The sequence below is a fragment of the Methyloceanibacter sp. wino2 genome, from assembly GCF_003071365.1.
GTDB lineage: Bacteria > Pseudomonadota > Alphaproteobacteria > Rhizobiales > Methyloligellaceae > Methyloceanibacter.
The window spans coordinates 1,427,317-1,482,205 of record NZ_CP028960.1 but is presented as its reverse complement, the minus strand read 5'-3'; the positions used below and the strand labels follow the sequence as shown (position 1 = coordinate 1,482,205).

Below are 54,889 nucleotides of genomic sequence, written 5' to 3'. Positions count from 1 at the left end.
CGACGCGAAGACCGTGTTCCTCGGGGCAGGGACGCTGGGCTCCACCGAGATCTTGCTGCGCTCGCGTGAGAGGGGCCTCGGCACCTCCGATCGGCTCGGCATGGGTTTCTCGGCCAATGGCGACATCATCGCCTTTGCCTTGGGTGGGAAGAACCGCGCAAACGCGGTCGGCGTCGGCGAGCCGCCCAAATTCACCGAGGATCCCGTGGGGACGTCCGTGGCGGGACAGATCGAACTGCCGGACGACGATGATCTCAACGCCAGCATGATCATTCAGGAAGGTACGATGCCGTCCTCGGTCGCGCCGCTGCTGCCGGTGTTCTTCATCGCGGGCGGACGGCTGCTGGGTGCGGCACAGAGCCTGATCAAGGGCGTCTACAAAGGCCCGCTCTCGCATTTGCAAAGCTTCTTCTGCGTGTCCCACGACGACGCGCTCGGCCGCCTCGTATTGAAGGACGATGCGATCGCCGTCGATTGGCCGGACGTCGCCAAGCAAGACGTTTACGCCCGCGTTGACGACGCGCTGACCAAGGCAGCGGAGTTCGTCGGCGGGCGCTATATCAAGAACCCGCTGTCCGCCACCAATATGGGCTCAAAGCCCGCGACAGCCCACCCGCTCGGCGGTTGCGGCATGGGCGAGACGGCCGAGACCGGCACCGTCAATCACAAGTGCCAGGTCTTCGCGAGCGCGACAGGCGAGGAGACCCATGCGGGGCTCTATGTCTGCGACGGGTCGGTGATGCCGCGGTCGCTCGGCTGCAACCCGCTCCTGACGATCAGCGCGCTGGCGGAGCGCGCCATGGTTCACTTTGCCCGCGACCATAATCTAGGATTCGACACCGAACCGATTCGGCCTCAAGCCGAACTCGAAGCCACCGCCTAAGGGACAAAGACGGATGCGCCTCGTTGCTTGCACCACAGCCTTTCTCCTGGCGGGGATTGGCGCTGGCGGGCAAGCACGGGCCGAGATGCGCATCGGCCCCTGTGCGAGCACGGAGTATACAGCCGCCATCGGCGCCACACCGAAGCTGGCAAGCGCTCCCAAGCTTGCAGGGCCAACGCAGCTCACGCTCGTGCTGGCAGGCGATACGGGCTTCAATCCGAAAGCGGCCCCGGTCGACCCGAAGGGCTTCACGAAGGACCGGCGCAGCCTCACCTTCGACCAGAGCCTCGGCGGCATCGCGGACGAGATGAACGGCGACGTCGCCTTTCTCAATCTCGAGACCGTGCTGACCGACCGCAACGATTTGCCGCCCGACATGAAAGGGCAGACATCGCCCTATAATTTCCGCAGCCATCCGGCCGGGCTCGACGCGCTTCTCGGTGCGGGCTTCAACCTGTTCTCCCTCGCCAACAACCACTCCATGGACTACGGCCCGAAGGGCGCGGAGGAGACGCTCTATCATTTTGCCCTCGCCAATGCGGCGCGAGGGGAAGGCAAGACGATCGCCTATGCCGGTCTCGGCGCCGATTTCGAGGAAGCCACACGGCCGGGCTGTCTCGATATCGAGGGAATGAAGCTCGGCTTCGCCGCTACGGGGATCGTCACAGGTCAGCGGACGGAGCATCGCGCCGGCGACAACAAACCCGGTCAGGCGGCCTACCGCCGGCGGGGAGATTTTGAGATCGTCGTCAATCGGCTGCGCGAGGTTCCGGCGGATTATCGCATTTTGTCGGTTCACTATGGGCTCGAGGGCCGCGTCGTGCCCGACAAGCGGCAACTCGACGATTGGCGAGACTTCGCCGCGCGCGAGAAAGGCATCGACCTGATCGTCGGCCATCACCCGCATGTGGCCCAAGGCGTCGAACGCGTGGGCGACTCGCTCATCTTCTATGGGCTCGGCAATTTCCTGCATCCGGGCACGGCGGAGATGAAACGCTTCGGCGTGTGCCGCGACTACGGCCTCATGGCGAAGGTGCATCTGGCGCAGGCGGACGGTTCGTGGACCGTCGGCGCGATCGAGGTGATCCCCGTCACGGATACCCATATCCGCCCCGCACGGTTTGCGCCCCAAGAGGGGACACGGCGCATCTATGCGCTTAACTATCTCGGTCAGCGTTTAGGGGATAACGCCGCCGCCGAAGGCATCACCTTCACGCCGCGCGCAGACGGGACGGGACTCTACTGCGCAGCCGGCGCCGGAGAGCTCGGCGGGAAGATCGGCGCGCTATGCGCATCGTGGACACCGGCGCCGCCGATCCCCGCGCAACTCGCCGCGACACTCGCCAGCGCGTGCGCGGACAAGCCCTTCTATGGCGCGGGCCGCAAGAAGAAGCGCAGGACGAATTCGATTTTCGGGTTCGGGCAGTTCTAGCGCCGATGCGCTTGCGACGCTGATGGGGCTTGGCGGGAAAACGAGGGCCACGAGCGTGGCCCTCGAGAGAGATCAAATGAGAGTTGGGACTATTTTTTTCGCGCCCGACCGGCCTTGGCGGCGCCCTGTCCGGCTTTGGACATGCTTCCCGCTGCGGAGGTGCTGGAACGACCTTTGGTCTGTTTCACCGGAGTGACACGGCCTGTTTTGGCAGCGCTGCCGGATGCACTTGTTTTGCCCTTTGGCATTTGAGTTTCTCCATGAGAGATGCACCACGATCGGTGCATCGACTCGAAAAATTGATCCCAATTTGCGTGGAACGCAAGGGGAACGTGAAGAGCGGAAACCGCCACAACTTCAATGAGTTGGCAGTTTGAACCTGGAAAAGAGCCTAGCGGAGCGTGCCGCCGGTGGCTTTGGCGACGCCCACGACGACCTTTTCGGCCACTGCGTCGATCTCTTCGTCCGTCAGCGTCTTGTCGCGCGGCTGCAGCGTCACCTCTATAGCGAGCGACTTCTTGCCCTCAGGCACGCCTTGGCCGGTGAACTCGTCGAACACGCTGACATTGGTGATCAGAGAGCGGTCGGCACCGGACGCGGAGCGAACGAGCAGGCCAGCGTCCGTGTCCGCATCGACGAGGAAGGCGAAGTCGCGCGTGACGGCCTGAAGGTCCGACGCATCCAGCGCCGGCTTGGCGGTGCCTTTGCGTTTCGACGGCGGCAGATTGTCGAGATAGAGCTCGAACGCCGCCATGGGGCCGTCCGCATCGAGGCTTGCAAGCGTGTCGGGATGAAGCTCGCCGAACACGCCGAGTGTCATTTTCGGTCCAAGCTTGATGGCACCCGAGCGGCCCGGATGGAACCAGTCCGGCGCTTCGCGCACGATCTGCACATTGCTCTGACTGAGGCCCAGCGCTTCCAGCACAGCGATGGCGTCGGCCTTCACAGCGGCCCAGCCGGCCTCGGGCGCGGCGCCCGACCAATGGCGGCCCGCGCCGTCGAGCGAGGACTGCCCGAAGCGCACGCCGCTGGCTGCCGTATACTGATCTTCCGGTTCGAGGCCGCGATAGGCCTGACCGAGCTCGAACAGGGCGCCGTCGGCAAAACCACGGTCCCGGTTGCGCTTGGCCGCACTGATGAGACCGGGCAGGAGGCTCGGACGCATCTGCGACATCTCCGTGGAGATCGGGTTGTCCAGCGCAAGGGCTTCGCCGCCGCCGCCGAAGAGGGCGGCTTCGTTCTTCGGAATGAACGACCAAGTGACGGCCTCGACGAAACCGCGCGCGGCGAGGAGGCGGCGTGCGGTGCGCGCCCTTTTTTGCGCTGGCGTCAGAACCGGCCTCGCGACGCCCGATAGGCGCGGCAGCGGCTCGGCCGGAATGCGGTCGACCCCGGTCAGCCGTACGATTTCCTCGACGAGGTCGGCCGGCATGGAAAGATCGGGGCGCCAGGACGGCGGCACGGCTTTCAACACGTGGCCCTCACCTTCGAGCGTGACGCCGAGCAGCTTGAGTTTGCGTTCGATGCCGCGGTGAAGCAGCGAGAGCCCACTCAAACGGCCAACCAGCCGCAGGTCGAAGCGGAACGGCTTGTTGGCTTTCGGCGCGCGGCCGGCCACCGTGACCGTACTGGCCTCGCCGCCGCAAAGGTCGAGCACCATGGCCGTAGCCTGCTCGATGCCGTGCTCCGCGGACTGGGGGTCGATCCCGCGCTCGAACCGGAAGCGGGCGTCGGAAATGATGTTCAGGGTGCGGCCCGTGCGCGCCGTGCGCTTCGGATCGAAATAGGCCGACTCGATGAAGACATTGGTGGTCTCCTCGGTGCAGCCCGTTTCTTCGCCGCCCATTACGCCGCCGAGGCCGAGTACGGCCCGTTCGTCGGCGATCACGCACATCTCCTCGTCGACTTTATAGATTTTTTTGTCGAGGGCTTCGAAGCTCTCGCCGATCCTGCCGAGCCGGGCGCGGACCGCGCCGGCAAGCTTGTCGGCGTCATAGACGTGCAAAGGCCGCGCGCGATCGAACGAGATGTAGTTCGTGATATCGACCAGCGCATTGATGGGCCGGAGCCCGATCGACTTGAGTCGCGCCTGCAGCCAAGCCGGGCTCGGCCCGTTCTTGACACCGCGCACGAGGCGGCCTGCGAAGACGGGACAAGCGTCCTTCGTTTCCTTGTCGAACGTAAGCTTGACCGGAACCGGATTGTCGAAGCTGCCCTTGACCGGCTTGACCGTGTCCTTCTTCAGCTTGCCGAGGCCGGCCGCCGCGAGATCGCGAGCCACGCCACGCACACCGAGACAGTCGGGCCGGTTCGGCGTAATGGCGATATCAAAGACGACGTCGTCGAGGCCGAGCGCTTTCGCTGCCGAACTGCCGACGCGCGCCTTCGCCGGGAGTTCGATGATGCCCGTATGCTCGTCGGAGAGTTCCAGCTCCCGTTCGGAGGCCATCATGCCGTTCGATTCGACGCCGCGGATGTTGGCCTTGGTCAGGGTGAGATCGATTCCGGGCACGTAAGCGCCCACGGGAGCAAACACGCCCTTCATGCCTGCGCGCGCGTTCGGCGCACCGCAAACGACCTGAAGAGTCTCTTTGCCCGTGTTGACCTGGAGCACCTGCAGCTTGTCGGCGTCCGGGTGCTTCTCAGCCGTGACGACTTCGGCCACGCGGAAATCCGCGAGTGCCTTGGCCGGGTCGACGACCTCTTCGATCTCGAGCCCGATCAGGGTGAGCGTGTCGGCGATCTCCTCGACGGACGCGTCCGTATCGAGATGCTCTTTCAGCCAGGACAGGGTGAACTTCATGGTCTAGCTCAGCCCCCCTGCAAGGGTCGGCACGGAGAGCGGAGCGAAGCCGTAATGCTTCAGCCAGCGCAAATCGCCTGAGAAGAACGCGCGCAAGTCCGGCGCGCCGTATTTCAGCATGGTCAGGCGGTCGATGCCGACACCGAAGGCAAAGCCTTGATACTTCTTGGGGTCGAGATGGACGGCGGTCAGCACGTTGGGATGGACCATGCCGCAGCCGAGGATCTCCAGCCACTGATCGCCCTCGCCGATGCGGATCTCGTCGCCCACCTTGGCGTAGCCGATATCGACTTCCATCGAAGGCTCAGTGAAGGGAAAGTGGCTCGCGCGGAACCGCATCTTGACCTCGGGCACCTCGAAGAAGGCCTTGCAGAACTCCTCGAGCACCCATTTCAGGTGGCCGAGATGGGCCTCCTCGTCGATCACCAGCCCTTCCACTTGGTGGAACATGGGCGTGTGGGTCTGGTCCGAGTCGCAACGGTAGACGCGCCCCGGTGCGATGATGCGCAAGGGCGGCTTGTTGTTGAGCATCGTGCGGATCTGCACCGGGCTCGTATGGGTGCGCAGGACAGGCCGCGTGCCGTCCGGCCCTTCGGCGAAATAGAACGTGTCGTGATCCTGCCGGGCCGGATGCTCGGGCGGGATGTTCAGCGCCGTGAAATTGTTGAAGTCGGTCTCGATGTCCGGGCCTTCGGCGATCGAGAAGCCCATGTCGGCGAAGATCTCCGTGATCTCGTCGGTGACCTGGCTGACCGGATGAACGCGGCCCTCGGCCAGCGGTCCTTCGCGGACCGGCAGGGTCACGTCGGCACGCTCGGCCGCGAGCTTCGCCGTCGTGGCCGCGCGGGCGAGCGTTTCGCGCTTGGCTTCGAGCGCATCCGAGACTGCCACCTTGACGGCATTGACCGCCTGGCCGAAGTCGCGCCGCTCTTCCGGTGGCATGGAGCCGAGACGCTGCATCAGGGCCGACACGCGGCCCTTCTTGCCGAGTGCGCCCACGCGTACCTCTTCGAGGCTCGCCAAATCGGACGCAGCCGCGACCGCCTCAAGCAGCTCTGCTTTGAGGGTGTCGAGCTCTGACGCGCTCATCGGTCTTGCTCCTTTGCCGTTCGAGGCCGGGCCTTACGCCCGGGCGGCAGAGGCTGCTTCGACCAATCCCTGGAACGTTTGCGGCTCGCGTACTGCGATATCCGCCAGGACCTTGCGGTCGAGCTCGATGCCGGCCTTCTTGAGACCGTCGATGAGCTGGCCGTAGGTCACGCCATGCAAGCGCGCGGCGGCGTTGATGCGCTGGATCCACAATGAGCGGAAGGTGCGCTTCTTCACCTTGCGGTCGCGATAGGCGTACTGACCGGCCTTCTCCACGGCCTGCTTGGCGACGCGGATGGTGTTCTTACGGCGTCCGTAATAGCCCTTGGCCTGCTTGATCACCTTGCGGTGACGGGCATGGGCGGTAACGCCACGTTTAACGCGGGACATTTCGGTGCTCCTTTAAGCGTTGTTCTCGATACTCGGCCCTGTCGGGCGCAAGCCTTCGCCCTATCGGGCGCAAGTCGTCGCCCTACCGGGCATACGGGAGAAAATTCTTCTTCACGACTTTTGCGTCTTCGTCGGCAAGGACCATGGTCCCCCGGGCATTCCGGATGAACTTGTTGGTCCGCTTGATCATGCCGTGACGCTTACCGGCGGCGAGGCATTTCACCTTGCCTTTGGCCGTGACCTTGAATCGCTTCTTGGCACCGCTCTTCGTCTTGAGCTTGGGCATTTGGCTTCCTTCTTCGGCAGGCGCTGGAGGGTTCCAGGCCCACGTTCTTGAACAGTTTTCGAACAAATATGCTGGAAAGCATGCGAGCCGCCACGGCATGCCCTGCCGGGCGGCTCCTTGAACGGCGGGTTATAAAGGGAATTGCGCCCATAGCGCAAGCGCTGTCGGCGCGATCCGGGGCCGCCGCCTAGCGGGGTGCGAGCACCATGACCATCTGGCGCCCTTCCAGCCGAGGCTCCGACTCCACCTTGGCGATTTCGGTGGTGTCGACCTTGACCTTGTTGAGCAACTGCATGCCTAGGTCCTGATGGGCCATTTCGCGGCCGCGGAAACGCAAGGTCACCTTGACCTTGTCGCCCTCCTCGAAGAACCGGTTCATGGACCGCATCTTCACGTCATAGTCGTGCGTGTCGATGTTGGGCCGCATCTTGATCTCTTTGATCTCGACGGTGCGCTGCTTCTTGCGCGCCTCGGCCGCTTTCTTCTGAGCCTGATATTTGTATTTCCCGTAGTCCAGGATCTTGCAAACGGGCGGGTCCGTGTTCGGCGAAATCTCGACGAGGTCGAGCCCGGCCTCGCTGGCGCGCGCGAGCGCGTCTTCAATATCAACGACGCCGACATTTTCGCCGGTTGCGTCAATGAGCTGGATTTGCGGAGTGTCTATACCCTCGTTGGTGCGTGGGCCGCCCCGGTTGGGGGCCATCTTCATGGGCCGTCTTGCGATGTCTCAGTCTCCTTAGGTTTTGAAGCGCCCTCGCCGCGGCGAGGCACGGGGCGCGACAGTAAAACAAAGTTATAAGCGAAAAGTTCTACAAGAAGGCGGCAATGCCTGACAAGTCACGCCGGAATCGGCTTTCGGATCAAGGCGAAGCGGCAACGGTCTCGGGGCGGCTTGCGCGATAGGCGTTTACGGCGAGCACGACATAGAGCCCCGCCAGGCCCGTCAGCGCCATGAGCCATCCCTGCCACATGCCCCATGCAAACGCGATAATTGCGAAGAAGGCGGCCACTTGGGCCAGCGCGAAACGTTGCGTATCGCGCGGCAGACGGCCGAGAGACAGGATCACGGCGGATCCCGTCACCACGAACAGGATGACGCCGACGGCGCCCAGTTCGTACCAGGTTTGCAGGAAGACGTTGTGCGCATGGGCCCCTGCGCGCCAGCCGAAGCCCTCGGTCTTGAGCTTCTTCCTCCATTCCATCCGCCGATTGTCCGGCGACTGATCGATCTTGCGCGTGGACGAACCGCCGATGCCGAGGAACGGGGTCGCACGGACATGTTCAGCGGTATAGGCCCAGAGTGTCACCCGGGCTTGCGCCGAGAGCGGGAGGTATTCGGACTTGTGGAGCTCAGCCTTGTAGGCGGCCGTCGCCACCGGCACCACCAGCGCGAACATCAGGCACCAGACGAGCCACAATCCCTTTCGCGTCCCGGCCGGCCACGGGATCGCAAGCGCGAACACGACGAGGCTGGCGACGAGACCGACCTTCGACGAATCGTGATTCGACAGAAAGATTGCCGCGGTTGCGGCGATGAACAGCGCGCCCGCGACGAGATAGCGCCGCTGACCGCCGAGCCGCGTCAACACGCACAGCAGCATTGGCCACAGGGCCAACAGCATGACGGCGATCATGGCATTCAGTTCGCCCGGAGCGATCCGCACGATCTTGCCGTCGCGCACGACAAATCCCTTGAGGCTGTCCGGCTGCGTGACGGGAAGGGTGTGATAGAGGGTCAGGGTCGCAAGCCGCCCCGTGGCCGCTTCGAACAGAATAATGGCAATGCCGATCCCGATCCCGATGGCGAAGGCCGTCGACGCCGCGCGCAACGCGGGCGCCGGCCAGCGTGCAAGCGCGCGGGCCGAACTAAAAGACATGACGGCGACCAGGACGAACCAGATGGCCGCCGTGATGGCGCGTTGCGGGTCGAGCGACCACGTCGCGTTGATGAAGAGATACGCGGCCGTCAGGCCGAACAAGGCGAGTGTCGCATCGATGCGAAACAAATCCTTGAGCTTGCCGCCTCGTGCCAAGTCCAGACCCACGCAGCAGAGGAACAGCGCGACCAGGATCGCGACCGTCGTCTTCGGGATCAGCAGCGTGATGAGGGGGCCAAGGAAAAACAGCGAACGGATGATCGCGAGCTCTCGCCGGAGCGCGAGTTTGGCAAGCTGCCGCATAGAGATTCCGGTGTCTGGGCTTGGGCGCGGGTCCCGAGAGGCCGTTGGTGGACGAGGTCAGTGCCTAGTCCATAGCACCTCGCAGGCGCACCCGGAAGCGCCCGCCAGGACATGTTGAGGGGCAAACTGGGACGTCCCCGGCGGCCGGATAGACGTGAGGCGAGGGACGGTCAGCTAAAGGGACGGCCGATTAGACGATTGTCGCAGGGTCGCGCTGTGGGACGGCCACGCCGGTGTCGAAGTGTCCCCAGCGCCGCTGCAAGCGCCGGACGATCTGGTGCACGAAGCGAATGGCTTCACCGCCGACGAAGCTCGCTGCCCCGTTCTCCAGGGCAGCGGGTCGTACCGCGCCGGTCTCGTGCCGAGCCTCGCGCCAAGTCTCCCACAGTCTCTGATCGATCCTGTTGTCGTCCTGGATGCGCGCCACCGTCGACTGGGGAAGCAAATCCAGCGTCAGCGGAGTCCAACCCGCGCCCCGCGACAAGTCCGCGAGCCCATTGTGGAGCCGTGCATTGGCCGAGATGTCGAGCCGGTCGCCGAGAGCACCCAGCAGGTCGTCGCATAGCGTGTAGTCGCCGACGAACCAGAACATGGACAGGAACGCGTTCGCCAGGTCGTACTTGTCCTCGTCGGACAGGCTGGCGATCTGCACCCAATTCAACTCGAGGAAGTTGTTGAGGATGTAATGCGTGATGAAGTTGCGCCGCATGGCCCCGTAAGCGATGTCGATGCCGTAGGGCTGCAGACCCTCGTTGATGTAACGGGTCATGCGGTAGTTGTAGTACGACACGAAATGGCTCGCCGGATCGCGCAGCAGCATGCTGCGCTTGATGAGCCGATCCTGAAACAGCGAGTCGATTGAGATGCCGAGATAATGGCTGCTGACGACTTGCGTCTCGTTCGGATCGGGCAGATGCGACGTGTCGTAGCCGGTCGCGAGCCGGCCCAGGCCACGGCGCCGGCGCAAACGATGGTAGGCGTTCGCCGGCAAGGCGCTAGCCAGGTGCCGGTCGATCGTCCGGCCCGCACATTTGGGCACGTGATAGACGAAGTGCACCGGCGGCGTATCCACGCCCCGCGCCGAAGTCGCTCGTGCCTGCATATGTGTCGAAACGCCTGGGTACATTTTTAAGAGATTGGCACCGCCATACTTAACAACTCCTTTAGGATGTTGGTTCCCTCAAGAAGAAGCTGCTCGGCGCCAGCAAGAACAATTCGTTCCAGGATCACGCGGCGGAACCGAGGCAAAATCTGGGCAACCGGGCCGAAAGCCGGCACACGATTTTTTGAACGATTAGAGGTGTTTGGCGGGACAGAAGGTCGCAGCCAGCCCCGTGCCCAGCAGTTCGTCGTAAACGGCGAGCGTGGCCCGCTGCATGTCATGCAGCGCGAAGCGTTCGCGAGCGTTGCGCCTCGCGCGCTGTCCGATTTCCGCAAGGGCTTGGGGGGAAAGGGTTAACGCCTCGGCCAGGCAATTGGCGAGGGCGTGTGCGTCGGCGGTTGGCACAACCCATCCGGTAAATGCGTCGGGGTCGCTTTGGGGCACCACGTTCTCGCTGGCCGCGCCGACATCACTGACGATGACCGGGCATCCAGCCGCCTGAGACTCAATGCTGGTGCGTCCAAATGTCTCCGCGCGCGTCGAAGCCACTACGGCGAGGTCCGCCAGTGTGAAGGCCGCCGGAATATCGTCGCAGTGGCCGACGAGGCGCACGATGCCGGTGAGACCCGCCGCGTCGATCTCGGCCTGAAGCTCGGCGCGGTAGTCCTCGCGTCCTTGCGTGTCGCCCGCGAAGACGAAGACTGCGTCGCCGAGTTGATCCCGCTCCTTCAGGAGACGCGCCGCCTCGATCGTGTAGGGATGCCCCTTCCAGCGTGTCAGCCGCGCGGCCTGCAGGACGACGCGCTGGTCCGGTGTGATCCCCCACGCCTCGCGCAGCCGCGCGATGCGCTCCGGCGCCACGTTGTCGGCGTCGAACGCCGAGACGTCGAAGCCGCGATAGATGACGTGCAGATGTTCCGGCGGCACCGTGTATTGGCTCGTGATCAGTCCCGCCGTGAAGCGGGAATTCGCGATCACCCGGTCGCCGCGCGCCATGACGCTGTTGTAGAAGGTCTTCAGCCCGCTCCTGCCGCTATAGGCCCCGTGATAGGTGGTCACGAAGGGCCGCTGCGTCTTGCGAGCCGCGAGATAGGCGCTCCAGGCGGGCGCGCGGCTGCGCGCATGGAGCAGCGTGACATTGCGGTCTTCGACGATCTGCGCCAGGTGCCGGGCATTGGCGAGGATGGTCAGCGGGTTCTTGCTCGCCACGGGGAGCTCGATGATTTCGCCGCCGGCATCCTCGAGGGCAGTTGCCAAGCGCCCGCCTTCGGTGGCAACCAGAGCTTTCGCTCCGGCTTGGGTGAGCGCTGCGGCGATCTCGACGGTCGACTGTTCGCTGCCGCCGGTTTCAAGCCGCGGCACGACCTGCAATATGGTCACGTCCGACATCGCGTCGCTTCTATCCTCGAATCCCAAACTGCGGGCAGCTCTCAAGATGGACCAGCAAGAACCACATTTTATGGAGATTGGCCAAGGGGATCATGGCCGCCGCATCGCCTATCGCTTCGATGCGGGCGCATCCGGCGATGCTCCGGCCGTCGTTTGGCTGTCCGGTTTCCTTTCCGACATGGCGAGCACGAAGGTCGTGTTCTTGAGCGAGTGGGCGGCCCGGAAGGGCTACGCCATGCTGCGCTTCGACTATTCGGGTCACGGCCTGGCCGGTGGCGACATCGAGAAGGCCTCGACCGGCGCCTGGCTGGAAGAAGCGCAAGAAATGCTCGCGCTTGTGGGGACACGGCCCGTCATCCTCGTTGGCTCCTCGCTTGGCGGCTGGATATCGCTGCTGCTTGCGCGGCAACTCGCTGAACGCCGCGACACGCGCCTCAAGGGCCTCGTGCTCATCGCGCCCGCTTGGGACATGACCGAGAAGCTCATGTGGGAAAAGATGTCCGAGAAGACGCGCAATATCGTGCTCACGGAAGGCGTGTACTACGCCCCATCCAACTACGACGATCCGTATCCCATCACTAAGATCCTCATCGAAGAGGGTCGCAATCACCTCCTGGCGGCCGGCAACATTCCGGTGAACGCGCCCGTGCGCATCCTTCAGGGCATGCGCGACGAAGACGTGCCGTGGGAGCACAGCGCTCAGCTGGTCGATCTTCTCGCGACCGACGATGTCGATCTCACGCTGGTGAAAGCGGCCGGCCACCGTCTGTCGGAGCCGGAAGACTTGGCCCGTCTGGCGCGTACGATCGAGTCGTTGATCGATCCGGCGGCCGTCTAAGCCTTACGGCTTGAGCGACGCCAGTCCTTCGCGGAAGGTCGGGTAGCGCAGCGCCACGCCGAGTTCCGATTTGATGCGGGCATTGCCTATTCTGCGGCTGCCTTCGTAGAAGCTGCGGACCATGGGCGACAGATTGGCTTCCTCGAAATCGATTTCCGGCGGGGGTTCGACCCCGATCATCCGGGCGGCATGGGCCACGATGTCGCCGGGCGCCGCCGGTTCGTCGTCGGCGACGTTGTAGATCGCGCCCGCGCGCGGTGACGCGATGGACGCTTCCAGCACTGTGGCGATGTCGTCGACGTGGATGCGGCTGAAGACCTGGCCTTGCTTGTTGATGCGCCGCGCCGTGCCCGCCGCGAGCTTGTCGAACACGCTGCGTCCCGGGCCGTAAATGCCGGCCAGACGGAAGATGTGCACCGGCACGCCGGTCTTGGCGCCGAAATCGAGCCAGGCCTGCTCGGCGAGAACACGCGCCTCGGTGCGGGCGCTGTTGGGCTTGGGCGGCGTGTCCTCGCTCACCCACTCTCCGTGCTGATCGCCATAGACGCCAACGGTCGAGAGATAGCCGATCCATTGCAGGCTGCCGAGGTTCGCCAACGCGTCGCCATAGTGGGTCAGCACATGGTCGCCGTGGCCACCGTCTTCGTGGCGTTCGGGTGGTATCGAATGGACCAGATGCGTGGTCCCGGCCAGCAGCCGGTCCACGTCCGGATGGGGCGCATCGCCCGTGAACTCGGCGGCCTCGAATCCGCGCGCCCGTAAGGCATCACACTTGGTCTCGTCACGTGCGGTGCCGGCGGCGGTCCAGCCGCGGGCCGTGAGGCGGCTCGCGAGTTCCTGCGCGGAATAGCCAAATCCGAATGCGAAGAGCCTGCTCATGGCACGAGCGCTCCCTCGGTCTCCTGCCATTCCGCCCGGACGGCAGTGTCTGTCTCGGCGGCAAGCCGTTCCGCACGCAGCATGTCCGATTTGGCAGGATCGAGGCGTTGAAGCGCCCATGCCGCCATGGCGCGCACGAGCGGGGAGGCGTCATCGATCAACGCTTCGACATGTGGCACGAGCGATGCGTCCGCCGAATTGCCGGCTGCAATGAGGGCATTGCGGACGAGGCGGTCACGTCCTCCGCGTTTGATCGGCGTGCGGCGAAAACGTTCTCGAAACGCCGCATCGTCCAGCGCCAGGATCTCGGCGAGCGGCGGGTCGTCCGTCTCCGGACGAATGGCGAGCTTCGTCTCATGGCTCGCTTGCGCGAATTTGTTCCAAGGGCAGACGGCGAGACAATCGTCGCAGCCATAGATGCGGTTCCCCATCGCCGCGCGGAACTCGCGGGCGATGTGCCCCTTGTGCTCGATGGTCAGATAGGAGACGCAGCGGCGCGCGTCGATCTCGTATGGCGCGGTGAACGCCTTCGTCGGGCAGGCGTCGAGGCAGCGGCGGCAGGCGCCGCAATGGTCGATCTCGGGCGCGTCCGCTTCGATATCTGCCGTGGTGAAGATGCAACCTAGGAAAAGCCACGAGCCGAAGTCGCGCGAAACCAAGTTCGTGTGCTTGCCCTGCCACCCGAGCCCGGCCTTCGCCGCAAGCGGCTTCTCCATCACGGGCGCGGTATCGACGAACACTTTCACGTCACCGCCGGCCAGCGCATGGATCTGTCCCGCGAGTTGTTTGAGCTTGCCCTTGATGACCTCATGGTAGTCGGGGCGCTTTGCGTAGATAGAGACCGCCCCGTGCGAGGTGTTCTCCAAGGCTTTCAGCGGGTCGTCAGGGCCCCCGTAGTTCATCCCGAGCAAGATGATGCTGCGCACGTCGCGCCACAGCGCACGAGGGCTCTTACGGCGCTCGGCCGTGTCCTTGAGCCAGCCCATATCGCCCTCGCGCCCCTGCCCAAGGAACGCATCGAGCGCGGGTCCCATTCCGTCCGGCGCATCGGCGCTTGCGAACCGCACGGCATCGAAGCCAAGCGCCTCCGCGCGTTCGGCGATGGTCCGTTTCAGGGAGTGTCCCATCACGGGCGACCGTCCGTTCGTGGCAGGGTGGGCAGGCTCCCGGCGGCGCGCTTCCAGTTCAGAAGTCCAGATCGGCATAGGTCCCCGCCGGGACGAATCCGGCGATCCGGTCTTGTAGCAGCGGGCGGAAGGAAGGCCGGGACTTCACCAGCGCATACCAGTTCTTGGCAGGTTCGAACTCTTCCCACGGCACCTCGCCGAGATAGTCCAGGGCCGACAGATGCGCCGCCGCCGCCAAGTCCGCAAAGCTCATTGCGTCGCCTGCGAGCCAGCTGCGCGTTTCCGTCAAATGGCCGATATAGGTCATATGATAGCGCAAATTGTCGTGCCCGGCCCGCATTGCCGCCATATCGGGCGAAGAGCTTTGGGGGCCGAAGCGCCGGAAGACTTTCTCCACCACGAGGTAATCGGTGACTTCCTCGTAGAACTTTTGATGGAACCACTCCACGAGGCGGCGCGTCTCGGCACGGGCCGCAGCATTCCCCGGGAAGGGCTGGAAAGCGGTCGCCGCGCGCTCGTCCATCGTGTCGGAAAGCCATTCAGAGATGGCGTAGGCGCCGGCGATCGGGACCCCGTCGTCGGGGATGAAGACCGGCAATGTTCCCGCTGGGTTGAGAGTCAGAAACTCGGGTCTCCACTCCCACGGCCTCTCTTCGTTCAGCTCGTACTCGACCCTACACTCGGCAAAGGCGAGACGAATTGACCGGGAGAAGGCGCATAGCGGATGGTGAAGAAGATTCGCCATGAGGGGCTTCGATCGCTATTCGTTCGGAAGGTAATCGGGCGGAAAATGAATCGCGCCAAACGCATGAGCCTCGTATAGAACCTGCGGCCAAGGCGAACAAGCGGCACGGGCACGCCGCGTCTGGGGATTGGGACCATGACCATAGAGCAGATCATCGTCATCGCGGTGGTTCAGGGAATCACGGAGTTCCTGCCCATTTCCTCCTCGGGCCATCTGGTCCTCGTTCCTTACCTTTTTCATTGGCCGGACCAAGGCCAGTTCGTCGACGTCATGGTGCATGTCGGCACCCTGTTCGCGATTCTGATCTATTTCTGGCGTGATGTCTGGAAGCTGATCGTCGGCGCCTTGGAGCTTTTTCGGGGCAAGGTCACGCAGGACGGCAAGCTGGCGATCTACATCCTTCTGGCCACGATCCCTGCGGTCGCATTCGGTCTGTTTCTCAAGAAATTCGGCTTCGGCGATCTGGAACGCAGCGTCACGATCGTCGCCTGGAACACCGTGATCTACGGCATCCTCATGCTGATCGCCGACATGATCGGCCGACAGGAGAAGACCATCGAGAACATGACGCTCAAGAGCGCCATGATAATCGGCGTAGCGCAGGCGCTGGCTCTCATTCCGGGCACGAGCCGCTCGGGCGTGACCATGACCGCCGCCCGCTTCTTGAACTACACGCGCCCCGATGCGGCTCGGTTCTCGTTTCTCTTGGGCATTCCCGCGATCGCGGGCGCCGGCGTGCTGACCGTGGGCGAAGCACTCGCGGCCGGCGCCACGATCACCATGGATTCGGTGTATTGCGCGATCCTCACCTTCTTCGCCGGTCTTGCGGCCATCGCCTTCCTGATGGCGCTCGTCCGCCGTATCAGCTTCCTGCCTTTCGTGCTCTACCGCATGGTCCTCGGCGGCTTCCTGCTGTTCATGATCTACATGTGAGGATCGGACGCCTGAGGCTCATCACGGCGGATGCGTTCTGGCACAAGCTGCAACGGTTCGGGCTCGCGCGCACGGAGCCCGATTGGCTGACAGTGCCTGCGGGCCTCGAAGTGTGCCAAGGCATGCCGAAATTGGCCGTGCCGCAGTAGGGCGTCGGCTCAGGCTTTGTAGACCGAGAACTGCCCGCGCGGGCGGAACTGCTCCAGATAGTCCGGGACGACGCTGGCGACCTGCACCGGTTCGATGCCGAGCCCCTGCAGCGTGCGCCCGTCCTTCACAGCGCCCTCGCTGACGACATTGTCGGTTTCGAGAAGCCGGACCTGGTCGATGGTCAGCGGCGGGTTGGGCAGCCATTGCAGGAAGGCACCCTGCAGTTTCGCTAGCCAGAACGGCATCGAGATCAGCGGGCGCGAGCGCATCGTGTAGGCGAGCACGCGCTCCATCACCTCTTTCATGGTCAGGACTTCGGGTCCGCCGAGTTCGTACGGCGCATCCGTCTTGGTCCGGCCTTCGATCGCCGCGACGAGGGTCTGCGCCACGTCGCCGACGAACACCGGCTGGAACTTAGTGTGCCCGCCGCCGATCAGGGGGAGCGCCGGGAACAGCTGCGCCATCGCGCCGAACCGGTTGAAGAACTCGTCTTCCGGGCCGAACACCACCGACGGGCGGACGATCGTGGCATCGGGGTATACGTCGCGAACGGCCGCTTCGCCGGCTGCCTTGCTCTGGGCATAGACCGACGGCGAGTCCGCGTCGGCGCCGATGGCCGAGACATGGACGAAGGTGCCGACACCGGCCGCCTTGGCGGCCTCGGCGACATTCCGTGCGCCCTCGTCCTGCACCGTCTTGAAGGTCTGCTTGCCGGAAGCGAACAGGATCCCGACGAGGTTCACCACCGCGTCCGCATCCTCGGCCGCGGTCACGAGCGAGTCGGGGAACCGCACATTCGCCTGGACCGGCACGATCTGACCGACACCGCCGAGCGGCTGCAAATGACCGGCAAGATCCGGACGGCGGCAGGGGACCCGCACGCGCGCGCCGGTGCGGGCTATGGCCCTCACCAGGTGGCGTCCCAGAAATCCGGAGCCGCCATAAACGGTTACCAATGCTCGATTGTTCAGTGTGACGCCCACGGCAGTGCCTCATCTCTCACGGCGCTGAATTTCGCAGATGCAACATGCCACGAACACAGGCCGCCTTGAAGGCGGTTCTTCGTCTCAATTCCCGCTGTCGAAAGAATTGACATTGCGCAGCGCCAATCGTACCTGAACGCGTTCAAGCCCAGGTGGCGGAATTGGTAGACGCGCTAGCTTCAGGTGCTAGTGCCCGTATGGGTGTGGAAGTTCGAGTCTTCTCCTGGGCACCATCTCTCGTCTCGCCGTGCAATGGTACGGCGAGCGTCTCAGTCGGCAAGAAGGGTCTGACGAGGTCCTTCCGGAAAGGCGCAATTGAGCCAGTCCTCGACCGTTGAACTCTTCAAGGGTGACTTGCCGCCGGGCCGCTTCAAGGCCAAGGCGATCGCGGTCGATACCGAGACGCTCGGCCTCAATCCTCACCGCGACCGGCTCTGCCTCGTGCAACTCTCCGACGGTGACGGACGGGCGGTGCTGGTGCAGATTTCGCCGGGCGACGAGGCACCCGAGTTGAAGCGCCTGCTGGCGGACGACAGCGTTCTCAAGATCTTCCACTATGCCCGTTTCGACGTGGCCGTGCTGAAGCAGTATCTTGGTGTCGACACGGCCCCGATCTACTGCACCAAGATCGCCTCGAAGCTGACCCGCACCTATACCGACCGGCACGGCCTGAAGGATTTGTGCCGGGAACTCCTGGGCGTCGAGCTGTCCAAGCAGCAGCAATCCTCCGACTGGGGCGCGGAGACGTTGAGCCCAGAACAGCTCAGCTATGCGGCCAGTGACGTGCTGTATCTGCATGCGCTCAAGGAGCGGCTGGATACGATGCTTGATCGCGAAGGTCGCGCTCATCTCGCGCGCGCCTGTTTCGCGTTTCTGCCGGTGCGGGCCGAATTGGACCTCAAAGGCTGGTCCGAAATGGATATCTTCGCCCATTGAGGCCCGCGAAAAACCGCAGGAAATCAAGGGCCCCGGTCGCAATCTGATCAAAGTCCTGCGGCTAGCTACCTAACGGTTCCGGCCTGTCCAATCGTACGTGGAGCCAGGAGCGCGGAAGTTGGCGAATGTAATGGCATATGAGGCGAACATCGCGGGCGCACGGTCGCGCCACCGGATACGGACGCCTGAAGAGCGCGCCCGGGCGATGCGCAATGCCAAGCGCCACAGCATGGTGGTTCGTGTCCTGCGAAAGGCGCTGCCCGTGCTCGCCATTCTCGTGCTGGGCGCCTACTTCTTCTCGACGCGTATGAACGTCCATGTCGGCGGCATCACCGCCAGCATCGACGGCCTCCAGGTGACCGACGGCGCCTTGCGGATGCTCAATCCGACCATGCGCGGGACCGACAAGAAGAATGGGGACTACGTCATCCGGGCCGACTACGCCGATCAGGATGTCACGAACCCCAACCTCGTCGCATTGAACAAGATTGAGGCCGACGTGACCAACAAGGCCAATGCAAGCTGGTCGCGGATGCGCGCGGTGCGGGGCAAGTTCGACTCGAAGAAGGAGCGGCTCATCCTCAAGGACCGGATCACGCTCGCCACCAGCGCCGGTCTGACCGGAGAACTCTCCTACGCCACGATCGACATGAAGAACCAGATTCTTCGGTCGCATAACCCGGTCAAACTCGATCTGCCGTCCGGGACCGTCCGAGCGAACGCGATGACCCTCTATTCGGACAAGAACGAGATCGTCTTTCGCGGGAAGGTGGCCGTTCATCTGAAGCCTCGGAAGGGCAAGGCCTCGGCGCCTTCAACCCAGCCGGCCGCCGCCGGCGCATCTGCACCTGCGCCATCGGCCGCCCCGGCCGAAACTCAGACGGGGCCGGCGCAATGAGACTGGCGCCCGTCTCTTGGATCCCGGTGGCCGCTGTGGTCCTACTGGGCGCGTTCGCGCCGATCCCGGCTGTCGCCGAGGAGGTCAAGAGCGCCTTCAAGGGCCTATCCAAGAATTCCGACAAGCCCATCGACATTCTGTCCGACACGCTCACCGTCTACGACGAGAAGAAGCTGGCCGTGTTCAAGGGCAATGTCCGGGCCAGCCAGGGCTCCTCGACCCTGCGGGCGGCGCAACTCGACGTGCATTATGTCGGCGGGGCGAACAAGCTCACGGGACAACCCGATCAGCAGCAGGTCGCCGCTGAAGCGCAGCCCCCGGCCGCGGGCGACTCTGGCCCCGACGGTCAGATCGAAAAGATCGAGGCGCGCGGCAGCGTCGTGATCAGCGGAGAAGACAACCAGACGACGACCTGCGATCACCTCGTCTATGACGTCCCCAGTCAGAAGGTCACCGTGAGCGGCAACGTGGTCATCAACAGTGACGAAGATCAGACGACGACCAGCGATTGGGCCATCTACGACGTGGCCGGGCAGAAGGCTCTCGTCGGCGGCAATGTGGTACTATCCCAAGGGCAGAACGTGCTAAAGGGAGACCGGCTCAATATCGACCTGGCCACGGGCGAGAGCCGGTTCGAGAACACCGGCACGACACAGGACGGCAGCCGCCGGATCCGTGCTTTGCTTCTCCCGAAGGAAGAGAAGAAAAAGCCCGGCAAGGAGAAGAAGAAAGCGAAAGAGGCCGCGCAGCCCTGACCCTGGGATGTTTCCCCGGCCGGCCGGCGTCGCCACGGCGTGCCACCACGTCGCACATGCGCTCTTTGCGCGCGTCCGTGTGCCGCGCCCCGCTGTGGCCGTGATTGTCGCAGAATTGGAATGTCAGGGATTTCTGCAGGTATTCTGCGTACACTTTAGCCGATATTAACGGCGGTGCGTTTCAACCGAAGGGTGACACGAGCGGTGGGCAAGGTGGTCTCGATACCGGGACAAGGAGCGGTTTCCGCTCCGCAAGGTGCGTCCGCTGGGGCGCAGCCTGCGCACGTGCCACGTCACGACCAGGGGCGCCCGAGCGCCCCGACGCAACCCGACCAACGCATCCATCAAGTCCAGCCTGCTTATCCAAGCCAAGCGCAGCGCCCGGCCATGCCGGCGCCTCAGGGGCAGCCAGTGCCCCAGCGGCAGCCAGTCGCGCAGCCGGCACCGCAGCCTCATAGGGTTCCGCCAGCACAGGCTGCGCCGCCGCCACTGCCGCCGCATGCGGAACAGGCCCAGGCAGGTGCGCAAGGACTGCATGAGCCAGGCGAGGGCTGGCTGACCATCCGGTCGATCGTCAAAAGTTTCAAGAAGCGTACGGTCGTCCGCGGTGTCAGCCTCGATGTCCAGCGCGGCGAAGCCGTGGGGCTGCTCGGCCCCAACGGTGCGGGTAAGACGACGACGTTCTACATGATTACCGGGCTCATTCCCGCGGACGAGGGCTCGATCAAGATCGATGGGCAGGATGTTACGCGCCTGCCGATGTACCGCCGCGCCCGGCTCGGAATCGGTTATTTGCCGCAGGAAGCATCCATCTTTCGCGGTCTGACGGTCGAGGAGAATATCCTGGCGGTCTTGGAAACGGTGGAGCCGAACAAAAAGGCCCGCCGGGAGCAGCTGGATGCCTTGCTCGAGGAATTCCGGATCACGCGGCTTAGAACCTCGCCGTCCATGCGCTTGTCTGGTGGTGAGCGCCGCCGTGTCGAGATCGCGCGTGCCCTTGCCACGCGTCCGTCCTACATGCTGCTCGACGAGCCTTTCGCAGGCATCGATCCGATCGCGGTCAACGACATTCGTGCGCTCGTACGGCACCTCACCCAGCGCGGCATCGGCGTCCTGATCACCGATCACAATGTTCGCGAGACGCTCGACCTCGTGGGCCGGGCCTATATTATTCATGACGGGACTGTTTTGACCCACGGAACCACCCACGAGATCGTCAACAATGAGGACGTCAGACGCGTCTATCTGGGCGACGATTTCAAAATCTGACTATGTGATCGCGAGTGACTTCGTAGATGGCGATCAACGCAAAGCTCGAAATGCGCCAGACCCAGAGTCTGGTCATGACGCCTCAGTTGCAGCAGGCCATCAAACTCCTGCAGCTGTCGAACATGGAGCTGAGCGCGTTTGTGGAGGGGGAGCTTGAGCGCAATCCATTGCTTGAGCGCAGCGACGGGGACGGTCCGGCTAGTCCGACAACGGATGATAATGCCCCTGAAGGGTCGGATGAGAAGAACGACAGCGCGGCGGATGCGCGCGACTCCGACAATTGGGTCGATCTCGAATCCGGCGGCGACAACAACCGTACGGAGGATCTCGACGCCGATCCTCGCGACATGTTTCCCGACTCGGAAGATTTTGTACCGGGCGCCGTGATGGACAGCGGCTGGAGCGGGCTGACGCAGTCCGGCCCCGGCGTATCCGAGGACGGCGCCGACCTCGAAGCCTATGTGGCCGAGGAAAAGACGTTGCGGCTCCATCTATCGGAGCAGCTTGCGCTGGCCTTCGCCGATCCCGCGCAACGCATGATCGGCCAGCACATCATCGATCTGACGGATGAATCCGGCTATCTGCGCGGCGAGTTGGATCTGCTCGCCAGCCAGCTTGGGGCGCCAATCGACTTGGTCGAAGACACGTTGCGGCAGATGCAGAACTTCGATCCGTGCGGTGTCTTCGCGCGCGATCTGCGCGAGTGTCTGACGATCCAGCTGAAAGAGCGTGATCGCTGCGATCCCGCCATGGCCGCGCTGGTCGACAACCTGCACCTCCTTGCGGCCCACGATCTCGTCGCCTTGAAACGCGCCACGAGCGTGAGCGACGAGGATCTGCTCGACATGATCGCCGAGCTGAAGAGGCTCAATCCGAAGCCCGGCTTGGAGTTCGGCGCGGCGCCGGCGCAACCCATCGTGCCGGACGTGCTGCTGCGGACGTTGCCGGACGGCAGTTATCACGTGGAGCTCAATTCGGACACGCTGCCCCGCGTTCTCGTCAACCAGACCTATTATGCGAGGGTCAGCAAGTCGCCGCTCGCGAAGGACGACAAGAGCTACCTTGTCGATTGTCTGCAGACGGCGAACTGGCTGGTGAAGAGTCTCGATCAGCGCGCGCGCACGATCCTGAAAGTGTCGCAGGAAATCGTGCGCCAGCAGGACGCGTTCTTCACCTACGGCGTCCGGCATTTGCGGCCGCTCAATCTCAAGACCGTCGCCGATGCGATTTCGATGCACGAATCGACCGTGAGCCGCGTGACGGCCAACAAATACATGGCGACGAATCGCGGTCTGTTTGAGTTGAAATACTTCTTCACATCCGCGATTGCCGCCACGGGTGAGGGCGATTTCCACTCCTCGGAAGCCGTGCGGCACCGGATTCGTGAAATGATCGACGGGGAGCCTGCGGAAGACGTCCTATCCGACGACAAGATTGTCGAGCGCCTCAAGGTGGATGGCATCGATATCGCGCGCCGGACCGTCGCAAAATATCGCGAGGCGTTGGGTATCCCGTCCTCGGTCCAGCGGCGCCGGCAAAAGCGCATGGCGCTGACGGTAAGCGCTTAGCTGCCGGGCTTTTCGACATTTGTGGAGGTTTGGATTTGACACCCTCCAAGCACAGAGCTAGCTTCCGGCCTCCGCTACAGAGGTCAATGTTGTTTGGGCCGGGACGTACAGATCCCGATGCTGGCCTCGTTTCTTGTGGACTTAGTGCCGGATGGTGCGCCGCCGCAAAACGTGAGCGGGTCGCCTACGGGAAAAACAGCGCAGCCAAATACCAGATAGACTTCTAGAACTCGTCAAAAGCGTTCCGCGTTTTCGTCCTGATTTGCGTTCTATAGCGTTTCCGGTGGTCTCGGGCCCCGGGCTACGCGTGCGAGGCAGAAATGACCGGCCCGCGCATGCTGGTTGGAACACACGCGGAACGGAAAGTGTTTGTTGGTCCATGTGGACCGTGCCGGATGGGAGGCACACAGGTATTCGAAATGACCCTAGCTGATTTCATTGCGCCCGAAGCCGTACTGCCTTCGCTCAATGCGGTGGACAAGAAGCAGCTCTTGGCGGCGCTTTCCGCGCACGCTTCGGAGATCTGTGACCTCCAAGAACGGGATATTTTCGACGTCCTGTTGCAGCGGGAGCGGCTCGGATCCACGGGGCTTGGTCAGGGCGTCGCAATCCCCCATGGCAAAATGCCGGGCCTGAACAGGATCGTCGGGGTGTTCGCGCGGCTGGCGGAGCCGATCGACTTCGATGCGGCCGACGCAGAGCCGGTGACGATTGTTGTGCTGCTCTTGGCGCCGGAGGGCGCCGGCGCGGACCATCTGAAGGCCCTGGCGCGCATCTCGCGCCTGTTGCGAGATCGTCCGTCGGTGAAGAAGCTGAAGTCCAGTGCCGACGCCGAGGCGCTCTACGCCGTGCTCACGCAGGACGACACGGCCTCACACGCCGCGTAGCCGTCTTCGCCTTCGAAGGGCGGCGCTTCGCGCGCTTCCAGCAAGCGCTGCGAGTACGTTTTCGGAATTAGTGATTAGTGGACGCTCAAGGGAACGAGGTCGTTCTCGATCGCGTTGGCGATGGCGGCGTTGCGGCTGTCGGTCAACGCGATCGGCGTGCCGTCGGCGCCCAGCACGGCGAACAGATCGATCCCTTCCGGCGTATCGTCGAGGGCCGGAAAGAGCCGCTCCGCATCGTCGAAATCGACCTGCTTGATATACGCGACTTCGCCTTCCCCAAGCAGAGCAAGCTCCTTGGGGCTCATCGCCGTGTCAAATTCGTCGTCTTCGTGCTTATTCATCAAACTCGTTTCCAAACATCTCAGCCAGCGGACTTGATCCCGACCTTGAAGGCGCGCGTCTCCTGCGGAAGCCGTTCGAGCTCGATGGCCAGGAGCCCGTTGTCCAACTCCGCTTTACGCACTTCGACGCCGTTGACAAGCGCAAACGTTCTCTTGAAGCGGCGGCTGGCGAGGCCGCGGTGCAAATAGTCCCTGCTGCCTTCTTCCGGTTTTTCACCGCGGATATGCAGCGCTCCGTCTGCGACGGTCACGTCCAGCTCTTCCCGGGAGAACCCGGCCACGGCCAGGGTAATCCGCAATCGCTCGGGACGCTGAGCCTCCGCAGGCAGGATTTCAACGTTGTAGGGCGGATAGCCGCCTTCGGCCAGCTTCGTTGCGGGGCCATTGTGAGCGGCGCCGACGCTGATCCATAGACTGCCGTCGAGACGTGTCATCCAGTATCCGGCAAGGAGCCTCTTCTTCCGCCGCCATCGGGCGTGCCGGAAATCTCCAAAAAATCAATCTCGATATGGGTGTTCGGCGGCCGAAATCAAGTTGTACCCACCGATCTGCGCGGCGCCCCGAGGGCTGGGAGCGGCAACTTTTTCGTGACCGAGGTCGCCCCGATGCATGACAACTTGACGCACCTACCTAGTGATAGGTAGAATGCTGATCAGATGTCGAACGGCCCTCACAGTCATCCCACAGGGAGCAGGGTTCCACACAGCTGCGGCTGCGGGGTCCATGTGCTCTCGCGCCGGAATGTGATCCTGGCAGGCCTGGCGATGGCCTCCACCCCGCTCCTGCGCTACAGCTCCGCGCATGCGTCCACCAGCGATGTGAGCGAGGTTGCGCCCGGCGTCTTCGTGCATCAGGGACGCTACGAAGTTCAGTCCGCCGCCAATGGCGGGGACATCGCCAATGCGAGTTTCGTGGTCGGATCCGAAGCCGTCGCCGTCATCGATACGTCAGGGAGCGCGAAGCTCGGCGCCGACCTGCGCGACGCCATTCGGTCCGTCACCGACAAGCCCATCAAATACGTGATCAACACGCATATGCATCCCGACCATGTCTTCGGGAATGCCGCCTTTAAGCAGGACAATCCCGAATTCGTCGGTCACTACAAGCTCGCGCGGGCGCTGGGCACCCGCAAAGACAGCTATCTCATCGCGAACGAACAGATGATCGGCGCCGACGGCTTCGCCGGCAGCGAAATCATCCTGCCGACGCTTGGCATCAAGGAGCCGACGAAGCTGGACCTCGGCGACCGGGAATTGCTGCTGGAGCCGCAGCCCACGGCCCACACCGACAACGATATGATCGTGACGGACCTGAAGACCAATACGCTCTTCCTGGGCGATCTGCTGTTTTCCGTCCACGTCCCGACCATCGACGGGTCGATCAAGGGTTGGCTCGCGGTGCTCGACGAGATGGGGAAGCGAAAGGCGGCCCGCGTGGTTCCCGGCCATGGGCCGAAGACGATGGAACTGCCGCAAGCGTTGGTTCCGGAGCAGGAATACCTATCCACCATTGCGGACGACGTGCGGCGCCAAATCGCCGAGGGCAAGACGTTGGAGCAGGCGACGAAGTCGGCCGGCTTCACTGAAAAGGATGCCTGGAAGCTGTTTGACCAGTATCATGTGCGCAACGTCACTGCCGCCTATGCTGAACTCGAATGGGAATAGCTGAGAACGACGTGAGAAGAGGAACTCCAAGGCCATGACATACGCTTTCAACACGCTCAGCCGGACGCTCTGCGGCGCCGTGCTCGCAGCCAGTATCGGCGCTCTCGCGACGGTGCCGGCGCATGCCGAGGAAGACGTGTGGCCGATCCTGCGCGAGCAGGCCTTTGGCGACCGTCCGATCACGGAGGAGGACGGTGCAGTCGTTCTCGAAACGCCTCAGAAGATTGAGGATGCCGCCATCGTGCCGATCACGGTGCGGATCCCGCCTCACGTGAAAGACAAGGTCAAATCTCTGTCGATCTTCATCGACAAGAACCCGGATCCGAAGGTCGCGACTCTCACGTTCGGTCCGGCGGCCGGTTCCGGCGGCGAGCGCAGCTTCGCCACGCGTGTCCGTGTTGACAATTTCTCCCATGCCCGGGCCGTGCTCGAGCTTGAAGACGGCAGCCTCCACATGGCGACGAAGTTTTTGTCCGCCGCCGGAGGATGCGCCGCCATGCAGGCCAAGGACCCGGATGCGGACACGGCCGGAATGGGCAAGACGATCGTTCGGACCTTCCCCCCAGCTCTCAGCAGCAATCCGATCTGGCAGGGGCAGGTCATGATCAAGCATCCGAACCACAACGGCATGCAGCTCGACATCAACACTGCCAAGTTCATTCCCGCCCGCTACGTCAAAGAGGTGACCGTCGAGCGGGATGGTGAGCTGGTGTTCAAGCTGGACAGCACGTTCTCCGTTTCGACCAATCCGAATTTCCGCTTCACCTTCGCGAAGGGCGACCACAACGAGCTCGACGTGTCGGTGGTGGATACGGACGGCGAGAAGTTCAACGGGACGAGCAAGCCCCAGGGCGGGTCCTAGGCCGAGAACGGGTAACGCTGTCGAGGTGCGGCAAATGTCGATCGGAACACGAGATCTCCTGTTGAAGGAGGCGGAGACGCTCACCCGAACCCGCGGCTATGCGGCGTTCAGTTACGCGGATTTGGCCGAACGGGTCGGTATTCGCAAGGCGAGCGTCCATCACCACTTCCCGACGAAAGAGGTTCTGGGCGTCGCCCTGATCGACGGCTATCTCGCCGAGTTCAAGAGGGCGCTTGCGAAGGTCCTCGAGGAGGAGAGGTCGGCCGAGGCCCGTCTTGCTGTCTATAGCGGGTTCTTCATCGACAGCCTCCGGGACGGATTGATGCCGCTCTGCGCGGCGCTGTCGGCCGAGACCGCCGCCCTGCCGCAGTCGATGCGCGCACAGGTGTCGACCTTTTTCGAGCTTCACCTCGACTGGCTCTCCGGCGTCGTCCGGGATGGGATTGCCGACGGTGAGTTCCGCGCCGATCTCGACGTGCGCCAGACGGCGACCATGCTCTTGAGTGTTCTCGAAGGCGCCAGCCTCGTCGCATGGGCGCTAAAGGACAGCGCGCGCATCAAACCGACATTCGGACAGGCCGTTGCCAGCCTTTCCGAGACCGGCACGCAATGAATTGATTTTGGAAACGCAGCAGGGAACGCGACAGTGAGTCTAAAGAGATTTGTTATTGAACGGGAAATTCCTGATGTGGGCGAGTTGGGCCCGCAGGAACTTTCGGGCGCCGCGGAGGTGTCGAACGGAGCCCTCTGCCAAATTGGGGCCAAGGATATCCAGTGGGTCCAAAGCTACGTCGCCGGGGACAAGACATTCTGCATCTACCTGGCAACCGACAGGGCTGCCATCGAGAAGCACGCGGAGCTGAGCGGATTCCCTGCGAGCAACATCACGGAAATCGTGACGGTCATTGACCCGACCACGGCGGCCTAGCAGTCGATCACCGCGTTCGTGAGTATCGATTGCGTCGCAAAAGGCGGCTACGATCCAGCGCATCTGTCCTTGAGGGGAACTGGAGACAGCGATGGTCGTGTTCAGAATTGTGCCTGCCGTAGTGCTTCTCGCATCCGTGCAGGCGGTCGCCTATGACGGGCTCGAGGCGGATTTCGCCACCTGCACGCAGAGCAACGACAGCGGCGCTGTCGTCTCGGCCTGTACGCGTTTGATCGACAACGCGGCGGTCGAGAATTCGGTGACCGGCATGTTCTACGGCCTTCGGGCGGCGAACAACACCGACGCGGCCCAGAACTGTGCCGATGCCAAAAAGTCGCTGGCGCTTGCCGAGGACGCCACGATCAAGTCGCTGTCTCAGCAACTCATCGATCAGAACTGCTAAGTCTTTCTTCCGAGTGAGCGGCGGCGCTACGGAGAAGCGTGTCAGGGGCTGCGAGCGGATCAAAACGCTTGCTGCCACTGCTGCGGACCTTGTGTGCCCATTCGGTCATGGAAGCGTTGGGTAGCCTGTTTCGACCGCACGTCCAAGCCTCGCGGCGCAGGCGTGTCGGCGGTCACTTAAGGCATCAGTGACTCGAGCAAACTAGAACCGGCAATCGACGTTGTGGGAATTGGTGGAGCCAGACGGGATCGAACCGACGACCTCGTGAATGCCATTCACACACCTACCCCTTCCTCTGCAACGCTTTCACGAATGTAAGGTTATGATAACCCTATCTTTTTGTGTGAGCAGTTGTAATTTGATGGGAGGGCATTGCAGCCTATAATCGGTCCCTGCATTGCATAAGCATTGCATAAACTGAGGGGGATGGCATGGGGGAGAAACCCAAGAAGCGCGCACCACTTCGAAAAGCGTTCACCGATTTGGCGCTCCGGCGACTTAAACCGAAGGCGAAGCAGTACCGCGTTTGGGACGACTCGAGGAGTGAGGGCGGCGTGCTGGGCCTATCGGTGCTCGTGTCGCCATCGGGCACCAGATCATTCTTCGCGACCTACTACCTCGACGGCAAGGCCGTCTCGAAACGAATTGGCCGCGTCGGTGAACTGCCGCTAGGCGATGCGCGGGACAAGACCAAGCAGCTACGGGGCGTGGCCGGCCTCGGCAAAGATCCAATTGAGGAAGAGCGGAAGGCGGAGGAGGAGGAGCGGAAGGCAAAGGCCGCCGACATGAGCTACGAGCAGGTCGTGGACCTCTTCATCAAAGAGTACGCCCAGCTGCGACAGCGCACCTGGAAGCAGACGCAGCGCGTCCTCAAAACGACGTGCGCCGAATTTCTCAAGCGACCGTTCTCGAGCATCACGGCACTAGAGGCTCAGCGGCTACTCAACACATTCATGGCAGCGGGCCACATCTACAAGGCGAACATAACCCGCGTTCAGCTAAGGTCGCTGTGGGGCTGGGCATCGAAGCCGATCCGCAAGTATGCCGACGCGCCGATTATGAACGATCTGGAAGTCGTGTTCGAAGGCCGCGAACGCGAACGCGTCTACACACCCGATGAACTGAAAGCGATCTGGACCGCGGCGGATAACATCGACCTGCTCTCCGGCGCATACATCAAGCTCCTACTGTTGACGGCGGCGCGGAAGAGCGAACTGGCGGGCATGTCGCTATCGGAGATCAAGGACGGCGTGTGGACGACACCGCACGAGCGGACGAAGTCCAAGAAGACGGCGAAACGGAGGCGGGTGTATCTGACGCCTCTAGCGCCGCTGGCCCAACGCATCATCAAGGGGCTCCCCGAGGACTTTGCCTTCCACTACCCGGGCACGAAGCTCCAGCGCAAACTGACGAAGGCGGGTGCCCCGGCCGACTTCAACTACCACGCCGTTCGCCACACCGTCGCCACGTGGTTCGAGAACGAGGGGCATGACGATTTCGACAGGGGACTTGTGCTCAATCATGCGCGGTCCGGCGTGACGGCGGGCTACTCACATGGCTATGCGCTGGACCGCAAACGGGCGCTCCTCGAAAAGTGGGCCGATCATGTCGCCAGCATCGTGACGGCGAAGGGCGCGGCGCTGCTCCGATAGCGGAGACACGAAAGGCGGCACCTCGATTGGCACCGCCTCAGCTTGCGTGCCGTTCTATTCGGTCTCTGCCGACCTCAAGACGTCAGCGAACTGGCGTTGAAAATCGCCCTGCCACCCGTTCGCAGGAAAGTAGATCTTTCGACCACCGTTGAGCACGTGGAAGCCATCCGCGACGAGGCTCGACTCCAGAAGCCGACACACATTGGCCTTGATGAGCACGAGGGGCACCGCCCGACCCTGTGTTAGTCCCGCGAGGTCGTCACGAAGCAGCGGGTAGTCCCGGCGAATGACAGCGTTGCGCGCCGTGCCGGATAGTTCATTCACGGGTTCGTATGTGCTGTCGACCAGCACCCAGCCTCGTTGCTGCAATGCGCGCAGCCCGGACGCCTTCGTGGTCGGCGAAAGTCCGAGCGCCTTCATCAACGCGGCGAACAGTGGCTCACTCACGCTTCCATCGGGATTGTATAGATACAGCCCGGAGATCGGCGGCGACTCCGCCACGATGATCAGCTTGGCCACCTCGGGCTCATAGCGCCGCCGCCACTCCTTGTACCGCTTCGTGCCCTTTGGTGGTGTTGGCATCGTCAAAAGCTCCTCCTCAAACTAAGCAGACCTGCGCGCCGACAATTGAGGACGGCACCGCTCTCCTGTTCACCTATGCGCTGATTTCTCCCGCCGTGCTAATTTGGCGTCATGAGCAACGAAGACAGACCAGACCCGCCATTCCATCGCGACCTGCGCCTAGTAGCCGTCGCAATTCTAATTGGTTGTATGGCGTTCGGAGGGGCCATCCTCTGGCAGCTCTTCGCCGAACTTTCTCGTTGATAACAGGGCCACTTCCTCTTGCTTTGAGCACAACCAGCATGTAGAACGTAGAGTGAACATCCTTACATGCGAGGCACAGAATGTGCGATGACCCCCAAGAGGAGGTAGCGCTACCAGTGCAAGCGGTTGAGCGCTATTGGACACGACTCACCGAACAAGATCTGCTGGCCACGGAGTTCACCACCAACAACCCGACAGAGTTAGCCGGCTTGGTGGAAGAGCGTCCCGAGACCGAAGAAATCCCCATTGTGGAGATGCTCTACGACCTTCGCGGCACCGACAAAAAAGTTCGCTGCGTCCACGACCGGTACGACAACCATCAACGCGGTATCGTCATGAGGTACCGCGATGGTAGGCGCATCCTGGTAGGTCGCGACTGCGCGAGGAAGATATGGGGCGTAAACTTCGACCTGCTCATCAAGGACTTCGATCTCGCCAAGGACACGGCTTACTATTTGAGGCGGCGCAATGCGGCCCGCGATGCTGGCCCCAATTTCCTGGCGTCACTTGCGGAGCTAAGGCAGGCGCCCGCCATTGGCCTGTACCAGAACCTAAAGAGTGATTTTCGCAGACGCCTTCCCGGATTGGCGTCGGATATCGATGACCTGATTTACGAACGCGACGGCATGTTGTTCCGCGATGAACGCGTTCGCGATCTCATGGCTGAACAGCGCCGCGCGGAGAAGGCCAACGAAGAAGGCCCTCCTATCCGTACCCAAGCCGCCAAGCGGTATCTCCAAGCCATGGGTGGCCAAAAGGACGAGCCGAAGAAGCAACTCAATCCCATCTACACGACCATACAAACCCAGTTGGGCATGCTCGAAGGCCAGGACTTCTTTGGTGGAGGCACCGAACCAATTGGCTTGCGCGTCAGCGAGTACGAGAAGCGGGCTATCTCAGGGCTCCGACAGTTGGGTGACGACCACGAGTACCTAGAGATGCTCCGGAACAGGCTAAAGGGCCTTACCGAAATCGTGGACGGTGTCATCGGTGAGATTGACCGTCTCGATGCGCTGTCGGCAGCGTTCGCACCACACAACCTATCGTGGCTAGCACAGTGGGCGAACAGCATCTCGAAAGACGGCACGCGTTACCGAACTGAGCAAGGGACGTTCATAGCTGCGCCGGACCGCGACGATGACATCTTGCTCCGTTTCCCCTCGAATTATCGCGTCCCATCGCGTGAACCGTTCATGGCGTTTCGAGAAGCAGTCACGGGATAGGGGAGGCGCGGCTTGTTTAAACCATTGTGTCAGATCGCTGTATCGACGGAGTTTTGGGCCGCGATCGTAGGCGCTGTCGTGGGCGGCCTCATGGCACTCTTTGCTCAAGCGCTCGCGTTGAGGGCTCAGCGCAAGCAGCGCGACGAAGATAGGTTCCGCGAAAAGCAAGCATTAGCCACATCGCTGCTCTTCAAAGTGCGCGACATGCACGGCAACTACGCCCAGTCACGACGTGCTTTCGAGGAACAGTTCGCGGAGGCAAATCAAAGGGGCTTGGTTGACGATCCGTGGCGTTTCTTCAAACCGTTCTCCAGCAACCTCACTCATTTTCACTTTTCACCCGACGAGAAGGCTACGCTGCTCGAGCTGAAGAACGCCAAGCTGATGAACGAAACGCTCCTGCTGGAGCCGCGGCACTACCATTTCGTGGAGTCACTGAGCACACTCAATCGGCTCATCTTTGACTTGATTGCCAAGGTTCCTCCTGTGCGCGTGGAGGGTGACAGCGGTTGGGTTGAATTGCCTCACGACGAATATGCGGGGCTCAGGCCCCAAATGATACAAGTCAACTCGCTGATCGAACAGCTTCGCACCGAAGCTTCTGAGGACTCGGAAACATACCGCAAGCTGGTAGAGGGCCTCGCGAAGGCCTACAAAGAGACGCTGCACCTGCCATTCGCTATCACCTTCGAAAATGCGGACTGATCCCCACGCCGAACGCATCCGACTCCGCGGAACGCCCTAGTTGGCGCCGCCAGAACGGGGTGAGGGCCCCCTACCGGGCGGTTTCGAGGGGTGTCCATACCAAGGGCCGGAGAGAACCAAATCACCCTGCACGGGGCGCTGACCAAGCCGTGATTGGGGGGAGCTAGGCGGCAATCGACGTGACCGCCGCCAGAATGGCGGCCTCGATTTCGTCATCGGTCAGGTCATCGTCAAACGCTGCGAGGGGAACCGGCAACGCCGCAGCGAATTCTCCGACGACGGGGTCGACAGGCTGCGGCTCCCACCAACGAGGTTCGAGCTTCGGGAGCGGCGGAAGCCACCACGCCGATCCGCCGCCACGAAGTTCAACATCGGGGCCTGCACCAACTGATGCGAACGCGCCGCCAAGCCGAGGTAGCACGCCGACTAGGTAGCCCGGCTGCTCCATCTGGAACGCGCCGAACTGAAACGCGCCGGGCTGGAATGTCGGGATGACGGGCACGGCATTCGTGCACGCGCCGGTCAGGAGAGGGAGCGTTCCGTTCAGCGTACTCATTCGTCACCTCTTCAAACCAATTGGGGTTCGACACCCGAGCAAAGGTGCCGAACCCCAGTCCCGGTCACGCGGGGACCTTACGACCCGCCACCGACACTCGACCCCGCTTCCTAGAAGTCGGCAACAGGAGTGAAAGGTAGCTCCGTGCGCCTTCCTCAAGCTCCGGCGTCGAGGAATGCGATTTCATCCGGCCATCTCCAGCGGCGTCTCTTCGACCGCGACAGGCTTCGGCTTCGCTGCCGTCTTGTCCGAGACAGCGACACCCAGAATGGCGCGTGCATCGGCGCGAGGCCGCCGCAGCACGTCCATGCCACGTGACCGGGCTTCGATCACAAGCGCCTCCTCGGAGCGTTCACACTCAAGGAGCAGCCTTTCCAATTCGGCCACCTGGGCCTTGCGCTCGTCGGCGGGCAAGCCGTCGTCGGGCACCTGTTCGTCAATCATGCGCTCCAGACTTTCGAGGAGCGTATCCGGCGCAACGGCGGCGACGATGGACAGCGGGTCCCGCGTGTCGAACGACAGGCCGAACTTCTTGTCCCGCGCCGTACCTTCCAGCACCGGCTTTGCCGCCGCACCCAACCGCTTGACGTAGTACGCCGCCTTGTCCCGCAGTTCATCTTTCGGCAGGTGCGTGCCCTTCATCTCTCGGATGCGCTGCTTGAGAGTACCGATCTCATCACGCGTTGACGTGATTGCGGCTTGCAGGTCGGTGACGTTCGGAAGCGGCGTCTCGACGGAGACGAGCTTGGTCCCCTGCGGCAACCGCGCCATCCACACATTGATGGCCTTGAGGGTGTCGAGGTCGTTGACGGCACGCGCCTTGCGCCGTCCCGCGACTTCACGCAAATGCTCCTGCTTGCGCTGCGCGGCGTCAATCTCCTGGCGCAGTTCTTCGTACCGCTTGTCACGTTCATCGAACGTGCTCCGGCGTTGCGCCAGTTGGATGATCTGGCGACCAATGTTGTCGATACGACCGGGGATCGACCGTAGCAGCGCGTCGCTGTCCGCGGCTTCCTGCGTGAGGTCGTCCAGTTTGGATTTGGCTTCGATGGGCAGCATTACTCGTTACTCCTCCATGCATTCGAGAGCCACAGACGGTGGTCCTCGTAAGGTTCGCCCGTTACCTTCGGGACGGTCGGTGCGTCGTCACCGTGCTTCCACGCATTGGCAAGGGCAGTTTCGTTTTGCTCATAGGCGGCGGTCACGCCTTCGGGAATGTCATCTCCCGAGACAGCGCCGGGACGGTGAAGGATGCGCTGGCCGTCACGGTCGCCGTCCATCGCCGTCATGCGGACGCGCATGACCTTGTTGCCGTGTTCGTCGAGAACGATCTCGTAGTTGTCGTGTTTCTGCATAGCTATCTCCGTTGAACTTCCACGACGTGGCGGTGAACCACCTCGGCGGGCTTGATGAGTGCGGCGACTTCACCGAGGGTATGCGGACGCCAATCGTGCGCCCGCTTCCACGGCGTTTTCTCAGCGGCGAGTTCGTTCATCACCGCTTCGTCATGCGGGCACGGGTAGTAGCGGTACCCGTCTGCCGTCTTGACCTCGATTGCGCACAGCGAGCCTTGCGGGCTGCGCACCGTGACGAATGAGCCCTCAATCTCGTCCGGCCCCACGTCCTTTGCTTTCCAATTCCGTTCCATCGTTACTCTCCTTCTAACCAACACCCGCTCTCGCGGGATTCCTTACAGTCGCCAGGGCGACTTCCTCGCGAGGAGTTCGTGCACGGGGCCTATGAGACCGAGCTGTCTCGCAACGTACTGCTGCTCGTAACTCATCTCGTCCGGCGGCTTTGGCTTCGGCGGCGGCTGTCGGTGATCACGTCCGAGATGCACGATGCGATGACCGTTGACCTTGTCGTCGACATTCAGTTTCGTCATTTGAACGTTCTCCCGAGTCCCAAACCAAGGCCTTGATCGCCAGCGATTCCGCCGAGCAACTTCGGCATACCTTTGCCCATCCTGGAGATGTCGTAGCCGCCGTGTTCAAGCTCCACGAGGACGCCGAGTGCAGCGTTGGCGCAGTCGTCATGCGCGCCTGGTGCATGGTCGATGCTGTCACGGCCACCACGCGCCGTGCGTCTTTCAAGGCCGACGATTTGGTTGAATAGCTTCTTGTGCTCGAGGAGCTGCACCTGCCCCGAGTTCAACAGCGGCAGCGCATCGCGGTAGATGTCTGACTTCGGACGCGCGTTCTGCACGTACTCGATGCCGCACTTGTCGAACTGTTCAACGGGCCACTCTCCGGCGTAGCGGTCGCCGTTCACCTTCGTGATGCGGTACGCTTTCAACGTGCGGGCAAACTCTGCAACCACGTCGGACGGCGAGAACGGTGGCCGCACCTCGCGCAGACAATCGAGGACGCGGCGGTCGTCTTCGTTGTGTCCGATACCCAAAGTGAAGCTGTCGGACGAACCACCGGATGGGTCGACGAAGGCGGCATAGTTAAAGCGCGCGTCGTAAGGCCGTTCGTGCACGCCGACCGACACGCATGCGTCTACGGCTTCGCGGGACACGAAGGATTCGATGTCCGTGCGGAACTCTGCACCGTACTCGGCGGCGGCACTGACCGGGTCCTTGTCGTACTCGTCGTCAAGGAACGATTGCCGGATGGCCGGGTTCATCCGCTTGGTCGGTGCTTGCCACACCAACACGCTGTCGCCGTCCTTGCCGAAGTGCCGCTGATACGTGTCCCACAGGACGCCACGTCTTGCGTATGGCGAGGATGCGCAGAGCAACAGCCCGTCGGGAATGGTCGCCATAGCCGGACGGATAGCCGCAATGACTTCACTGTCGGGATTGGCGCTGTCGTCGGAACGCCAGAACGCGATCTCGTCACATAGCGCGGCGACGATGGTGTAGCCACGGACGGTGCGGAAGCTGCAACTGTGGACCTCGATGGTCACCGAACGCTTGAGGTTGACCGACTCCTGCGTCTCGCCTTCCACACACGCTTTCAACATGGGGACGGCGTGCAGGATGCCCTTGACGTATCGAATGATCGTCTTGGCCTGCTTACGGTCGGCGGCAATCACCATCACGGTGGCACGTTCGCCGGGGCCTAGATAGGGACGCCAATCGCGGAAGCAGGCTAGGAAGCATGCGATCAACGCCAGCACGAACGACTTGCCCCCGCGTCTCCCGATGACCAGCCATGCCTCTTGTGCTTGTTGACGTGGCCTGTCGCTGCGGTTGGTGCACTGCCTGTAGATGCGCCGCATGTCGCGGTCCATCGGTAGCCCGAATAGTGCGGCGAGGAATGCGAACCATGCTGTCCACGTGCTCTTGTCACGGAAGAGGCTCGCAAACACCTTGCGGTCGGCTACGGCGTCGAGAATGTTCACCGCGAGCCCTCCCTTGGTGAGAGGGCGATACAGCGACGTTGGCCAACAGGCGTACCGAGGCACACAGAGGAGTAACAACCACTCTGCATCCGACCGCCAGGACGGTTAGGACGGGCTTTCATCGTCCACCTCCTCAATGTCGTCTGCATTGCGGGAGCGTCGGCGCGCATAGGAGAGCGGATCGGGAGGCGTCACGTCCTTGGCCTTGCGGTCTATCCCGAGGAGACGCAGCGTGCGACCAAGGGCACCCGTCAATCGGGTGTAGTCGCCAACATCAACGGGTTCGCCCATGACCGACTTGGCGTCGAGGTTCTCTCGCAGGATCGTGAGGCCCGTGCATGATCGCACCAACTGACGCTGGGCTTCGGACAGCGTGTCCCAGCCGCCTAGATCATTCGCCATGTCTTCTTGGAGTTCGCGGTAACGGCGAGCGATAACAGAGCGGCCGTCAACTAATGGGAGAATATCGCGGCCAGCCTTTAGCCGCGTGCGCAATTTACTGGATGCAATGTCTTTGGTCGTTGGACGACCTGACTTCTTTTTCGGTCTCATCACCACACGCTCGAAAACGGCCTGTTCGAGGCAGCGAAATTGCATTGACCTTGCAGGGACGCAATCCCTTTGGTGAGTACCTACCTGTTTAGAAGGGTGTCCGGGGGAATGGGACGTGAAACGAAATCACATCCACATGCGCAATTGTCCATCGTAGGCGTTTCGACGCGTTACTCGTGGATGCTGCGCGCGTGCATCAACTAATTCGATGCAGGGAGGGGTTTGCTTGTGGGGTACCCATCACCACGATCCAAGGGGTGCACCCATAAACTGACAGCATGTGCCTACTACTGGGTTTCGGTAGGTAGCGCATAAACTAACGGCATATACCCATTCGCTGCATATGGCCGGTACCACGATTGCGACAGCGACAGGAACCACGATTGCGATATGGCGAGGGGGAATGGCTGGCGTGCTGTCCTCGTGACCATATTAAGCGAGATGCGATTTTGCGGTCATGTGGATTGCCTCGTTTGCGCGCTTGATCGTCTCTTTTGCTCACCCGTCTGCGCACGATGACGACGCACGTCTCTTGAACGATCTCAATCTTGTGACCTCGATTGGCTTACCCGTCCGGTTATCAATCTTCATCTTCGGTAGCGGCTTCGGCTTCGGCATCAGTTCAATGTGTTTGACGATCTGATGCTCTTTTAGCCCGAGCCTCTGCAAGTGCCCGACGATGCTCTCCAGCTTCGCGGTCTCGTGCTGTGTCGCTATCTCGTCTCCATTCAGCGAGGTGAGCCGCTTGGCGACCGCGGCGTGCAATCTCTGCTCCGCTTCCTCGGTAAACGAACTTCTGCTTCGACATGGTCTCATTCTCCACTCCTGTGCGTGACGGCGGGGTCCTGGCGATCATACTGACGCCGTGTGCCTTGGTGGTGAGGGGACGGGCTGTGGCGAGGGGACTTCTCCGATGCCGTACAGCCTCATGACGGCGACGGCTTTGCTACCGCCGTTCACCCATCGTCCTCCCGCCACCAGTTCCGATAGGGTTTCGGCTTCCCCTTGCCTTTGCGCATCGCCTGTCTGTGTCTGAGGCTGCGCCGACCACGAGATGACGATTTGGTTTTGGCTTCCACCGCTGCCGATTGCGCACGTGACAACCATGCTGGAGGTTCATGCTTCGGGGGCAACGTGTGGAGTAGACCTTCCTCGGAGAGAATGCGGAGGTCCTGTCTAAAGGAGGAACGGACTGTTGAAACGGCGAAGGCTGTTGGCTTATAGCCAATGGCATGTAGCCTTTGCATCAACTGATCCGTAGGCAGATCAGGTTCATAGGTCAGGACAACCTTGATCGCCTTTTCACATCCGGGAACATGCGAACTACTCATGCAACCTTCTCCACCAATTCGGGGACGTGTTCATGTGCGTGTTCATCAAAAGTCGGCTTAATCGTGTATACAAAAGGTCCCCTACCGAAACTGTCGATTAGACCTTGCGCGGTGCTGCCGACAGCGCGGTAGGCGATGCACCCCCGAGAGAGGTCTTCGTTGTAGCCGCTGTCCGTGATGATGGACGCGCGCCGTCGTGTTCGTTTGCGCCGATTGTCTAACCAGCGTCCTAGGCGCTCCAGGTCCTTGCGGTAGAGGCCGATGGCTTTCGACGACCACAGGCGGGCGAACCAATCCTCGAGATCGACCTGACTTAGATTGCCGCACGTGAAGCCATGCCGCTTGATCGCCTTCGATCCTGAGACGCGGGCTTCGAAATGGAAGCAGTCGACTTCGCCCGTCAGTTTGCTGTGCCTGTCGCTGTACCATTGGAACGTGACGCCGGGCGTGCGAGCGCCCGACCTGGCGTTGCCGTTTTCGAAAATCGTCATCTGCCGCGAGCGGTGCCGGTGCTGAACGAACGACCGATTGAACTGTTCCGCGAACGCACAAAGCTCATCCTCGCCCGGCATGATGACGTCCTGCGCGACCTCGACGTAGGTGAGCAGCGCGTCGTCACGCTTCGCAAGCCACGCGAGGACTGCCGCTTGCGGCTGGAGCAGCCGGAGATATTGCCGGTAGGCCGAGCTGAACCGTGCCGTCCTGTTGACGACAAATGGCGGACCTTGCAGCGGCGCGCCGCAATGACCGCTCAGCCATGCGAGTTGACGAGGCGAGACAGGATGCTGCAACCAAACCCCCAGGACATCGTAGAAGCAGAAAGGATTGCAAATCCCTCCCTGCTGCCTTAGGTCACCATTTGGCAAGGCGCCCTCCGCTGCGGCGGCGTGTTTTGCAGATGTCCATCATCACTTCGCTTCTTCCAGGACCCTCGTGACGGCCAATCACGGGGGTCCCTCCTTCTCGACTAGTCAAAGCCGAACGCTTCCGTCCACGCTTGCGCATAGGCGAGGTCGGGCGGAAGGTACTCGTAGGCCCAGAGGTAGAAGTACCTCGACAGGAACTCCTGGTAGCGCCGCTGGTAGTCCTCGAGTTCGGTGTCCTTGACGCGACGATACTCCGCGAGGTCGACGATCTCGGCGCTGTTATTGAGAGCGAGTCTAGCCATGGGCGGCCTCCTTCTCACGGAGCCACGCGTCGATATCCGACACGCGCCAGAAGAGCATGTTCTCGGTGATCTTGATCGGGGGAGGCATGAGCCCTCTTCGTCGCCAGTTGTCGAGCGTCCACGGATTGACGCCGAGACGCTTCGCGAGATCCTTTTTTCGGATCATGTCGAGTGCCGATGCCGGGACATCAGCTATGGCGTTATCGAGGGGAGGGATCTCAGCTAGCGCATCAACGAAGGGCGAGGCATCATTCGCGCCAATGTCGGGGGACTGGGCAGCCCTGGCTCTGCCTCTGGCTTTGGGCATGAAAAAACTCCTGTCAACGCAACAGGCCGATCCCGAGTGTGGGTCCGACCGCGGTTGAACAGGAGCACGCCCTCCGAGGCTGCACGTGCGCAGCACCTCAGACTTGTATATTAGGTAGCCCCAGGCAATGCAAACATTCCACAGGCGCCCCCGCATTGCATCTGCATTGCATCGGGAACCAGGTGGACGGCGAGGAATGCCGCTATGTCATTGATTTGTTTGGTGGAGCCAGACGGGATCGAACCGACGACCTCGTGAATGCCATTCACGCGCTCTCCCAACTGAGCTATGGCCCCTTAAAGGAATTGTTGTGAATCCGGGCTGCCGAGCAGCGCCGTCGATTCCAGACCGCATCGTTTAGGCTGAGCGGCCCGTTCGTTCAAGCGAAATGCGACTCGGCGCGACGGATCCATTGGAACAGGACGGGTTGCCGGGGGTCGTGCGCCTCCGGCAATGTCCTAGCTTTCGTCTTCCCGTTCGTTCTTGACGATGTCGGTGACGTCGTCTTCCTCTTCGTCGTCCTCCAGGAACGTATCCTCGTCGTCGCTGTCGGGGATGTCTTCATCGTCATCTCCGATATCGGCGATTTCCTCGTCGTCGGCTGCCGCTTCCTCGGCCTCCTCCGCCTCGTCCAGGCTGATAACCTCGGCGCCGCCCAAGACGGGCTTGTCCTCTTCTTCCTCAACCTCAGGCTTGGCGGCCGGCTGCGCAGCTGCACCGCGCCGCGTCGGCGTCGCGACGTGGTACACGGCTTGGCAGACGGGGCAGACAATCGGCGAACGACCCAGATCGTAAAACCGCGCGTCACAGCTCGCGCACACGCGCTTGGTTCCCCGTGCGGGTTTCGACATGACTCTCCTCAAACATAGTCTAAGCGTGACTCCCCATTGCCACGCCTCATGCGTAGTGTCAAAAGCTATCAAACATCCTCAAACAGCAATCTGATCCCCATGCCGCAGCCTCTAACCGCTCGCCGATCCGCAGCTATTTCCGGCCGTGTGAAAGTTCCCGGCGACAAGTCGATCTCGCACCGCGCGCTCATCTTGGCCGGCCTGGCCACGGGACGAACGCGCATCGAGGGATTGCTCGAGGCCGATGATGTTCTGGCGACGGCGCGGGCCGTCGAGGCGCTCAGCGCCTCCGTCGTCCGAGACGGAGACGTCTTCGAGGTTTTGGGGCAAGGCGTTGGCGGTCTCAGTGCTCCCGAGGGCGTTCTCGATTTCGGCAACTCCGGTACGGCCAGCCGGCTGATGCTCGGCGTGCTGGCTGGCTATCCGATGCCTGTTTCTCTCACGGGGGATGCGTCCTTGTGCCGGCGCCCCATGAGCCGCGTGTTGAAGCCGCTGATGGAGATGGGGCTGTTGGTGGAGGACGACAGGGAGACCTTGCCGCTCTCGGTCGTGGGCACCCAGGATCTTTTGCCGATCGTATATGAGCTGCCGGTGCCGTCCGCCCAAGTGAAGTCGGCAATTCTGCTGGCGGGGCTCCATGCGCCGGGACGCACCACGGTGATCGAGCCTCTCCCGACACGCGACCACACCGAACGTATGCTGCGTTATTTCGGCGCCGAGGTTGACGTGGAGACGCGCGCGGACGGCTCGCGGGCCGTCAGCGTCGCCGGCGATGCGGAGTTGCGGGGCGCCCATGTGACCGTGCCGGGTGACCCGAGTTCGGCGGCATTCCTCGTCGCCGCCGCCCTCATCTGTCCCGGCTCCGACCTCACGATCGAGAATGTGCTTCTCAATCCCACACGCACCGGCTTCTTCGACACGTTGCAGGAGATGGGGGCCGATATCGCGGTGCTCGATCAGCGCGATGCGGCCGGCGAGCCCGTGGGCGATCTGCGGATCCGGTCGAGTGCGCTGAGGGGCGTGCGCGTACCCCCTGAGCGGGCGCCGTCCATGATCGATGAATATCCGGTCCTGGCCGCGCTCGCGGCCTTTGCTCAAGGAGAGACCCGGATGGAAGGGCTCGCCGAGTTGAAGGTGAAGGAAAGCGACCGCCTGGCCGCGACCGCCGCCGGGCTCGCGGCTTGTGGCGTAACCGCGCGCATCGAAGGTGACGATCTGATCGTCACGGGCACGGGCGTTGTGCGGGGTGGCGGTACCGTGGCGACGGAGATGGATCACCGCATCGCCATGGCCTTCCTGACGCTGGGCCTCGGCGCCGAGGAACCCGTCGCCGTGGACGATATCGCCATGATCGCCACCAGTTTCCCGGCCTTCGTGCCATTGATGACCGGTTTGGGAGCGCACCTCGTATGATTATCGCGATTGACGGGCCGGCCGCGTCGGGCAAGGGCACTTTGGCCAAGCGGGTCGCCGCACACTATGGACTGCCCCATCTCGACACGGGGCTGCTCTACCGGGCTGTGGGCCGGGATGCTCTGGCCCGAGGCATCGCCCTGGACAACGCGGAGGCCACGGCCGAGGTCGCCTCTACGCTCGAAATCGCCACGCTCGATGATCCCGCGCTGCGGACGGCGGGGGCTGGCGAAGCGGCCTCCCAGGTGGCCCGGCATCCGGCCGTGCGCACGGCGCTTCTCGCCTATCAGCGGAACTTCGCCCAAGGCGAACTCGGCGCGGTCCTCGACGGCCGCGATATCGGCACGGTGATTTGCCCCGAGGCGGATGCGAAGTTGTTCGTCACCGCGACTCCGGAAGTCCGCGCCATGCGGCGGTTTCTGGAATTGACGGGCCGTGGCGTCGCCATCACGGAGGCGACGGTGCTGGCCGATATCAGGGCCAGGGACGAGCGCGATTCGACCCGGGGCGCCGCTCCGCTCGTGCAGGCCTCCGACGCGGTCTTGCTCGAAACCACAAATTTGAGTATAGACGCGGCGTTCAGGGCAGCTCTCGATTTGATCGAGGCTGCGATGAGCCGCGCAGGGCGGGCCGGTTGAGGCCGTGCCCGTTTGGCGTTGGCCCATCATCTTGAAGCAAGCTTGAAAGAATTTCGCGCGGCGAGGCGAAGCGGACCAGGCCATTTGGAGATGGCGGCGGTCCGGGGCGCGTTCGTCGCATTGCTACAACATCTAGCCTCGGGTTCGGCCGCACAAGGCAAACCACAACCAACGAACGCCGAGTAGGAGTACAAATGTCCGAACCGCAGACCAGCATCAGCCAGCCGAGCCACGACGAGTTTGCAGCGCTTCTCGAAGAATCTCTGACCGGCGCAGCGCTCCAGGAAGGCAGTGTGGTCAAAGGAACTGTCGTCAGCATCGAGAAAGATGTGGCGATCATCGATGTGGGCCTTAAGACCGAAGGCCGCGTCCCCCTCAAGGAATTCGGCGTCCCTGGCGCCCCCTCCACGCTTGTCGAAGGCGACGAAGTCGACGTCTATCTCGAGCGTGTCGAGAATGCTGCCGGCGAGGCAGTCCTGTCCCGCGAGAAGGCCCGCCGCGAAGAGAGCTGGGTCCGTCTCGAGGAGAAGTACAAGAACAACGAGAAGGTCGAGGGCCAGATATTCAATCGCGTCAAGGGCGGCTTCACCGTCGATCTCGACGGCGCCGTGGCCTTCCTTCCGGGCAGCCAGGTCGACATCCGTCCGATCCGCGATGTCGGCCCGCTCATGAATTCCCCGCAGCCCTTCCAGATTCTCAAGATGGACCGCCGCCGCGGCAATATCGTCGTATCCCGCCGCTCGGTTCTGGAAGAGAGCCGCGCCGAGAAGCGTGGCGAGATTGTCGCCCGTCTCAAGGAAGGCGAAGTGGTCGACGGTGTCGTCAAGAACATCACCGATTACGGTGCCTTTATCGATCTTGGCGGTATCGACGGCCTGCTTCACGTCACGGACATGGCGTGGCGCCGGGTCAACCACCCGAGCGAGATCGTCAATGTCGGCGACACGGTGAAGGTGCAGATCATCCGCATCAATCCGGATACGCAGCGCATCAGCCTTGGCATCAAGCAGCTCGAGGCCGATCCGTGGGAAGGCATAGCCGCCAAGTACCCGGTCGATGCGCGCTTCAAGGGCACGGTCACGAACATTACCGATTACGGTGCGTTCGTGGAGCTGGAGCCCGGCGTCGAAGGTCTGATCCACGTTTCCGAGATGAGCTGGACCAAGAAGAACATTCACCCCGGCAAAATCATCTCCACGAGCCAGGAGGTCGAGGTGCAGGTTCTGGAAGTCGATCCGGACAAGCGCCGCATTTCGCTCGGTCTCAAGCAGACCCAGGAGAACCCGTGGGTCGCGTTCGCGGCGGCATACCAGCCGGGGACCGAGATTGAAGGTCAGATCCGCAACATCACCGAGTTCGGCCTGTTTGTCGGCCTCGATGGCGGTATCGACGGCATGGTCCATCTGTCCGATCTGGACTGGTCCAAGTCTGGCGAGGAAGCTCTCAAAGACTACAAGAAGGGCGACACGGTGAAGGCCGTTGTCCTTGAGGCAGACTCCGAGAAGGAGCGCATCAGCCTCGGCATCAAGCAGCTTGCGGCTGACCCGTTCGAGGGTGCGGCTTCCTCCGACAAGCTCGGCAAGGGTGCCCGCGTGACCTGCGAAGTGACGGCCGTTAAGGACAATGGGATCGAGGCCAAGCTTCTCGACCATGACCTCACGACCTTCATCCGCCGTTCCGATCTTTCCCGCGATCGCTCCGAGCAGCGTCCCGACCGCTTCGGCGTGGGCGAGAAGTTCGATGCCGTCGTGACCCAGGTGGATCAGAAGACGCGCAAGATCTCCGCCTCCATCAAGGCGCTCGAGATCGCCGAGGAGAAGGAAGCGGTGGCCCAGTACGGTTCGACCGACTCCGGCGCCTCGCTCGGCGACATTCTCGGAGCGGCCTTGAACAAGGCCAAGGATGCGGACGAGGAGCCGGCCGAGGCGGACGCTGCGGCCGACGCCGAAGAGGCTCCGAAGGCCAAGGCTGCGTCGAAGGCCAAGACCAAGCGCGCTGCCAAGGCTGCGGCCGACAGCGAGAGTGCGGACGAGGCCTCCGCGGAGGAATAGTCCGGCACGCCTCACGGCTGCCTGATTTTCGATGTCTCACGGGCTGCGGTCGATTAGACTGCGGCCCGTGTTTCATTTGAGCCTGAGTTACAACTCTCGAGTCGCACCCTTATGAGCCTTGACGCAGAACGCGTAGTCGAACGGCGCCGCCTCAAGCGGCGTGTTTCCATCTGGCGCATCGCTGCGGTGCTGCTGGCCGTGCTGTTCGTGGGCTCGCTCGTCATGAGCGACTCGGACTCCAGCGGCACGGGCGGAATCCTGCCCCATGTGGCGCGGATCACCATCGATGGCGTGATCACCAACGATCGCAAGATGATCAATCTGATCGATAGGGTCCGTAAGGCTGACCAGGTCAAGGCGGTGATCATCGAGGTCAACAGCCCCGGCGGGACGACGACGGGCGGCGAAGCGCTCTACGACGCCATCCGGCGCCTGTCGAAGAAGAAGCCCGTGGTCGCGACCTGCGGGACCCTGGCGACCTCCGCCGCCTATATCGTCGCCCTCGCCTCGGACCGGATTTTCGTCTACGGCAACACGATCACGGGCTCGGTCGGCGTGATTTTCCAATGGGCCAACGTGACCGAGTTGATGAAGAGTCTCGGCATCCAGTTCGAGGACGTGAAGAGCGGAACCCTGAAGGCGGTGCCAAGCCCGTTTGAGCCGACCACGGAAGAAGCCCGCAAGGTGACCGAAGAGATGGTCGACGATGCCATGGAGTGGTTCGTCGGCCTCGTGAAGGCGCGCCGCAAAATCACGCCGGACACAATTCCGGGGCTCACCGAAGGACGCATCTATTCGGGTCGTCAGGCCGTCGACTACAAGCTGGTGGACCAGATCGGAGACGAACTCGCAGCGCGCACGTGGCTTGCGACGGAACGCGGTATTCAGCCGGGTTTGCGGGTGCGGCAGTGGAAGCCCCCGACCGAGGACACGGGTTTTCTCGGGTTTGCGACACAGTCCATCGCAGCAATGTTCGGCTTGTCCGGCAGCAAGTTTGCAGGGCTGTTGGACGAGGCCAGTGCGGTCCTTGAACTTGACGGTCTGGTCTCTGTTTGGCACCCTGCGTCCAATTAGTGGGGCTTGGATCGCGGCGGTACAGGGCTGCGGTCCCTTTGGGGCGTGCCAATGATAAAATCCGAGTTGATTCAGCGGGTGGCCGCCGCCAATCCGCATTTGTTCCATCGTGATGTTGAGCGCATCATCAATATCATCCTCGATGAGATCACCGGTGCGCTGTCGCGCGGGGATCGTGTCGAGTTGCGCGGCTTCGGCGCCTTCACCGTCAAGCATCGCGCGGCGCGGCAGGGCCGTAACCCGCGGACGGGTGACACGGTATTCGTCGAGGACAAGTTTGTGCCCTTCTTCAAGACCGGCAAGGAATTGCGCGAGCGCCTCAACCCGGATGATAACCAGGGTGGCGCATAGCGCTGACGGCGTGTGGCCCCGAACGGGCCGCTTGGGGAGCGAGACGTGACGCGGAAGCTCGTCCTGGGACTTGTGATCATCCCGCTCGGCCTGGCGCTGATCGCGCTAGCCGTCGTCAATCGTGGACCGGCCGAACTCATTCTCGATCCGTTCGGCGGCGACCAGGGCTATATGGTCGAGGCCCCGCTGTTTCTGTTCCTCCTCTGCGCCTTTGCGCTCGGCCTCCTGATCGGAGGCTTCGCTTCCTGGATCAACCAGGGCAAATGGCGCCGGACGGCCCGGGCCGAGGCGCGCGAAGCACGCGACTGGCGCCGGCAGGCGGACCGGCTGGAACGAGAGCTGGAATCGGCCAACACCGCGCAGCAGCGGCCGCAGCTTCCCGCCCAATAGGCCTTTCCCCATGGACCCCTTGACCGTTTTCGGTCTCATTGCCGTGACCGCGATGCTGGTCACCTACGCGCTCGAGGACCGCAGCCCCTGGTTCATCCTAGCGTTCGCGTTTGCGTGTCTCCTCGGGTCGGCGTATGGCTTCCTGCAGGGTGCTTGGCCCTTCGGTGTCCTCGAGGCAATCTGGGCTGGCGTCGCGGCCTATCGCTGGCGCAGCCGGGTCGCCCGGTAACCTCTATGTTGCGGTGCGATGGACTTAAGCGCCTGGATTTCATAGGGTGAGCGCCGCTCGGGGCCCCGGTCCGGCGGCCCCCGTGTCACAACCTTTTTGAAGAGCTCCCGTGACGGTCGAAGTTAAAATTTGTGGTGTGCGGACGCCCGCCAGTCTCGATGCCGCGATTGCTGCAGGCGCCGATTTCGTCGGCTTGGTCTTCTTCGCGAAGAGCCCGCGCAATCTGTCGCCCGCGGATGCAGCGCGTCTCGCGACGGCCGCGCGCGGGCGGGTCAAGACGGTTGCGGTGCTCGTCGATCCCGACGATGCGCTGATCGACACGATTGCCGCCGATGTACGTCCGGATGTGCTGCAGCTTCACGGCTCCGAGACGCCTGAGCGCGCTGCCGCCATCAAGGCGACGACGGGCCTCACCGTTTTCAAGGCCGTTCCGGTTGCGGAGCGCGCCGACGTGAACGCCGCCGCGCGCTACGAGGGTATCGCGGACCGGATCCTGTTCGATGCCAAGGCACCGGCCGGCGCCGACTTGCCCGGCGGCAACGGTCTGCGTTTCGACTGGGCGATCCTCGAAGGCGCATCCGCGCCGTTCGCGCTGTCGGGCGGGCTCGCTGCATCCAACGTCGCCGAAGCGATCCGCCTGTCGGGCGCGTCGCTGGTCGACGTCTCGTCCGGGGTGGAAACCGCGCCGGGCGAGAAGGATCCAGGCCTTATCGCGCAATTTGTTCAAGCGGCGCGGGGCACGGCGCCAGAGCATAAGAAAGCCTCATGAGCACGATGACGGATGCCTTGAATACCTATCGCGGCGGCCCAGACGAGCATGGCCATTTCGGCCTGTTCGGTGGCCGCTACGTGGCCGAGACCCTGATGCCGCTGATCCTGGATTTGGAGCAGGCCTATACCGAGGCGAAGGCCGACCCTTCCTTTCAGGCCGAACTCGACTCCCTGAACGCGCACTACTCGGGACGCCCCAGCCCACTCTATTTCGCTGAGCGGCTCACGGAGCATCTCGGCGGCGCCAAGATCTACTTCAAGCGCGACGAGCTCAATCACACGGGCTCGCACAAGATCAACAATTGCCTGGGACAGATTCAACTCGCGCGGCGCATGGGCAAGACGCGCATCATCGCCGAGACGGGCGCCGGCCAGCATGGTGTGGCGGTGGCGACCGTGGCGGCGCGTTTCGGACTGCCGTGCGAGATCTACATGGGCGCAACCGACATCGAGCGGCAAAAGCCGAACGTGTTCCGCATGCGTCTGCTCGGCGCCAAGGTCAATCCGGTCACGTCCGGATCAGGCACGCTCAAGGACGCCATGAACGACGCCTTGCGCGACTGGGTCGCGAACGTCCACGACACGTTCTACATCATCGGGACCGTCGCCGGACCGCACCCCTATCCCGCTATGGTGCGCGATTTTCAGTCCGTCATCGGCAAGGAAACGCGCGAGCAGATGATGGAGCGTGAGGGGCGTCTGCCGGACACGCTGGTTGCCTGCATCGGCGGCGGCTCCAACGCGATGGGGCTGTTTCACCCCTTCCTCGACGACCGCTCCGTGGCGATCTACGGCGTCGAGGCGGGCGGTCACGGCATCGACGTGCCGAACGGCCATGCCGCCTCCATGACTGGCGGTGAGCCCGGCGTTCTGCACGGCAACCGCACCTATCTGCTACAGGACGACGACGGACAAATTCTCGAGGGCCACTCCATTTCGGCGGGGCTGGATTATCCCGGCGTTGGCCCCGAGCATTCCTGGCTCAAGGACTCGGGCCGCGTCACCTATGTGGCCGTGACGGACAAGGAGGCGCTCGAGGCCTTCCAGCTCTGCACGAAGCTCGAAGGCATTATTCCAGCCCTCGAACCGTCCCATGCGCTGGCCTATGTGCGGAAGCTTGCACCCGAGCTGCCGAAGGACAATTTGTTGGTCATGAACATGTGCGGTCGCGGCGATAAGGACATCTTCGCCGTCGCCGAACACCTCTCGATGGAAATGTAGTCATGACCAGGATCGATCAGACATTCGCAAGGCTGAAGGCGGAAGGCCGTGGCGGTCTCGTCACGTTCATCACGGCGGGCGATCCCGACTACGACACCTCGCTCTCCTTGCTGAAGGGGTTGCCCGGGGCGGGCGCCGACATCGTCGAACTCGGCATGCCGTTCTCCGATCCCATGGCCGACGGTCCGGCCATCCAGGCCTCATCGCTTCGTGCCTTGAAGGGCGGCCAGAACATGAAAAAGACCCTGGCCATGGTGCGGGAGTTCCGGACCGAGAACCAGGACACCCCGATTGTGCTGATGGGCTACTACAATCCCATCTACATTTACGGCGTCGACCGGTTCGTGACCGATGCGAGCGAAGCGGGCGCCGACGGGCTGATCATCGTCGACATGCCGCCCGAAGAGGACGAGGAGTTGCGTCCCGCCGCAGCCGAAAAAGGGTTGAATTTCATCCGGTTGGCAACGCCCACGACGGATGCGAGGCGGCTTCCCGCCGTGCTCGCGAACACGTCGGGTTTTGTCTATTATGTCTCGATAGCCGGGATTACCGGAACCGCGGCGCCCGACGTTTCGTCGGTCGGCGCACACGTGGCCCGCATCAAGGCCCATACCGACCTTCCGATCGCGATCGGCTTCGGCGTCAAGTCGCCCCAGCAGGTTCGCGATCTTGCGGCCCTCGCGGAGGGCGTGGTTGTCGGGTCGGCCCTGGTTTCGTCGATCGAGGAGTCGCTCGACGAGAACGGTCAGGCGACGGCGGAGACCAAACCGAAGCTTTTGGGTTTTGTGGAGTACCTCGCCGAGGCACTCCATGAGCGAGCCGAAGCGTCGGCGATCTAGAGCGGCAGCAGCGTAGAGAGTTGGACCAGTGAACTGGATCAATAGCGTCGTCAGACCAAAAATCCGCAGCTTCCTTCGCAAGAAGGAGATCCCGGACAATCTTTGGGTCAAGTGCCCCGAGACCGGCCAGATGATCTACTACAAGGATCTCGAGGCCAATCAGTTCGTCGTCCCCGGGTCCGATTTTCATATGCGCATGACGGGCCCGGCCCGGCTGAAGGCGCTGTTCGACGACGGGAAATACGCGGCACTGCATCTGCCGGACGTGCCCCACGATCCGCTGAAGTTCCGCGACGAGCGGCGCTATTCCGAACGCCTCAAGGATGCCCGCAGCAAGACCGGCCTTAACGATGCGGTCCATTCGGGCATCGGCAAGCTGCATGGCGATACGGTCGTGGCCGCGGTTCAGGACTTCGACTTCATGGGCGGCTCGCTCGGCACGGCTGCCGGCGAGGCGGTGATCTCATCGATGCGGGCGGCGCTCGTGCGCAATGCCCCGTTCATCCTGTTCGCCGCGTCCGGGGGCGCCCGCATGCAGGAAGGCATTCTTTCGCTCATGCAGATGCCGCGGACCACGGTGGCCGTGGAGGAACTGCGCGAGGCCAATCTTCCCTACATCGTCGTGCTCACCAATCCGACGACGGGTGGCGTGACCGCTTCCTACGCCATGCTGGGCGACATCCACATCGCCGAGCCCGGAGCGCTGATCGGCTTCGCAGGCCCGCGCGTCATCGAGCAGACCATTCGCGAACAGCTTCCGGCGGGCTTTCAGCGGTCCGAGTATCTTCTCGAACACGGCATGGTCGATATGGTGGTCCATCGCCACGACCTGCGCGCCACGCTGGCACGCATCTGCAATCTGCTCCTCCATCGCCGCCTCGACGCAACCGCCGAAGACCAAGTGAAGGCTCTCGTGCATCGTCCCGCCATTGCGGCGTCTCCCGAGGAACAGGCGCCGGTCCAGGCGCAGGATGCGCCCGCGAAGCACAGCGGTAACGGCCTCGACAAGAGCCACCACGAGGAGCCAGAGGCGGAGGAGGTCTTGACGCAAGCCCCAAGCAATGGCGCTAATCAAGAAACGTCTCAGAATGCGTAAGCTGCGTAGGGCTGGCCCCTTCGATGAAGACCGGCCATGCTTGGCACCTGGAGCAAGGTTCCTTCGATAAGGCCGATTGAGGATTGACCAGTCTACCCGATAGTGCCCGTGGCGCGTCGCCGGACCCATCCGAGGTCATGAGCTCGACGCTTCTCGAGCGGCTGAAATCGCTTCACCCGCAATCGATCGACCTGTCGCTGGGTCGCATCGAGGCGCTGCTGCACCGTCTCGGAGATCCCCAGGACCACCTGCCGCCCGTCGTGCATATCGCCGGCACGAACGGCAAGGGCTCGACGCTGGCGTTTGTGCGCGCGATCGCAGAGGCGCTATCCAAACGCGTGCACGTCTACACCTCGCCCCATCTCGTGGACTTCCACGAGCGGATCGTTCTGGCGGGCCCCCATGGCGCGGCTCCGATCAGCGAGGCGCGGCTGGTCGATTGCCTGGAACGCACGGAGGCGGCCAATGGCGGCGCGCTGATTACCCTGTTCGAGATCACGACGGCCGCGGCGTTCCTCGCGTTTTCCGAGGCGCCGGCTGATCTGCTGTTGCTGGAGACGGGCCTCGGCGGCCGCCTCGACGCGACCAACTTGGTCAAGAAGCCCGCCCTCACGATCATCACCCCGATCGCCATCGACCATGTGTCGTTCCTCGGCGATACCCTTGCGAAGATCGCAGGCGAGAAGGCGGGCATCATGAAGCCCGGCGTGCCCTGTGTCGTCGGTCGCCAGGAGCCCGAGGCCTTGGAAGTGATCGAAGCGCGTGCGGCGGAGGTCGGCGCGCCTCTTCACGTGGCGGGCCGGGACTACGACACGTTCGAACAGCAGGGCCGGCTGATCTTTCAGACCACGTCGCGTCTGCTCGATCTGCCGCTGCCGCGTTTGGCCGGCCGGCATCAGATCGACAATGCGGGGATGGCGATTGCCGCCGCCAGCGTGGTGTTCGGCGATGCGCTGACGCAAAGCGCGCTCGAGGAGGGCGTCACGAGCGCCCACTGGCCGGCACGGCTTGAGCGCCTCGCGGTTGGCGCCCTTCACGCCTATGCAAGCGAGGGCACCGAGATCTGGCTCGACGGCGGCCACAACGAGGCGGGCGGCCAGGTGGTGGCCAACACGCTCGCCGAACTCGACGAGCGCGTGCCGCGACCCGTGCATGTCATCTGGGGCATGATGGAAACGAAGGACGCCGAGCGCTTCATCGCGCCGTTCAAGGGGCTTGTTGAACGCGTCTATACGGTGCCGATCCCCGGTGAGCCGAATGCGTTCGACGCAGGGCCATTGGCGGAGGTTGCGCAAGCCGCTGGATTCGACGCGGTGCCGGCGAGCAGCGTGCAGGAAGCCTTGTTACGCTCGGCGTCAGGCGAGGAACCCGCACGCGTCCTCATCTGCGGCTCGCTGTATCTCGCGGGCCACGTCCTCAAGCTTCATTCTGGCCGATAAGCGCGGAGCGCGCTACGCAACCCCGTCGACAGCGCCGCCGATCCAGGCCGCGAGCTGATTCTTGGGGTAGGCGCCGCGAAGCGTGTCCACCACTTCGCCATCCTTGAAGATGATGAGCGTAGGGATGGCTCGTACATTGTACTTGGCCGGGGCGTTCGGATTCTCGTCGATGTTGAGCTTGGTGATCTTCACCTTGTCGCCGAGGTCCTTGGCGATCTCTTCGAGCGCGGGCGCGATCTGACGGCACGGGCCGCACCATTCGGCCCAAAAATCCACCACTACCGGCGTCGAGGACTTGAGAACTTCCGCCTCGAATGTGTCGTCTGAAACCTTGTCGGTCGCCATCGATCGTCTCTCCTCATGGCCAGCCGGAAGCGTCCGACCGGACTAATCTGCTGTCCCCCCGGAACCTAGGTGCGCCCCTCATGTGCGTCAAGGCCGCCCCGGGCCCGCAAGATGTCGCGTTCGGCCCTCTCAAGCAAAGTTGAAGAGATCTCCATGAGGCGCGGCCCGTCGGTCCAGAGCAACGCTGCGCGGACCGGTTTTCCGGGAAACATGGTCCGGAGCGCCAGCCGATAGGCAGCGAGCTGCCCGATATAGGCCGGGGCCACGTCTTCCTCCTTCGTCGGGGGCGGGCGGTTGGTCTTGTAGTCGAGAATCAGCAGGCCGTCGTCCAGAATGGCGAGGCGGTCGATCTGCCCCTCCAGGTCGAAGGAACTGTCGCCCTCGCCAATCCGCGCCACCACGGGCACCTCGGCCAGGCTGTCGCCCGCGAACAGCGGCGCGAAGCGCGCATCGCCGACGATTTCGAGGGCTTCGGAGACGATCTCCGTTCGCGCTTCCGCAGACAGCATGTCGCCCCGCGCCGACACGAAGCGCTCGGCCGCGGACCGGCGCTCGTCTTCCGGGACCTGCGGCAGATGCTGAAGCAGCGCGTGGATGAGCCGGCCGCGGACGAAGCGCATGTCTTCGGCCAGGGCGCTCGGCCCAAGCGGGGGCTGTTCGGTCCCGAAGGGCCCTTCGCCCGTTGCGTTCTGCGCCAGCCTGGACGGCGAGAGCTTTGCGCCGGTCCGTTCCTGCGGAGCGGGCTTCCGCGCCCAGGCGGGCAATGGGGCGGGGGCGCTTTGCGCCGTCGTGACGCTCTCCTTCTTCGGCGTCGCTTCCTGCGGACACGACATCCGGTGGACGGTGCGGCCCTCCGCGTCCTCCATCACAGTCAGTTGCCCGCGCAGACCGGCTTCGATCAGGTCGTACCAGCACCCCTCACTGCGCTTTTTCACGCCCTGCCAGCCGCACACATAGAGCCGGTCCTCGGCGCGCGTCATGGCCACATAGAGGAGCCGCCGGTATTCCTCCTGCGCGGCGCGCTTCACGGCGGCTTTGGCGTCGTCGAGACCAGGCACTCCCGAATGCCCGGCGGGCGGCCAGACGAGATGCGGGGCATCGTCCGGAATGCCGCCGGCGCGGGGCGGGAGGTAGACTTGCGGGCCCTGGCCCTGCGGCACCGAGCACGTGTCGGGCATGATCACGATCGGGGCCTGCAGGCCCTTCGCCCCATGCACGGTCATGATGCGTACTTCGTCGCGGTCCTGCTCCATGTCGCGTTTGACGTCGATGTCCCCCTCGCGCAAGGCGGTGATGAAGCCTTGTAAGGACGGCGGGTGCTCGCGTTCGTAGGCGAGTGCCGCATCCAGAAACTCATCGATGGCCTCGGCGGCTTCGGGCCCAAGCCGCGTCAACATCCGCTTGCGCATGCGCATGGACTTCTCACCGAGGAACGCGGCGTAGAACTCGAAGGGCGGCAGCATGTCGGCTTGCCCCAGAAGAGCGCGCAGCTCCGTCGCGGCCTCCGCACAACGGGTATCGCTCTCGGCTTTTGCGAGCAGCGCCGACCAGAGAGAGCCCTCGCGGCCATAGGCCAGGTCGAACAGCGCGTCCTCCTCGAGCCCGAACAGCGGGCTTCGCAGCACGACGGCGAGCGCCAGATCGTCCTCGGGCATCAACAGCACATCGGCCAGCGCCATTAGGTCCTGCACGGCGAGTTGCTCGAGCAGGCGCATGCGGTCGGCGCCGGCGACGGGAATGCCCGCCCGTTTCAGCGCACGAATCATCGGCGCGGTGAAGGGCTGCCGCCTCCGGACGAGAATGAGGATATCGCCTGGCCGGATCGGCCGGTCCTGGGACTCCAAGAGTTCGTCCGTATCCAGCCAGTGGCGAATCTGCCGCGCGAGGCGCGAGCAAAGTGCCTCCAGCGCATCGGCCCCGCTTTCATCTTCGTTCCAGGGCTCGAAGGGCGCGCTGTCCAGAGGCTGCTTTGTCTCCTCCACCTCCCACAGTTCGACGAGACCGGCCTGTCCCTGGCGCGCGGCGTAGTGCGTAATCTGCGCGCCTTCCAGGAATGTCAGCCCGCGCGCGGCCTCGTCCTGTGCGAACACGCGATCGACAGCCTCCAGCACCGGGACGGTCGAGCGGAACGACACATTGAGCGGCACGTCATGCCAAGTCATCTGCGCTTCGCGCGCCGCTCTGCTGAACAGGCGTCCGGTTTCGCCGAAGCGCACGGGGTTGGCACCCTGAAAGCTGTAGATCGATTGCTTCTCGTCGCCCACGGCGAACAGCGTGCGCGGTTGCGGCCGCGCGCTCGCGCCGGCGAAGAACTCCGCCGCCAGCGCCTCGACGATGGACCATTGTTCCGGATTCGTGTCCTGGGCTTCGTCGACGAGGATGTGATCGATGCCGCCGTCGATTTTGTAGAGCACCCAGGCAGCCGCGTTGCTGCGCGACAGAAGATCGAGCGTCTTGACGATCAAGTCGTCGTAGTCGAGGGCGGCCTCACGCCGCTTGGCCGCGTCGTATTCTGTCTGCACGGCGTCAGCAAAGGTCAGGACCGCGCCCGTCGCTTCCACCACGCGCAAGTGTGCGAGATCCGTTTCGAGATCTGCGAACGTCATCTTGGCCGCGTCGAGCATGTCCACAATCTGAGGCACGTTGTCGGCGACGGCGTTCGTCACGAGCCGCGCGCGTGGCGTGCCCTTCTGAGTCAGGAACAGCGCGTTGAACAAGGCGGCACGGGCCGCTCCCGTCGCATGTCGCGCGTGCCGCAAGGTGTCTTCCGTACTCTTGTCGGTCTTGGCCTTGC

At 63.0% G+C, this 54,889-nt stretch carries 59 protein-coding genes and 2 tRNA genes (2 of these 61 running past the window's edge); 32 read left to right on the top strand and 29 right to left on the bottom strand.

The window, feature by feature from the left end; translation table 11 throughout:
- Both DCY11_RS06870 and DCY11_RS06865 read left to right on the top strand, forming a co-directional pair.
- On the top strand, positions 1-883 hold the 3' portion of the coding sequence (locus tag DCY11_RS06870) for a GMC family oxidoreductase N-terminal domain-containing protein (RefSeq protein ID WP_108682151.1). Its footprint begins 782 nt before the window's first position; 883 of the gene's 1,665 nt are visible here — the last part of the coding sequence; the start codon falls outside the window, past its left edge; it ends in the stop codon at positions 881-883.
- A 13-nt stretch (positions 884-896) separates the two neighbouring features.
- Positions 897-2,315, top strand: coding sequence for a CapA family protein (locus tag DCY11_RS06865; RefSeq protein WP_108682149.1), 1,419 nt, complete (start codon positions 897-899; stop codon positions 2,313-2,315).
- Between the two features lie 391 nt (positions 2,316-2,706).
- Here DCY11_RS06865 and pheT read toward each other — a convergent pair whose 3' ends face one another.
- The 8 genes from pheT to DCY11_RS06825 form a co-directional block, all read right to left on the bottom strand.
- Positions 2,707-5,118 carry a phenylalanine--tRNA ligase subunit beta gene (gene pheT / locus DCY11_RS06860; protein WP_108682147.1) on the bottom strand — a complete coding sequence of 804 codons (2,412 nt, stop codon included), beginning with the start codon at positions 5,116-5,118 and terminating at the stop codon, positions 2,707-2,709.
- Between the two features lie 3 nt (positions 5,119-5,121).
- A complete protein-coding gene (gene pheS / locus DCY11_RS06855; protein ID WP_108682145.1) occupies positions 5,122-6,207 on the bottom strand; it encodes a phenylalanine--tRNA ligase subunit alpha in 1,086 nt (361 codons plus the stop codon).
- A gap of 33 nt (positions 6,208-6,240) precedes the next feature.
- Positions 6,241-6,597 carry a 50S ribosomal protein L20 gene (gene rplT / locus DCY11_RS06850; protein ID WP_108682143.1) on the bottom strand — a complete coding sequence of 119 codons (357 nt, stop codon included), beginning with the start codon at positions 6,595-6,597 and terminating at the stop codon, positions 6,241-6,243.
- An 82-nt stretch (positions 6,598-6,679) separates the two neighbouring features.
- On the bottom strand, positions 6,680-6,883 hold the full coding sequence (rpmI, locus tag DCY11_RS06845) for a 50S ribosomal protein L35 (protein WP_108682140.1): 204 nt from the start codon (positions 6,881-6,883) through the stop codon (positions 6,680-6,682).
- Positions 6,884-7,070: 187 nt separating this feature from the next.
- The gene (infC, locus tag DCY11_RS06840; protein WP_108682138.1) at positions 7,071-7,592 is read right to left on the bottom strand and encodes a translation initiation factor IF-3; all 522 of its coding nucleotides are present in this window, start codon (positions 7,590-7,592) and stop codon (positions 7,071-7,073) included.
- 151 nt (positions 7,593-7,743) lie between these two features.
- Positions 7,744-9,063 carry an O-antigen ligase gene (locus DCY11_RS06835; RefSeq protein ID WP_108682136.1) on the bottom strand — a complete coding sequence of 440 codons (1,320 nt, stop codon included), beginning with the start codon at positions 9,061-9,063 and terminating at the stop codon, positions 7,744-7,746.
- Positions 9,064-9,253: 190 nt separating this feature from the next.
- Complete coding sequence (locus DCY11_RS06830) at positions 9,254-10,165, bottom strand: hypothetical protein (RefSeq protein ID WP_159079858.1); 912 nt, start codon at positions 10,163-10,165, stop codon at positions 9,254-9,256.
- Between the two features lie 192 nt (positions 10,166-10,357).
- Positions 10,358-11,554, bottom strand: coding sequence for a glycosyltransferase family 4 protein (locus DCY11_RS06825; protein WP_108682131.1), 1,197 nt, complete (start codon positions 11,552-11,554; stop codon positions 10,358-10,360).
- Between the two features lie 70 nt (positions 11,555-11,624).
- On the opposite strand from DCY11_RS06825, the gene DCY11_RS06820 reads away from it, so the two are divergent.
- A complete protein-coding gene (locus tag DCY11_RS06820) occupies positions 11,625-12,392 on the top strand; it encodes a carboxylesterase (protein WP_245409481.1) in 768 nt (255 codons plus the stop codon).
- A gap of 3 nt (positions 12,393-12,395) precedes the next feature.
- Here DCY11_RS06820 and DCY11_RS06815 read toward each other — a convergent pair whose 3' ends face one another.
- Genes DCY11_RS06815 through DCY11_RS06805 form a run of 3 tightly spaced genes read right to left on the bottom strand, consistent with a single transcriptional unit; the run spans position 12,396 to position 15,143 of the window.
- A complete protein-coding gene (locus DCY11_RS06815; RefSeq protein ID WP_108682130.1) occupies positions 12,396-13,271 on the bottom strand; it encodes an SDR family oxidoreductase in 876 nt (291 codons plus the stop codon).
- A complete protein-coding gene (gene queG, locus DCY11_RS06810) occupies positions 13,268-14,398 on the bottom strand; it encodes a tRNA epoxyqueuosine(34) reductase QueG (protein WP_108683721.1) in 1,131 nt (376 codons plus the stop codon). The genes DCY11_RS06815 and queG overlap by 4 nt, the downstream gene beginning before the upstream one ends.
- Positions 14,399-14,456: 58 nt before the next feature.
- Positions 14,457-15,143: a glutathione S-transferase family protein gene (locus DCY11_RS06805; protein ID WP_108682128.1), complete on the bottom strand. Its 687-nt coding sequence runs from the start codon at positions 15,141-15,143 to the stop codon at positions 14,457-14,459.
- A gap of 135 nt (positions 15,144-15,278) precedes the next feature.
- On the opposite strand from DCY11_RS06805, the gene DCY11_RS06800 reads away from it, so the two are divergent.
- Both DCY11_RS06800 and DCY11_RS15480 read left to right on the top strand, forming a co-directional pair.
- A complete protein-coding gene (locus DCY11_RS06800) occupies positions 15,279-16,076 on the top strand; it encodes an undecaprenyl-diphosphate phosphatase (RefSeq protein ID WP_108682126.1) in 798 nt (265 codons plus the stop codon).
- The gene (locus DCY11_RS15480) at positions 16,073-16,225 is read left to right on the top strand and encodes a hypothetical protein (RefSeq protein WP_159079857.1); all 153 of its coding nucleotides are present in this window, start codon (positions 16,073-16,075) and stop codon (positions 16,223-16,225) included. Before DCY11_RS06800 ends, DCY11_RS15480 begins: the two co-directional genes overlap by 4 nt.
- A gap of 9 nt (positions 16,226-16,234) precedes the next feature.
- Here DCY11_RS15480 and DCY11_RS06795 read toward each other — a convergent pair whose 3' ends face one another.
- On the bottom strand, positions 16,235-17,209 hold the full coding sequence (locus tag DCY11_RS06795; protein ID WP_108682124.1) for a complex I NDUFA9 subunit family protein: 975 nt from the start codon (positions 17,207-17,209) through the stop codon (positions 16,235-16,237).
- 146 nt (positions 17,210-17,355) lie between these two features.
- Between DCY11_RS06795 and DCY11_RS06790 the strand changes: the two genes are divergently transcribed.
- The 7 genes from DCY11_RS06790 to DCY11_RS06760 all read left to right on the top strand — a co-directional run bounded on the left by DCY11_RS06790 (position 17,356) and on the right by DCY11_RS06760 (position 23,522).
- A tRNA-Leu gene (locus tag DCY11_RS06790) sits at positions 17,356-17,442 on the top strand.
- 82 nt (positions 17,443-17,524) lie between these two features.
- A complete protein-coding gene (locus DCY11_RS06785) occupies positions 17,525-18,145 on the top strand; it encodes a ribonuclease H-like domain-containing protein (protein ID WP_108682122.1) in 621 nt (206 codons plus the stop codon).
- A 130-nt stretch (positions 18,146-18,275) separates the two neighbouring features.
- Complete coding sequence (gene lptC, locus DCY11_RS06780; protein WP_108682120.1) at positions 18,276-19,043, top strand: LPS export ABC transporter periplasmic protein LptC; 768 nt, start codon at positions 18,276-18,278, stop codon at positions 19,041-19,043.
- Positions 19,040-19,798, top strand: coding sequence for an LptA/OstA family protein (locus DCY11_RS06775; RefSeq protein WP_108682118.1), 759 nt, complete (start codon positions 19,040-19,042; stop codon positions 19,796-19,798). Before lptC ends, DCY11_RS06775 begins: the two co-directional genes overlap by 4 nt.
- 387 nt (positions 19,799-20,185) lie before the next feature.
- Positions 20,186-21,067: an LPS export ABC transporter ATP-binding protein gene (lptB, locus tag DCY11_RS06770; RefSeq protein WP_108682116.1), complete on the top strand. Its 882-nt coding sequence runs from the start codon at positions 20,186-20,188 to the stop codon at positions 21,065-21,067.
- Positions 21,068-21,093: 26 nt separating this feature from the next.
- Positions 21,094-22,635: an RNA polymerase factor sigma-54 gene (gene rpoN / locus DCY11_RS06765; RefSeq protein ID WP_108682114.1), complete on the top strand. Its 1,542-nt coding sequence runs from the start codon at positions 21,094-21,096 to the stop codon at positions 22,633-22,635.
- A gap of 419 nt (positions 22,636-23,054) precedes the next feature.
- Entirely contained in the window at positions 23,055-23,522 is a 468-nt protein-coding gene (locus tag DCY11_RS06760) for a PTS sugar transporter subunit IIA (RefSeq protein WP_108682112.1), read from the top strand.
- Positions 23,523-23,596: 74 nt separating this feature from the next.
- On the opposite strand, the gene DCY11_RS06755 is transcribed toward DCY11_RS06760, so the two are convergent.
- Complete coding sequence (locus tag DCY11_RS06755) at positions 23,597-23,863, bottom strand: DUF1150 domain-containing protein (RefSeq protein ID WP_245409480.1); 267 nt, start codon at positions 23,861-23,863, stop codon at positions 23,597-23,599.
- A 20-nt stretch (positions 23,864-23,883) separates the two neighbouring features.
- On the bottom strand, positions 23,884-24,297 hold the full coding sequence (locus tag DCY11_RS06750; RefSeq protein WP_108682110.1) for an Hsp20 family protein: 414 nt from the start codon (positions 24,295-24,297) through the stop codon (positions 23,884-23,886).
- Between the two features lie 330 nt (positions 24,298-24,627).
- Between DCY11_RS06750 and DCY11_RS06745 the strand changes: the two genes are divergently transcribed.
- The 6 genes from DCY11_RS06745 to DCY11_RS06720 all read left to right on the top strand — a co-directional run bounded on the left by DCY11_RS06745 (position 24,628) and on the right by DCY11_RS06720 (position 29,372).
- Positions 24,628-25,527 (top strand): quinoprotein relay system zinc metallohydrolase 2, encoded by a 900-nt coding sequence (locus tag DCY11_RS06745; protein WP_245409479.1) that lies wholly within the window; start codon positions 24,628-24,630, stop codon positions 25,525-25,527.
- Between the two features lie 34 nt (positions 25,528-25,561).
- Positions 25,562-26,389, top strand: coding sequence for a quinoprotein dehydrogenase-associated SoxYZ-like carrier (locus DCY11_RS06740; RefSeq protein ID WP_108682106.1), 828 nt, complete (start codon positions 25,562-25,564; stop codon positions 26,387-26,389).
- A gap of 34 nt (positions 26,390-26,423) precedes the next feature.
- Positions 26,424-27,002 carry a TetR/AcrR family transcriptional regulator gene (locus DCY11_RS06735; RefSeq protein WP_108682104.1) on the top strand — a complete coding sequence of 193 codons (579 nt, stop codon included), beginning with the start codon at positions 26,424-26,426 and terminating at the stop codon, positions 27,000-27,002.
- Positions 27,003-27,077: 75 nt separating this feature from the next.
- A complete protein-coding gene (locus DCY11_RS06730; protein WP_245409478.1) occupies positions 27,078-27,317 on the top strand; it encodes a DUF4242 domain-containing protein in 240 nt (79 codons plus the stop codon).
- A gap of 91 nt (positions 27,318-27,408) precedes the next feature.
- On the top strand, positions 27,409-27,720 hold the full coding sequence (locus DCY11_RS06725) for a hypothetical protein (protein WP_108682100.1): 312 nt from the start codon (positions 27,409-27,411) through the stop codon (positions 27,718-27,720).
- Between the two features lie 431 nt (positions 27,721-28,151).
- Complete coding sequence (locus DCY11_RS06720; protein WP_108682098.1) at positions 28,152-29,372, top strand: integrase family protein; 1,221 nt, start codon at positions 28,152-28,154, stop codon at positions 29,370-29,372.
- 54 nt (positions 29,373-29,426) lie between these two features.
- Here the strand turns inward: DCY11_RS06720 and DCY11_RS06715 are convergent, their stop codons facing one another.
- Positions 29,427-29,954, bottom strand: a complete 528-nt coding sequence (locus tag DCY11_RS06715) for a hypothetical protein (RefSeq protein ID WP_108682096.1) — start codon at positions 29,952-29,954, stop codon at positions 29,427-29,429.
- Between the two features lie 359 nt (positions 29,955-30,313).
- On the opposite strand from DCY11_RS06715, the gene DCY11_RS06710 reads away from it, so the two are divergent.
- Both DCY11_RS06710 and DCY11_RS06705 read left to right on the top strand, forming a co-directional pair.
- On the top strand, positions 30,314-31,420 hold the full coding sequence (locus tag DCY11_RS06710) for a hypothetical protein (protein ID WP_159079856.1): 1,107 nt from the start codon (positions 30,314-30,316) through the stop codon (positions 31,418-31,420).
- 90 nt (positions 31,421-31,510) lie between these two features.
- Positions 31,511-32,125 carry a hypothetical protein gene (locus tag DCY11_RS06705; protein WP_159079855.1) on the top strand — a complete coding sequence of 205 codons (615 nt, stop codon included), beginning with the start codon at positions 31,511-31,513 and terminating at the stop codon, positions 32,123-32,125.
- Between the two features lie 163 nt (positions 32,126-32,288).
- On the opposite strand, the gene DCY11_RS06700 is transcribed toward DCY11_RS06705, so the two are convergent.
- From DCY11_RS06700 to DCY11_RS06640, 12 genes are all read right to left on the bottom strand, one after another.
- Positions 32,289-32,681 carry a hypothetical protein gene (locus DCY11_RS06700; protein ID WP_108682090.1) on the bottom strand — a complete coding sequence of 131 codons (393 nt, stop codon included), beginning with the start codon at positions 32,679-32,681 and terminating at the stop codon, positions 32,289-32,291.
- A gap of 183 nt (positions 32,682-32,864) precedes the next feature.
- Positions 32,865-33,740 (bottom strand): hypothetical protein, encoded by an 876-nt coding sequence (locus DCY11_RS06695; RefSeq protein WP_108682088.1) that lies wholly within the window; start codon positions 33,738-33,740, stop codon positions 32,865-32,867.
- Positions 33,740-34,036 carry a hypothetical protein gene (locus DCY11_RS06690; RefSeq protein WP_108682086.1) on the bottom strand — a complete coding sequence of 99 codons (297 nt, stop codon included), beginning with the start codon at positions 34,034-34,036 and terminating at the stop codon, positions 33,740-33,742. Before DCY11_RS06690 ends, DCY11_RS06695 begins: the two co-directional genes overlap by 1 nt.
- A gap of 2 nt (positions 34,037-34,038) precedes the next feature.
- Positions 34,039-34,329: a hypothetical protein gene (locus DCY11_RS06685; RefSeq protein WP_108682084.1), complete on the bottom strand. Its 291-nt coding sequence runs from the start codon at positions 34,327-34,329 to the stop codon at positions 34,039-34,041.
- 42 nt (positions 34,330-34,371) lie between these two features.
- Positions 34,372-34,566 carry a hypothetical protein gene (locus tag DCY11_RS06680; RefSeq protein ID WP_108682082.1) on the bottom strand — a complete coding sequence of 65 codons (195 nt, stop codon included), beginning with the start codon at positions 34,564-34,566 and terminating at the stop codon, positions 34,372-34,374.
- On the bottom strand, positions 34,563-36,029 hold the full coding sequence (locus DCY11_RS06675) for a hypothetical protein (RefSeq protein WP_208430513.1): 1,467 nt from the start codon (positions 36,027-36,029) through the stop codon (positions 34,563-34,565). The genes DCY11_RS06680 and DCY11_RS06675 overlap by 4 nt, the downstream gene beginning before the upstream one ends.
- A gap of 105 nt (positions 36,030-36,134) precedes the next feature.
- On the bottom strand, positions 36,135-36,431 hold the full coding sequence (locus DCY11_RS06670; RefSeq protein ID WP_108682080.1) for a hypothetical protein: 297 nt from the start codon (positions 36,429-36,431) through the stop codon (positions 36,135-36,137).
- Positions 36,432-37,908: 1,477 nt separating this feature from the next.
- Positions 37,909-38,703: a hypothetical protein gene (locus DCY11_RS06660; protein WP_108682076.1), complete on the bottom strand. Its 795-nt coding sequence runs from the start codon at positions 38,701-38,703 to the stop codon at positions 37,909-37,911.
- 176 nt (positions 38,704-38,879) lie between these two features.
- Positions 38,880-39,080, bottom strand: a complete 201-nt coding sequence (locus DCY11_RS06655) for a hypothetical protein (RefSeq protein WP_108682073.1) — start codon at positions 39,078-39,080, stop codon at positions 38,880-38,882.
- Complete coding sequence (locus tag DCY11_RS06650) at positions 39,073-39,246, bottom strand: AlpA family transcriptional regulator (protein ID WP_108682071.1); 174 nt, start codon at positions 39,244-39,246, stop codon at positions 39,073-39,075. The genes DCY11_RS06655 and DCY11_RS06650 overlap by 8 nt, the downstream gene beginning before the upstream one ends.
- A gap of 361 nt (positions 39,247-39,607) precedes the next feature.
- A tRNA-Ala gene (locus DCY11_RS06645) sits at positions 39,608-39,683 on the bottom strand.
- A 162-nt stretch (positions 39,684-39,845) separates the two neighbouring features.
- On the bottom strand, positions 39,846-40,238 hold the full coding sequence (locus tag DCY11_RS06640; RefSeq protein WP_069443837.1) for a TIGR02300 family protein: 393 nt from the start codon (positions 40,236-40,238) through the stop codon (positions 39,846-39,848).
- A 99-nt stretch (positions 40,239-40,337) separates the two neighbouring features.
- Here DCY11_RS06640 and aroA point away from each other — a divergent pair, with 99 nt between their 5' ends.
- The 12 genes from aroA to DCY11_RS06580 all read left to right on the top strand — a co-directional run bounded on the left by aroA (position 40,338) and on the right by DCY11_RS06580 (position 51,750).
- Positions 40,338-41,651, top strand: a complete 1,314-nt coding sequence (gene aroA / locus DCY11_RS06635) for a 3-phosphoshikimate 1-carboxyvinyltransferase (RefSeq protein ID WP_108683720.1) — start codon at positions 40,338-40,340, stop codon at positions 41,649-41,651.
- A complete protein-coding gene (cmk, locus tag DCY11_RS06630) occupies positions 41,648-42,289 on the top strand; it encodes a (d)CMP kinase (RefSeq protein ID WP_108682069.1) in 642 nt (213 codons plus the stop codon). The genes aroA and cmk overlap by 4 nt, the downstream gene beginning before the upstream one ends.
- A gap of 194 nt (positions 42,290-42,483) precedes the next feature.
- A complete protein-coding gene (gene rpsA / locus DCY11_RS06625; RefSeq protein WP_108682067.1) occupies positions 42,484-44,340 on the top strand; it encodes a 30S ribosomal protein S1 in 1,857 nt (618 codons plus the stop codon).
- A 111-nt stretch (positions 44,341-44,451) separates the two neighbouring features.
- The gene (gene sppA, locus DCY11_RS06620) at positions 44,452-45,414 is read left to right on the top strand and encodes a signal peptide peptidase SppA (protein WP_108682065.1); all 963 of its coding nucleotides are present in this window, start codon (positions 44,452-44,454) and stop codon (positions 45,412-45,414) included.
- Positions 45,415-45,465: 51 nt separating this feature from the next.
- Positions 45,466-45,765 carry an integration host factor subunit beta gene (gene ihfB / locus DCY11_RS06615; RefSeq protein ID WP_045364259.1) on the top strand — a complete coding sequence of 100 codons (300 nt, stop codon included), beginning with the start codon at positions 45,466-45,468 and terminating at the stop codon, positions 45,763-45,765.
- Between the two features lie 45 nt (positions 45,766-45,810).
- Positions 45,811-46,155, top strand: a complete 345-nt coding sequence (locus DCY11_RS06610; protein WP_069443833.1) for a LapA family protein — start codon at positions 45,811-45,813, stop codon at positions 46,153-46,155.
- A gap of 10 nt (positions 46,156-46,165) precedes the next feature.
- Positions 46,166-46,384, top strand: a complete 219-nt coding sequence (locus tag DCY11_RS06605; RefSeq protein ID WP_108682063.1) for a hypothetical protein — start codon at positions 46,166-46,168, stop codon at positions 46,382-46,384.
- 109 nt (positions 46,385-46,493) lie between these two features.
- On the top strand, positions 46,494-47,153 hold the full coding sequence (locus DCY11_RS06600; protein ID WP_108682061.1) for a phosphoribosylanthranilate isomerase: 660 nt from the start codon (positions 46,494-46,496) through the stop codon (positions 47,151-47,153).
- Complete coding sequence (gene trpB / locus DCY11_RS06595; protein WP_371515040.1) at positions 47,150-48,376, top strand: tryptophan synthase subunit beta; 1,227 nt, start codon at positions 47,150-47,152, stop codon at positions 48,374-48,376. Before DCY11_RS06600 ends, trpB begins: the two co-directional genes overlap by 4 nt.
- A gap of 2 nt (positions 48,377-48,378) precedes the next feature.
- Positions 48,379-49,215, top strand: a complete 837-nt coding sequence (gene trpA, locus DCY11_RS06590) for a tryptophan synthase subunit alpha (RefSeq protein ID WP_108682059.1) — start codon at positions 48,379-48,381, stop codon at positions 49,213-49,215.
- 28 nt (positions 49,216-49,243) lie between these two features.
- Positions 49,244-50,311, top strand: coding sequence for an acetyl-CoA carboxylase, carboxyltransferase subunit beta (accD, locus tag DCY11_RS06585; protein WP_108682057.1), 1,068 nt, complete (start codon positions 49,244-49,246; stop codon positions 50,309-50,311).
- Positions 50,312-50,448: 137 nt separating this feature from the next.
- Positions 50,449-51,750, top strand: coding sequence for a folylpolyglutamate synthase/dihydrofolate synthase family protein (locus tag DCY11_RS06580; RefSeq protein WP_108682055.1), 1,302 nt, complete (start codon positions 50,449-50,451; stop codon positions 51,748-51,750).
- 12 nt (positions 51,751-51,762) lie between these two features.
- On the opposite strand, the gene trxA is transcribed toward DCY11_RS06580, so the two are convergent.
- Together trxA and addA are read right to left on the bottom strand one after the other, a co-directional pair.
- Complete coding sequence (trxA, locus tag DCY11_RS06575) at positions 51,763-52,095, bottom strand: thioredoxin (RefSeq protein WP_045364278.1); 333 nt, start codon at positions 52,093-52,095, stop codon at positions 51,763-51,765.
- Positions 52,096-52,160: 65 nt separating this feature from the next.
- Positions 52,161-54,889, bottom strand: the 3' portion of a protein-coding gene (gene addA / locus DCY11_RS06570; protein ID WP_159079854.1) for a double-strand break repair helicase AddA. It continues 811 nt past the right edge of the window; 2,729 of the gene's 3,540 nt are visible here — the last part of the coding sequence; the start codon falls outside the window, past its right edge — the gene reads right to left on this strand; it ends in the stop codon at positions 52,161-52,163.

Coding starts and splice junctions, on each gene's coding strand:
- DCY11_RS06695 (WP_108682088.1), bottom strand. CDS start 33,740: ATGCTGCCCATCGAAGCCAAATCCAAACTGGACGACCTCACGCAGGAA.
- trxA (WP_045364278.1), bottom strand. CDS start 52,095: ATGGCGACCGACAAGGTTTCAGACGACACATTCGAGGCGGAAGTTCTC.
- DCY11_RS06760 (WP_108682112.1), top strand. CDS start 23,055: ATGACCCTAGCTGATTTCATTGCGCCCGAAGCCGTACTGCCTTCGCTC.
- cmk (WP_108682069.1), top strand. CDS start 41,648: ATGATTATCGCGATTGACGGGCCGGCCGCGTCGGGCAAGGGCACTTTG.
- DCY11_RS06745 (WP_245409479.1), top strand. CDS start 24,628: ATGGCCTCCACCCCGCTCCTGCGCTACAGCTCCGCGCATGCGTCCACC.
- infC (WP_108682138.1), bottom strand. CDS start 7,592: ATGAAGATGGCCCCCAACCGGGGCGGCCCACGCACCAACGAGGGTATA.
- lptB (WP_108682116.1), top strand. CDS start 20,186: ATGCCGGCGCCTCAGGGGCAGCCAGTGCCCCAGCGGCAGCCAGTCGCG.
- queG (WP_108683721.1), bottom strand. CDS start 14,398: ATGGGACACTCCCTGAAACGGACCATCGCCGAACGCGCGGAGGCGCTT.
- sppA (WP_108682065.1), top strand. CDS start 44,452: ATGAGCCTTGACGCAGAACGCGTAGTCGAACGGCGCCGCCTCAAGCGG.
- DCY11_RS06705 (WP_159079855.1), top strand. CDS start 31,511: ATGGCACTCTTTGCTCAAGCGCTCGCGTTGAGGGCTCAGCGCAAGCAG.
- DCY11_RS06830 (WP_159079858.1), bottom strand. CDS start 10,165: ATGCAGGCACGAGCGACTTCGGCGCGGGGCGTGGATACGCCGCCGGTG.
- DCY11_RS06690 (WP_108682086.1), bottom strand. CDS start 34,036: ATGCAGAAACACGACAACTACGAGATCGTTCTCGACGAACACGGCAAC.
- DCY11_RS06835 (WP_108682136.1), bottom strand. CDS start 9,063: ATGCGGCAGCTTGCCAAACTCGCGCTCCGGCGAGAGCTCGCGATCATC.
- rpsA (WP_108682067.1), top strand. CDS start 42,484: ATGTCCGAACCGCAGACCAGCATCAGCCAGCCGAGCCACGACGAGTTT.
- DCY11_RS06605 (WP_108682063.1), top strand. CDS start 46,166: ATGGACCCCTTGACCGTTTTCGGTCTCATTGCCGTGACCGCGATGCTG.
- rplT (WP_108682143.1), bottom strand. CDS start 6,597: ATGTCCCGCGTTAAACGTGGCGTTACCGCCCATGCCCGTCACCGCAAG.
- DCY11_RS06650 (WP_108682071.1), bottom strand. CDS start 39,246: ATGATCCGAAAAAAGGATCTCGCGAAGCGTCTCGGCGTCAATCCGTGG.
- trpA (WP_108682059.1), top strand. CDS start 48,379: ATGACCAGGATCGATCAGACATTCGCAAGGCTGAAGGCGGAAGGCCGT.
- DCY11_RS06720 (WP_108682098.1), top strand. CDS start 28,152: ATGGGGGAGAAACCCAAGAAGCGCGCACCACTTCGAAAAGCGTTCACC.
- DCY11_RS06775 (WP_108682118.1), top strand. CDS start 19,040: ATGAGACTGGCGCCCGTCTCTTGGATCCCGGTGGCCGCTGTGGTCCTA.
- DCY11_RS06825 (WP_108682131.1), bottom strand. CDS start 11,554: ATGTCGGACGTGACCATATTGCAGGTCGTGCCGCGGCTTGAAACCGGC.
- DCY11_RS06640 (WP_069443837.1), bottom strand. CDS start 40,238: ATGTCGAAACCCGCACGGGGAACCAAGCGCGTGTGCGCGAGCTGTGAC.
- pheT (WP_108682147.1), bottom strand. CDS start 5,118: ATGAAGTTCACCCTGTCCTGGCTGAAAGAGCATCTCGATACGGACGCG.
- DCY11_RS06815 (WP_108682130.1), bottom strand. CDS start 13,271: ATGAGCAGGCTCTTCGCATTCGGATTTGGCTATTCCGCGCAGGAACTC.
- DCY11_RS06755 (WP_245409480.1), bottom strand. CDS start 23,863: ATGAATAAGCACGAAGACGACGAATTTGACACGGCGATGAGCCCCAAG.
- DCY11_RS06865 (WP_108682149.1), top strand. CDS start 897: ATGCGCCTCGTTGCTTGCACCACAGCCTTTCTCCTGGCGGGGATTGGC.
- DCY11_RS06685 (WP_108682084.1), bottom strand. CDS start 34,329: ATGGAACGGAATTGGAAAGCAAAGGACGTGGGGCCGGACGAGATTGAG.
- lptC (WP_108682120.1), top strand. CDS start 18,276: ATGGCATATGAGGCGAACATCGCGGGCGCACGGTCGCGCCACCGGATA.
- DCY11_RS06680 (WP_108682082.1), bottom strand. CDS start 34,566: ATGACGAAACTGAATGTCGACGACAAGGTCAACGGTCATCGCATCGTG.
- rpoN (WP_108682114.1), top strand. CDS start 21,094: ATGGCGATCAACGCAAAGCTCGAAATGCGCCAGACCCAGAGTCTGGTC.
- pheS (WP_108682145.1), bottom strand. CDS start 6,207: ATGAGCGCGTCAGAGCTCGACACCCTCAAAGCAGAGCTGCTTGAGGCG.
- DCY11_RS06800 (WP_108682126.1), top strand. CDS start 15,279: ATGACCATAGAGCAGATCATCGTCATCGCGGTGGTTCAGGGAATCACG.
- DCY11_RS06670 (WP_108682080.1), bottom strand. CDS start 36,431: ATGGCGAATGATCTAGGCGGCTGGGACACGCTGTCCGAAGCCCAGCGT.
- DCY11_RS06805 (WP_108682128.1), bottom strand. CDS start 15,143: ATGGCGAATCTTCTTCACCATCCGCTATGCGCCTTCTCCCGGTCAATT.
- trpB (WP_371515040.1), top strand. CDS start 47,150: ATGAGCACGATGACGGATGCCTTGAATACCTATCGCGGCGGCCCAGAC.
- DCY11_RS06715 (WP_108682096.1), bottom strand. CDS start 29,954: ATGCCAACACCACCAAAGGGCACGAAGCGGTACAAGGAGTGGCGGCGG.
- aroA (WP_108683720.1), top strand. CDS start 40,338: ATGCCGCAGCCTCTAACCGCTCGCCGATCCGCAGCTATTTCCGGCCGT.
- DCY11_RS06580 (WP_108682055.1), top strand. CDS start 50,449: ATGAGCTCGACGCTTCTCGAGCGGCTGAAATCGCTTCACCCGCAATCG.
- DCY11_RS06820 (WP_245409481.1), top strand. CDS start 11,625: ATGGAGATTGGCCAAGGGGATCATGGCCGCCGCATCGCCTATCGCTTC.
- DCY11_RS06700 (WP_108682090.1), bottom strand. CDS start 32,681: ATGAGTACGCTGAACGGAACGCTCCCTCTCCTGACCGGCGCGTGCACG.
- DCY11_RS06740 (WP_108682106.1), top strand. CDS start 25,562: ATGACATACGCTTTCAACACGCTCAGCCGGACGCTCTGCGGCGCCGTG.
- DCY11_RS06725 (WP_108682100.1), top strand. CDS start 27,409: ATGGTCGTGTTCAGAATTGTGCCTGCCGTAGTGCTTCTCGCATCCGTG.
- DCY11_RS06750 (WP_108682110.1), bottom strand. CDS start 24,297: ATGACACGTCTCGACGGCAGTCTATGGATCAGCGTCGGCGCCGCTCAC.
- DCY11_RS06655 (WP_108682073.1), bottom strand. CDS start 39,080: ATGGCTAGACTCGCTCTCAATAACAGCGCCGAGATCGTCGACCTCGCG.
- ihfB (WP_045364259.1), top strand. CDS start 45,466: ATGATAAAATCCGAGTTGATTCAGCGGGTGGCCGCCGCCAATCCGCAT.
- rpmI (WP_108682140.1), bottom strand. CDS start 6,883: ATGCCCAAGCTCAAGACGAAGAGCGGTGCCAAGAAGCGATTCAAGGTC.
- DCY11_RS06735 (WP_108682104.1), top strand. CDS start 26,424: ATGTCGATCGGAACACGAGATCTCCTGTTGAAGGAGGCGGAGACGCTC.